The organism is Pseudomonas sp. Pseusp3, assembly GCF_047304225.1.
GTDB lineage: Bacteria > Pseudomonadota > Gammaproteobacteria > Pseudomonadales > Pseudomonadaceae > Aquipseudomonas > Aquipseudomonas fluorescens_CD.
Genome location: NZ_JBGLYV010000048.1, coordinates 1 through 50,134, shown reverse-complemented (window position 1 = coordinate 50,134; position 50,134 = coordinate 1). Strand labels below are relative to the sequence as shown.

Annotated in this window: 40 protein-coding genes, 1 pseudogene and 1 riboswitch; of the genes and pseudogenes, 24 read left to right on the top strand and 17 right to left on the bottom strand. The window is 60.8% G+C overall.

Features of this window, described 5'->3' with window-relative positions:
* Positions 1-236: pseudogene (locus tag ACCD00_RS17555) on the bottom strand (GlxA family transcriptional regulator); the annotation flags it as partial.
* Positions 237-776: 540 nt separating this feature from the next.
* Positions 777-2,153 (bottom strand): L-serine ammonia-lyase, encoded by a 1,377-nt coding sequence (locus ACCD00_RS17550; RefSeq protein ID WP_413426412.1) that lies wholly within the window; start codon positions 2,151-2,153, stop codon positions 777-779.
* Positions 2,154-2,588: 435 nt separating this feature from the next.
* Here ACCD00_RS17550 and ACCD00_RS17545 point away from each other — a divergent pair, with 435 nt between their 5' ends.
* The 3 genes from ACCD00_RS17545 to choV all read left to right on the top strand — a co-directional run bounded on the left by ACCD00_RS17545 (position 2,589) and on the right by choV (position 5,623).
* Positions 2,589-3,536, top strand: coding sequence for a choline ABC transporter substrate-binding protein (locus ACCD00_RS17545; RefSeq protein WP_008019483.1), 948 nt, complete (start codon positions 2,589-2,591; stop codon positions 3,534-3,536).
* 66 nt (positions 3,537-3,602) lie between these two features.
* Positions 3,603-4,448, top strand: coding sequence for a choline ABC transporter permease subunit (choW, locus tag ACCD00_RS17540; protein WP_413426409.1), 846 nt, complete (start codon positions 3,603-3,605; stop codon positions 4,446-4,448).
* Positions 4,445-5,623 (top strand): choline ABC transporter ATP-binding protein, encoded by a 1,179-nt coding sequence (gene choV, locus ACCD00_RS17535; protein ID WP_413426407.1) that lies wholly within the window; start codon positions 4,445-4,447, stop codon positions 5,621-5,623. The genes choW and choV overlap by 4 nt, the downstream gene beginning before the upstream one ends.
* A 209-nt stretch (positions 5,624-5,832) precedes the next feature.
* Here the strand turns inward: choV and ACCD00_RS17530 are convergent, their stop codons facing one another.
* Positions 5,833-7,773 (bottom strand): BCCT family transporter, encoded by a 1,941-nt coding sequence (locus tag ACCD00_RS17530; protein WP_413426414.1) that lies wholly within the window; start codon positions 7,771-7,773, stop codon positions 5,833-5,835.
* Positions 7,774-8,154: 381 nt separating this feature from the next.
* Between ACCD00_RS17530 and betI the strand changes: the two genes are divergently transcribed.
* From betI to yccS, 9 genes are all read left to right on the top strand, one after another.
* A complete protein-coding gene (betI, locus tag ACCD00_RS17525; RefSeq protein ID WP_085716437.1) occupies positions 8,155-8,748 on the top strand; it encodes a transcriptional regulator BetI in 594 nt (197 codons plus the stop codon).
* Positions 8,749-8,810: 62 nt separating this feature from the next.
* Positions 8,811-10,283 (top strand): betaine-aldehyde dehydrogenase, encoded by a 1,473-nt coding sequence (betB, locus tag ACCD00_RS17520; protein ID WP_413426405.1) that lies wholly within the window; start codon positions 8,811-8,813, stop codon positions 10,281-10,283.
* Between the two features lie 154 nt (positions 10,284-10,437).
* Complete coding sequence (gene betA / locus ACCD00_RS17515; RefSeq protein WP_413426403.1) at positions 10,438-12,141, top strand: choline dehydrogenase; 1,704 nt, start codon at positions 10,438-10,440, stop codon at positions 12,139-12,141.
* A 278-nt stretch (positions 12,142-12,419) separates the two neighbouring features.
* A complete protein-coding gene (locus ACCD00_RS17510; RefSeq protein WP_413426401.1) occupies positions 12,420-13,862 on the top strand; it encodes a TldD/PmbA family protein in 1,443 nt (480 codons plus the stop codon).
* Positions 13,862-15,199: a TldD/PmbA family protein gene (locus tag ACCD00_RS17505; RefSeq protein WP_413426399.1), complete on the top strand. Its 1,338-nt coding sequence runs from the start codon at positions 13,862-13,864 to the stop codon at positions 15,197-15,199. The genes ACCD00_RS17510 and ACCD00_RS17505 overlap by 1 nt, the downstream gene beginning before the upstream one ends.
* Before the next feature lie 148 nt (positions 15,200-15,347).
* Complete coding sequence (gene mdtD, locus ACCD00_RS17500) at positions 15,348-16,775, top strand: multidrug transporter subunit MdtD (RefSeq protein WP_413426397.1); 1,428 nt, start codon at positions 15,348-15,350, stop codon at positions 16,773-16,775.
* A 105-nt stretch (positions 16,776-16,880) separates the two neighbouring features.
* Positions 16,881-18,218, top strand: a complete 1,338-nt coding sequence (gene dbpA, locus ACCD00_RS17495; protein WP_230853210.1) for an ATP-dependent RNA helicase DbpA — start codon at positions 16,881-16,883, stop codon at positions 18,216-18,218.
* Positions 18,219-18,369: 151 nt separating this feature from the next.
* Entirely contained in the window at positions 18,370-19,548 is a 1,179-nt protein-coding gene (locus ACCD00_RS17490) for an NAD(P)/FAD-dependent oxidoreductase (RefSeq protein ID WP_413426395.1), read from the top strand.
* 256 nt (positions 19,549-19,804) lie between these two features.
* Positions 19,805-21,988: a YccS family putative transporter gene (gene yccS, locus ACCD00_RS17485; RefSeq protein ID WP_413426393.1), complete on the top strand. Its 2,184-nt coding sequence runs from the start codon at positions 19,805-19,807 to the stop codon at positions 21,986-21,988.
* Positions 21,989-22,126: 138 nt separating this feature from the next.
* Here the strand turns inward: yccS and ACCD00_RS17480 are convergent, their stop codons facing one another.
* Entirely contained in the window at positions 22,127-22,864 is a 738-nt protein-coding gene (locus ACCD00_RS17480) for a substrate-binding periplasmic protein (RefSeq protein WP_413426391.1), read from the bottom strand.
* 257 nt (positions 22,865-23,121) lie between these two features.
* Here ACCD00_RS17480 and ACCD00_RS17475 point away from each other — a divergent pair, with 257 nt between their 5' ends.
* Complete coding sequence (locus tag ACCD00_RS17475) at positions 23,122-23,574, top strand: GNAT family N-acetyltransferase (RefSeq protein WP_413426389.1); 453 nt, start codon at positions 23,122-23,124, stop codon at positions 23,572-23,574.
* A 140-nt stretch (positions 23,575-23,714) separates the two neighbouring features.
* On the opposite strand, the gene ACCD00_RS17470 is transcribed toward ACCD00_RS17475, so the two are convergent.
* The 3 genes from ACCD00_RS17470 to ACCD00_RS17460 are packed head-to-tail and all read right to left on the bottom strand — an operon-like array spanning position 23,715 to position 26,706.
* Positions 23,715-24,011 (bottom strand): winged helix-turn-helix domain-containing protein, encoded by a 297-nt coding sequence (locus ACCD00_RS17470; RefSeq protein WP_008033286.1) that lies wholly within the window; start codon positions 24,009-24,011, stop codon positions 23,715-23,717.
* A 37-nt stretch (positions 24,012-24,048) separates the two neighbouring features.
* Positions 24,049-24,537 carry a M48 family metallopeptidase gene (locus ACCD00_RS17465; RefSeq protein ID WP_413426387.1) on the bottom strand — a complete coding sequence of 163 codons (489 nt, stop codon included), beginning with the start codon at positions 24,535-24,537 and terminating at the stop codon, positions 24,049-24,051.
* A gap of 45 nt (positions 24,538-24,582) precedes the next feature.
* Entirely contained in the window at positions 24,583-26,706 is a 2,124-nt protein-coding gene (locus ACCD00_RS17460) for a putative bifunctional diguanylate cyclase/phosphodiesterase (protein ID WP_413426385.1), read from the bottom strand.
* A 323-nt stretch (positions 26,707-27,029) separates the two neighbouring features.
* On the opposite strand from ACCD00_RS17460, the gene ACCD00_RS17455 reads away from it, so the two are divergent.
* Positions 27,030-27,698, top strand: a complete 669-nt coding sequence (locus ACCD00_RS17455; RefSeq protein WP_413426383.1) for a polysaccharide lyase family 7 protein — start codon at positions 27,030-27,032, stop codon at positions 27,696-27,698.
* 207 nt (positions 27,699-27,905) lie between these two features.
* Here ACCD00_RS17455 and fba read toward each other — a convergent pair whose 3' ends face one another.
* The 6 genes from fba to tkt all read right to left on the bottom strand — a co-directional run bounded on the left by fba (position 27,906) and on the right by tkt (position 34,279).
* Positions 27,906-28,970 (bottom strand): class II fructose-bisphosphate aldolase, encoded by a 1,065-nt coding sequence (gene fba, locus ACCD00_RS17450; RefSeq protein ID WP_007981624.1) that lies wholly within the window; start codon positions 28,968-28,970, stop codon positions 27,906-27,908.
* A 268-nt stretch (positions 28,971-29,238) separates the two neighbouring features.
* Positions 29,239-29,571, bottom strand: coding sequence for an MliC family protein (locus tag ACCD00_RS17445; protein ID WP_413426380.1), 333 nt, complete (start codon positions 29,569-29,571; stop codon positions 29,239-29,241).
* Positions 29,572-29,627: 56 nt separating this feature from the next.
* Positions 29,628-29,849, bottom strand: coding sequence for a hypothetical protein (locus tag ACCD00_RS17440; RefSeq protein WP_008019897.1), 222 nt, complete (start codon positions 29,847-29,849; stop codon positions 29,628-29,630).
* Between the two features lie 35 nt (positions 29,850-29,884).
* A complete protein-coding gene (locus tag ACCD00_RS17435; protein WP_413426378.1) occupies positions 29,885-31,048 on the bottom strand; it encodes a phosphoglycerate kinase in 1,164 nt (387 codons plus the stop codon).
* A 24-nt stretch (positions 31,049-31,072) separates the two neighbouring features.
* Positions 31,073-32,131: an erythrose-4-phosphate dehydrogenase gene (gene epd, locus ACCD00_RS17430; protein ID WP_413426376.1), complete on the bottom strand. Its 1,059-nt coding sequence runs from the start codon at positions 32,129-32,131 to the stop codon at positions 31,073-31,075.
* A 150-nt stretch (positions 32,132-32,281) separates the two neighbouring features.
* Positions 32,282-34,279 carry a transketolase gene (gene tkt, locus ACCD00_RS17425; RefSeq protein ID WP_413426374.1) on the bottom strand — a complete coding sequence of 666 codons (1,998 nt, stop codon included), beginning with the start codon at positions 34,277-34,279 and terminating at the stop codon, positions 32,282-32,284.
* Between the two features lie 261 nt (positions 34,280-34,540).
* On the opposite strand from tkt, the gene ACCD00_RS17420 reads away from it, so the two are divergent.
* From ACCD00_RS17420 to ACCD00_RS17405, 4 genes are all read left to right on the top strand, one after another.
* The gene (locus ACCD00_RS17420; protein ID WP_413426372.1) at positions 34,541-35,536 is read left to right on the top strand and encodes an ArsR/SmtB family transcription factor; all 996 of its coding nucleotides are present in this window, start codon (positions 34,541-34,543) and stop codon (positions 35,534-35,536) included.
* A gap of 18 nt (positions 35,537-35,554) precedes the next feature.
* Entirely contained in the window at positions 35,555-36,745 is a 1,191-nt protein-coding gene (metK, locus tag ACCD00_RS17415) for a methionine adenosyltransferase (protein WP_057398198.1), read from the top strand.
* A gap of 269 nt (positions 36,746-37,014) precedes the next feature.
* Positions 37,015-38,694, top strand: a complete 1,680-nt coding sequence (ligB, locus tag ACCD00_RS17410; RefSeq protein ID WP_413426369.1) for an NAD-dependent DNA ligase LigB — start codon at positions 37,015-37,017, stop codon at positions 38,692-38,694.
* Positions 38,695-38,791: 97 nt separating this feature from the next.
* Positions 38,792-39,187, top strand: coding sequence for a DUF1090 domain-containing protein (locus ACCD00_RS17405; protein ID WP_413426367.1), 396 nt, complete (start codon positions 38,792-38,794; stop codon positions 39,185-39,187).
* A 142-nt stretch (positions 39,188-39,329) separates the two neighbouring features.
* Here the strand turns inward: ACCD00_RS17405 and ACCD00_RS17400 are convergent, their stop codons facing one another.
* Entirely contained in the window at positions 39,330-39,779 is a 450-nt protein-coding gene (locus tag ACCD00_RS17400) for a c-type cytochrome (RefSeq protein WP_413426365.1), read from the bottom strand.
* Positions 39,780-39,907: 128 nt separating this feature from the next.
* On the opposite strand from ACCD00_RS17400, the gene ACCD00_RS17395 reads away from it, so the two are divergent.
* Positions 39,908-41,092: a murein transglycosylase A gene (locus tag ACCD00_RS17395; RefSeq protein ID WP_413426363.1), complete on the top strand. Its 1,185-nt coding sequence runs from the start codon at positions 39,908-39,910 to the stop codon at positions 41,090-41,092.
* 116 nt (positions 41,093-41,208) lie between these two features.
* Here ACCD00_RS17395 and ACCD00_RS17390 read toward each other — a convergent pair whose 3' ends face one another.
* Together ACCD00_RS17390 and ACCD00_RS17385 are read right to left on the bottom strand one after the other, a co-directional pair.
* Complete coding sequence (locus tag ACCD00_RS17390; RefSeq protein ID WP_413426361.1) at positions 41,209-41,592, bottom strand: MAPEG family protein; 384 nt, start codon at positions 41,590-41,592, stop codon at positions 41,209-41,211.
* Between the two features lie 50 nt (positions 41,593-41,642).
* Positions 41,643-42,476 carry an EamA family transporter gene (locus ACCD00_RS17385; protein WP_413426359.1) on the bottom strand — a complete coding sequence of 278 codons (834 nt, stop codon included), beginning with the start codon at positions 42,474-42,476 and terminating at the stop codon, positions 41,643-41,645.
* 318 nt (positions 42,477-42,794) lie between these two features.
* On the opposite strand from ACCD00_RS17385, the gene ACCD00_RS17380 reads away from it, so the two are divergent.
* Positions 42,795-43,964 carry an MFS transporter gene (locus ACCD00_RS17380; protein WP_413426357.1) on the top strand — a complete coding sequence of 390 codons (1,170 nt, stop codon included), beginning with the start codon at positions 42,795-42,797 and terminating at the stop codon, positions 43,962-43,964.
* Between the two features lie 149 nt (positions 43,965-44,113).
* Here the strand turns inward: ACCD00_RS17380 and ACCD00_RS17375 are convergent, their stop codons facing one another.
* On the bottom strand, positions 44,114-44,515 hold the full coding sequence (locus ACCD00_RS17375; RefSeq protein WP_413426355.1) for an acyl-CoA thioesterase: 402 nt from the start codon (positions 44,513-44,515) through the stop codon (positions 44,114-44,116).
* 198 nt (positions 44,516-44,713) lie between these two features.
* Positions 44,714-44,816, top strand: a riboswitch (S-adenosyl-L-homocysteine riboswitch).
* Positions 44,817-44,839: 23 nt separating this feature from the next.
* Between ACCD00_RS17375 and ahcY the strand changes: the two genes are divergently transcribed.
* The 4 genes from ahcY to ACCD00_RS17355 form a co-directional block, all read left to right on the top strand.
* Positions 44,840-46,249, top strand: a complete 1,410-nt coding sequence (gene ahcY, locus ACCD00_RS17370) for an adenosylhomocysteinase (protein ID WP_007975450.1) — start codon at positions 44,840-44,842, stop codon at positions 46,247-46,249.
* Positions 46,250-46,406: 157 nt separating this feature from the next.
* On the top strand, positions 46,407-47,252 hold the full coding sequence (metF, locus tag ACCD00_RS17365; protein WP_413426353.1) for a methylenetetrahydrofolate reductase [NAD(P)H]: 846 nt from the start codon (positions 46,407-46,409) through the stop codon (positions 47,250-47,252).
* 193 nt (positions 47,253-47,445) lie between these two features.
* Positions 47,446-48,261: a substrate-binding periplasmic protein gene (locus ACCD00_RS17360; RefSeq protein WP_413426351.1), complete on the top strand. Its 816-nt coding sequence runs from the start codon at positions 47,446-47,448 to the stop codon at positions 48,259-48,261.
* Positions 48,262-48,484: 223 nt separating this feature from the next.
* Positions 48,485-50,134: DEAD/DEAH box helicase (locus ACCD00_RS17355; RefSeq protein WP_413426349.1), on the top strand; the 1,650-nt coding region annotated here is incomplete at its 3' end.

The following is a 50,134-nucleotide window of genomic DNA, read 5'->3' as shown; positions in this document are numbered from 1 at the left end:
GCTTTGTGCATGGAGGCGTCGGGGGTGATCTGCAGGCCGTCACTGGCCCAGACCTGACCGCCATCGACGGTGAGGGTAGTCCAGCGATACAGCTCGCGACCGGACAATTGGTTGGCCATGCGCAGGGGTTCCACTGCGGAGGCCAGAGAAATCAGCGTGAAATTGTCCAGCAGCAGAAAGCCGATGGATTGAGGCGCACGGTTCTGGGGTTGGGCCCCGGAGTTGAACGACGTCATCGCGGTATCTCCTCACACAAAGCGGGTGATGGCCTCAGGCGGAGGCTCTTGTTATTGCCATCGTTCTCGCGTGGGAGACGGGCTTTGTAATGACAGAGCAATTGCCATGCCTAAATTTGAATGCGCGTTCAATAACTCCTAAAAACGACGTCGGAATGTGTCTATATATGACGCGCAGGGAGTGGGGATTTAAATGGCCATCAGGGCTGGCAAGCGCCCCGGCCCACAAGCTGTGAGCAATTCGGTAGCACTTGTGGGAACAGGGCTACGAGCCGCTGGAAAAGAGTGTCACCGCAGGCACGGGTGACGAATGGTCGAGGCCTTGAATGACTCCGACCGCTGGCAGGACGATTTATCTATGAGCGACGCACTAAAAGGCGGCGCGGTTTCGAGCGGGTGTTCACTTGGCGCGCAGTTTTGACTGGTCTGCCGCTATCGCGGGCAAGCCCGCTCCCACAGGGATTTTGGGTGTGATCAAGATATCAGCCACACCAAAGAACCTGTGGGAGCTGGCTTGCCAGCGATGAAGTCAGCTAGATCTCAGCACTCGACGGCGCTGACCGCCAACCCACCCCGCGATGTCTCCTTATATTTGTCATGCATGTCGGCACCGGTATCGCGCATGGTGCGGATCACCCGGTCCAGCGAGATAAAGTGCTGGCCATCGCCGCGCAAAGCCATTTGCGCCGCATTGATCGCCTTGACCGCGGCAATTGCGTTGCGCTCGATGCATGGCACCTGGACCAGCCCGCCCACCGGGTCGCAGGTCAGGCCGAGGTTGTGTTCCAGCCCGATCTCCGCCGCGTTGCACAGTTGCTCTGGCGTGGCGCCAAGAATTTCCGCCAGCCCGGCCGCCGCCATGGCGCAGGCCGAACCGACTTCGCCCTGGCAACCAACTTCGGCACCGGAAATCGAGGCGTTTTTCTTGCACAGGATTCCCACCGCCGCCGCACCGAGGAAGTAGTCGACGACATTGGCGTCGGTCACCGCTTCGCTGAACTTCATGAAGTAATGCAACACCGCCGGAATGATCCCCGCCGCGCCATTGGTCGGTGCCGTGACCATGCGCCCGCCGGCGGCGTTTTCTTCGTTGACCGCCAGGGCGAACAGGTTGACCCACTCCATGGCGCTCAAGGTCGAGCCGATCACGTTGGGTTTGTTCAATTCCTGCAAGCTGCGATGCAGCTTGGCCGCGCGGCGGCGCACGTTCAGCCCGCCGGGCAGGATGCCTTCGTGTTTCAGGCCTTGTTCGACGCAATCCTGCATGGCGCGCCAGAGCTTCATCAGGCCGCTGCGGATTTCCTCTTCGCTGCGCCAGACTTTCTCGTTGGCCATCATCAATTCAGCCACACGCAGGTTGTGTTTTTTACACAGCTCCAACAGCTCGGCGGCGCTGGAGAAATCGTAGGGCAATTCGGTGCGATCGAGGTCGACGACACCACTGGAGGCCTGGGCTTCATCGACGACAAAACCGCCGCCGACCGAATAGTAGGTGTCGCGATGCAATTCGCCGTCATCGCCTTCGACAATCAGGGTCATGGCGTTGGGGTGATACGGCAGGTTTTCGTCGATCAGGCGCATGTCCCTGGCCCAGATAAACGGTACCGACAGCCGACTGTCGAGCAACAGCGTGTGGGTTTCGCGCAGGGCCTGGATGCGGATGCCGATTTGCGACGGATCGATCGCGTCCGGCCACTCGCCCATCAGGCCCATGATCACCGCGTTGTCGCTGCCGTGGCCGATGCCGGTGGCCGACAACGAGCCGAACAGCCGGACTTCGACACGCCGCACCTGCTCCAGCAAACCACGCTCGCGCAATCCCTGCACAAACAACGCCGCCGCCCGCATGGGCCCCACGGTGTGCGAACTGGAAGGACCGATGCCGATTTTGAACAGGTCGAAAACACTGATAGCCATTACTGCCGAACTCCTGGATGGGCCTACTGCGCACGCAAAAGCGCACGGTAACGGAGCTGCTACGCTCAAGCTGCAATCCGCCGAGATGACCGCATCATCAAGCTTTTATCGTGTTGTTCGACGTCTCTAACCGACGCACTCATGCCCAACAGCGCCGCGTGTCTTTTACGCCGTGTTTTCGCCGTTTTTTTGCGATTCAGAGCGAGAAAATGGGCTGAAAAAATCTGTAAACGACGTCACCGACACTGGATGCGACCATCCCTGTACTGGATACGACGCACCCTGTAGGCGTCAGATTTTCACTGGTACATGATCATATCGACTCGATTGCAAGGCGCCGTGGTAGAGCTGTCTCCAGAACGCCATCCAACCGCAACCTATAAGTGCGGTGGTCCAGTCGGAACACTGCCAAAAAAAACACCAAGGAGTCCATCCATGAAAGGTTCCCCGTCGTTGTTGTTGGCCGCCATGCTTAGTCTGCCGGTTCTGGCGCAAGCCGCAGAACCGGCGCAGTGCAGTACCGTAAACTTCTCCGATGTCGGCTGGACCGACATCACCGCGACAACCGCGACCACCAGCGTCGTGCTCAACGCCCTCGGCTACAAGACCAAGACCACCATGATTTCCGTGCCCGTGACCTACAAGTCCCTGGCCGACGGCAAGAACATGGACATATTCCTCGGCAACTGGATGCCGACCATGGAAAACGACATCAAGGCCTACCGCGATGCCGGCACCGTGGACACCGTGCGCACCAACCTCAAGGGCGCCAAGTACACCCTCGCCGTTCCCCAGGCGCTATACGACAAAGGGCTGCATGACTTCGCCGACATCGCCAAGTTCAAGAAAGAACTCGACGGCAAGATCTACGGCATCGAGCCTGGCAACGACGGTAACCGCCTGATCCAGACGATGATCGACAAGAACGCCTTCGGCCTCAAGGACGCGGGCTTCAAGGTCGTAGAGTCCAGCGAAGCCGGCATGCTGTCGCAGGTCGACCGCGCTCAGAAACGCGACACCGCCGTGGTCTTCCTCGGTTGGGCGCCGCACCCGATGAACAAGCGCTTCAAGATTCAATACCTGACCGGCGGCGACGATTTCTTTGGCCCGGATTTCGGTGCTGCCACCGTGGCGACCAACACCCGCAAGGGTTACGCCGAAGAATGCAGCAACGTGGGCCAACTGCTGAAAAACCTGGAGTTCACCGTCGACATGGAAAGCGAACTCATGGGCAACATCCTGGACGACAAGATGAAGCCTGACGCGGCCGCCAAGGCCTGGCTTAAAAAGAATCCACAGGTGCTCGATACCTGGCTCGCTGGCGTGACCACCACTGACGGTAAACCTGGCCTGGAAGCCGTGAAAGCCAAGCTGAATCAGTAATCGCTTATGCCGGACGGCTTCGGCCGTCCGGGCTGTTTATTTCCTTGCATGCGGACGTTCACTACCATGCTGATTGATCAGAAAATCCCTTTAGGCCAGTACATCGCGAGCTTCGTTGAATGGTTGACGCAACACGGCGCCAGCACCTTCGACGCAATCGCCGTGTCACTGGAAACGATGATCCACGGCGTGACGTTTGCGCTGACCTGGTTCAACCCGCTGGCACTGATCGGCCTGATCGCGCTACTGGCACACTTCATTCAACGAAAATGGGGCCTGACCGCGTTTGTCGTTGCCTCCTTTCTGCTGATCCTCAACCTGGGGTACTGGCAGGAAACCATGGAAACCCTCGCCCAGGTGATGTTCGCCACCCTGGTCTGCGTGGTCATCGGCGTACCGCTGGGCATCGTCGCGGCGCACAAGCCGATGTTCTACACTTTAATGCGTCCGGTACTCGATCTGATGCAGACCGTACCGACCTTCGTTTACCTCATTCCTACCCTGACCCTCTTCGGGCTGGGTGTGGTCCCGGGCCTGATCTCCACGGTGGTGTTCGCGATTGCCGCGCCCATCCGCCTGACCTACCTGGGTATCCGCGATGTCCCGGAAGAATTGATGGACGCCGGCAAGGCCTTTGGCTGCTCGCGTCGCCAACTGCTGACGCGGATCGAACTGCCTCACGCCATGCCGAGCATCGCGGCCGGCATCACCCAGTGCATCATGCTGTCGTTGTCGATGGTGGTGATCGCGGCACTGGTAGGCGCCGACGGATTGGGTAAACCGGTGGTCAACGCACTGAATACCGCTGATATCGCCCTGGGCTTCGAAGCGGGCCTGGCGATCGTACTGCTGGCGATCATGCTCGACCGTATCTGCAAACAACCCGAAGCCAAAGTAGGGGGTGACGCATGAGCATTATTCGCTTCGAAGACGTCGACGTGATCTTCACCAAAGATCCACGCGAGGCACTGAAACTTCTCGATCAAGGCTTGACCCGCAGCGAGATCCTGAAAAAGACCGGGCAGATCGTTGGCGTCGAAAAGGCCAGCCTGGATATCGAAAAAGGTGAAATCTGTGTGCTGATGGGCTTGTCCGGCTCCGGCAAATCCAGCCTGCTGCGCTGCATCAACGGCCTCAACACCGTCAGCCGCGGCAAGCTGTTCGTCGAGCACGAAGGCAAGCAGATCAACATTGCTTCCTGCTCCGCCGCCGAACTGAAAATGATGCGCACCAAGCGCATTGCGATGGTGTTCCAGAAGTTCGCCCTGATGCCCTGGCTGACCGTTCGCGAGAACATCAGCTTCGGCCTGGAGATGCAGGGTCGTCCCGAGAAAGAACGCCGCAAGCTGGTGGACGACAAACTTGAGCTGGTGGGCCTGACCCAGTGGCGCAACAAGAAGCCCAACGAGCTGTCCGGTGGTATGCAGCAACGCGTGGGCCTGGCCCGTGCGCTGGCGATGGACGCCGACATCCTTTTGATGGACGAACCGTTCTCGGCCCTCGACCCGCTGATCCGCCAGGGCCTGCAAGACGAACTACTGGAACTGCAACGCAAGCTGCACAAGACCATCGTGTTCGTGAGCCACGACCTCGACGAAGCCCTGAAACTGGGCAGCCGTATCGCGATCATGAAAGACGGCCGGATCATCCAGTACAGCAAACCGGAAGAAATCGTCCTCAACCCTGCGGACGACTACGTGCGGACCTTCGTGGCCCACACCAACCCGCTGAACGTACTGTGCGGTCGCAGCCTGATGCGCACCCTGGACAACTGCAAACGCATCAACGGCTCGGTATGCCTGGATCCGGGCGGCGATTCGTGGCTGGACCTGGCAGAAGGCAACACCATCAAAGGCGCGCGCAAGAACGGCTCGAGCATGGACCTGCAGAACTGGATGCCGGGGCAAGCCGTCGAAGGCCTGGAACGCAAGCCGACTCTGGTGGACTCCAACATCGGCATGCGCGACGCGCTGCAGATTCGTTATCAGACCGGCAACAAACTGGTGCTGCACGATAACAACCATGTGGTGGGGATTCTTGGCGACAGCGAGCTGTATCACGCACTGCTCGGCAAGAACCTGGGGTAAGGCAACAGATGCAAAAACGCCGCGAGAGTATCGCGGCGTTTTTGTTTGTGGGGTATCGGGTGATGCAGCTTTGCGGCTGATTGCCCCTTCGCGAGCAAGCCCGCTCCCACATTTGATCTGCGGTGTTCACAAATCCAATGTGGGAGCGGGCTTGCTCGCGAAGAATGCGACGCGGTGCTTCAGACAGAAACACCGCATCAGTTCAGAACTCAGCTATAAACCCGGCCAAGGAGCTGCCGATGGCTTTCAAACTGGTCGAGCACGTCACGGGTGATCTGATCCTGGGTGAAGCCCATCAAGTCGTAGTCCTGGCTGCCGTTGTGCAGGTACACCTCTGCGCGGTAGTAACGCTGACGCGCCTCATCGGACTGAGCCGATTCGGTTGGCGTGGCCAGGTAGCCGTCCAGGCTCACTTCGTAGACAAACGGGTTGCCCTCATCCATCTCGATCCGCAGGCCCATGCAACGCTTGGACTTGCCCAGCAGCGTCTGCACTTGCAGCCCTTGCGTACGCAACTGCACAGCCGCATCGTCCAGCGCCGGAGTCACGTGCTTGTCCATGAAACGCTGGACCACCGACTGGCTCGGTTGCAGGTCCAACTGGGTCAAACGCTCAGTGAAACCACGGCGCCCGCGTGCCGCCAGCTCCGCTTGTTCCTGTTCGATCTGTACGTCCTGGCGCATGGCCTTGTGCAAGCCGAACATGAAGAACACCAGCACCACCGAGAACGGCAGACCGGCCAGTACCACCATGGTTTGCATGGCTTCGAAGTTGCCGGCGAACAGCAGGCCGATGGTCACCAGGGTGATCACCACCGACCAGAAGATCCGCAGCCAGTGCGGTGCGTCTTCGTCGACGGTGCCGCCTTTGCAGGACAGGTTGGCCATCATCACCGCGCCGGAATCCGCCGGGGTCAGGAACAGCACGAAACCGACAAAGATCGACACGCCGATCACCACTTTCGACGCCGGGTAATGCTCAAGCAACTGGTAGATCGCCATGGATGGCTGTTCCAGCGCAGTCTTCCCGAGCTCTACCGCCCCATGGTTCATCACCAGGTCCAGGGCCGAGTTACCGAAGATCGACAGCCACGCCAGAGTAAAGCCCAGCGGAATCAACAGCACGCCCGCGACCAGCTCACGCACGGTGCGACCACGGGAAATACGCGCAATGAACATGCCCACGAATGGCGCCCAGGAAATCCACCAGGCCCAATAGAACAGGGTCCACAGGCCCAGCCAGCGGTCGGACTTCTCACTGTCGCCTTCGTACACATAGAGGTCGAAAGTCTTCAGCACCACGCCGTTCAGGTAGTCACCGACGTTCTGCACGAAGCCGTTGAGCAGGTGCAGGGTCGGGCCGAACAACAGGACGAAAATCAGCAGGCCGCTGAACAGCACGATGTTCAGGTTGGACAGACGACGGATGCCGTTTTCCACACCCGACACGGCAGCGATGGTCGCCACGGTGCTCATCACGATGATCACGATCAGCAGGTTGGTGTTGCTGTGCTCCATGCCGAACAGGTTTTCCAGCCCCGACGACACTTGCAGCGAACCAATCCCCAGGTTGGTCACCAGACCCAGCAGGGTCACGAACATGCCGAAGCCGTCCACCGCATGCCCGGCCGCGCCCTTGACCCAACGCTCACCCACCAGCGGGTACAACGCCGAGCGCAACGCCAGCGGCTGGTTATGCCGGTAGGCAAAGTACGCCACGGCCAGGCCGACCAGCGCGTAGATCGCCCAGCCATGCAGGCCCCAATGCAAGAAGGTCAGTTGCACTGCCTGACGGGCGGCAAGGTTGCTGCCGGCCACGCCTTCCGGCGGGTTGAAGTAGTGGTCCAGCGGCTCGGATGCACCGAAGTACAGCAGCGAAATACCGATACCCGAGGAGAACAGCATCCCCGCCCAGGCGCCGTAGCTGAAGTCCGGGGTGTCATCCTTGCTGCCGAGCTTGAGTTTGCCGTAGGACGAAAACGCCAGGCCGACGACAAAAATCAGGTAGGCGGCAATCACCACCATGTAGTACCAGCCGAAGCTGCGGGACAACCAGGCTTGCGCCGTACCCAGCATTCTGCCGGCCTCTTGCGGGGCGATGATCAGAATGGCGGTCAACAACAGAATCAACGCGGTAGAGGTGTAGAACACCCAACCGTTGACCGTCACCTTCTCGGGTGGGGTCTTTATTAGCGAGGCAGAACTCATGGCACAGATGCTCCGGGCAGTGCGAGAGAAGAACGCAAGACAAACGGGTTACCCGACCAATCGGTTAGTGGGCAGCCGACCGGCGGGTGATATAAAGACAGCCCGAAAAAAGCCCGAAGCCCATGAGACGCCGTGGCGTACAGGCTTCGAGCCGTTTCGGATGTCGGTTTGCCGCCATTTACACGCAGGAAAAATCTGTAAGCAGCGACGAATTGTCGCAGATCTTATTCTTTGTTGATTGAACGTTCAATCAAAACAAAATAGACTGGCCCTCAAGCCGGTAGCCGTCTGACGTCTGCCGCAAGGCCTAAGGAGATGTGCAAGATGCCCAAGGTCGGTATGCAACCCATCCGCCGCCAGCAATTGATCGAAGCCACTTTGCTGGCCGTCGATCAGGTCGGAATGGGGGACGCCAGCATTGCGCTGATCGCCCGCTTGGCCGGTGTCTCGAACGGCATCATCAGTCACTACTTTCAGGACAAGAATGGCCTGATAGCTGCCACGGCGCAGTACCTGATGAGTGTCCTGAGCGAGAACGTCACCGCGCGCCGTCAGGCGCTGAAGGACAACAGCCCACGGGCTCACCTTCAGGTGATCATCGAAGGCAACTTCGACGCCAGCCAGGTCAATGGCCCGGCAATGAAAACCTGGCTGGCCTTCTGGGCCACCAGCATGCACCACCCGTCTTTGCACAGGTTGCAGCGGATCAACGATCACCGTCTGTATTCCAACCTGTGTTGCCAGTTCCGCCGCGTACTGCCGCTCGAAGATGCGCGCAGTGCAGCCCGTGGCCTGGCAGCCCTTATTGACGGCTTGTGGTTGCGCGGCGCGCTGTCGGGAGACTCTTTCGACACCGAGCAGGCGCACCGGATCGCTTACGAATACATGGATCTACAACTGGCCAAGCAGGTGAGTTAGAGCACACATAGAACGCTCGACACCTGAATCGCGCCAACAACCAATGCACTTGCGAGGACAATATGGCCCGTTTCGAACTGCAAAAACTCTACATCGATGGCGCTTACAGCGACGCCAGCAGCGACGCCACTTTCGAAGCCATCAACCCGGCTAACGGTGAAGTCCTCGCAAAAGTACAACGTGCGACCAAGGAAGACGTCGAGCGCGCTGTGGTCAGCGCCGAAAAGGGCCAGAAAATCTGGGCTGCGATGACCGCCATGGAGCGTTCGCGCATCCTGCGTCGCGCCGTGGAAATCCTGCGCGAGCGCAACGATGAACTGGCTGCCCTGGAAACCCTGGACACCGGTAAAGCATTCTCCGAAACCAAATACGTCGACATCGTCACCGGTGCCGACGTGCTGGAATACTACGCGGGCCTGGTACCGGCCATCGAAGGCGAGCAGATCCCGCTGCGCACCACTTCGTTCGTCTACACCCGTCGCGAGCCGCTGGGCATCGTGGCCGGTATCGGCGCGTGGAACTACCCGATCCAGATCGCCCTGTGGAAATCCGCACCGGCCCTGGCCGCCGGTAACGCGATGATCTTCAAGCCGAGTGAAGTCACCTCGCTGACCACCCTGAAACTGGCCGAGATCTACACCGAAGCCGGCCTGCCGAATGGCGTGTTCAACGTCCTGACCGGCAGCGGCCGTGAAGTCGGCACCTGGCTGACCGAGCACCCGCGCATCGAGAAAGTCTCCTTCACCGGCGGCACCGACACCGGCAAGAAAGTCATGGCCAGCGCCTCGGCTTCCTCGCTGAAAGACGTGACCATGGAACTGGGCGGCAAGTCCCCGCTGATCATCTGCGACGACGCCGACCTCGATCGCGCCGCCGACACCGCGATGATGGCCAACTTCTACAGCTCCGGCCAGGTCTGCACCAACGGCACTCGCGTGTTCGTGCCAGCTCACCTGAAAGCAGCCTTCGAAGCCAAGATCGTCGAGCGCGTTGCACGCATCCGCATCGGCAACCCGGAAGACGAAAACACCAACTTCGGCCCGCTGGTCAGCTTCGCCCACATGGAAAACGTGCTGGGCTACATCGCCAAGGGCAAGGAAGAAGGCGCCCGCGTACTGTGCGGCGGTGAGCGTCTGACCGACGGTGAATTCGCCAAGGGTGCATTCGTGGCCCCGACCGTGTTCACCGACTGCACCGACGACATGACCATCGTCCGTGAAGAGATCTTTGGCCCGGTGATGGCGATCCTCACCTACGAAACCGAAGAAGAAGTGATCCGCCGCGCCAACGACACCGACTTCGGCCTGGCCGCCGGCATCGTTACCAAGGACCTGAACCGCGCTCACCGTGTGATCCATCAACTGGAAGCCGGTATCTGCTGGATCAACGCCTGGGGCGAGTCCGACGCGAAGATGCCGGTTGGCGGCTACAAGCAGTCGGGTGTTGGTCGTGAGAACGGCATCAGCTCGCTGAACAACTTCACCCGCATCAAATCGGTACAGGTCGAGCTGGGCGATTACGCCTCGGTGTTCTAAGACCCGAGCCTTGTATTGCCTGCGAAGGCCACTTCGCGGGCAAGCCCGCTCCCACAGGACTACGCGTTCCAATGTGGGAGCGGGCTTACTCGCGAATCGAGTGCGCAGCACTCGCCATGGCCTGACCTGACTAACTTCAAAGAGGGTGCATTCAATGTCCCAAGAATTCGACTACATCATCATCGGTGCCGGTTCCGCCGGTAACACCCTGGCGACCCGCCTGACCGAAGACGCAGGCGTCACCGTCCTGCTGCTCGAAGCGGGCGGCCCGGACTACCGTTTGGACTTCCGCACACAAATGCCGGCCGCCCTGGCGTTTCCGCTGCAAGGCCGTCGCTACAACTGGGCCTACGAAACCGATCCGGAACCACACATGGACGGTCGCCGGATGGAGTGCGGTCGCGGCAAGGGCCTCGGCGGTTCCTCGCTGATCAACGGCATGTGCTACATCCGTGGCAACGCCATGGACTACGACGGCTGGGCAAAATTGCCAGGTCTCGAGGACTGGTCGTACCTGGACTGCCTGCCCTATTTCAGAAAAGCGGAAACCCGCGACATCGGCCCGAACGACTACCACGGCGGCGAAGGCCCGGTCAGCGTGACCACGCCGAAAGCCGGCAACAACCCGCTGTTCCACGCCATGGTTGAAGCAGGCGTGCAGGCCGGTTACCCGCGCACCGAAGACTTGAACGGCTACCAGCAGGAAGGCTTCGGCCCGATGGACCGTACCGTGACGCCGAAAGGCCGTCGTTCCAGCACCGCTCGCGGCTACCTGGACACGGCTAAAAAGCGTTCGACCCTGACCATCGTCACCCACGCCCTGACCGACAAGATCCTGTTCGAAGGCAAGCGTGCGGTCGGCGTGCGTTACCTGGTCGGCGCGGCTGAAGAGCGTGTTGAGGTCAAGGCTCGCAAGGAAGTGCTGCTGTGCTCCGGCGCCATCGCCTCGCCGCAGATCCTGCAACGCTCCGGCGTCGGCCCGGCGAAACTGCTGCAAAGCCTCGACATTCCGGTGGTCCACGACCTGCCGGGCGTGGGTGAAAACCTGCAGGACCACCTTGAGTTGTACCTGCAATACGCTTGCACCCAACCGGTCTCGCTGTACCCGTCGCTGCTCTTGCACAACCAGCCGGCCATCGGTGCCGAGTGGCTGTTCAACGGCACCGGCATCGGTGCCAGCAACCAGTTCGAAGCCGGCGGATTCATCCGCACCCGCCCGGAATTCGAATGGCCGAACATCCAGTACCACTTCCTGCCGGTGGCGATTAACTACAACGGCAGCAACGGTGTGAAAGAGCACGGCTTCCAGGCGCACATGGGCTCCATGCGTTCGCCAAGCCGTGGTCGCATCCAGGTCAAGTCCAAGGACCCGCGCCAGCACCCGAGCATCCTGTTCAACTACATGGCCACCGAGCAGGACTGGCAGGAATTCCGCGACGGCATCCGCCTGACCCGTGAAATCATGCAGCAACCTGCACTGGACGCCTTCCGTGGTCGCGAGATCAGCCCGGGCATCGAAGTGCAAACCGATGAGCAACTGGACAAGTTCATCCGCGAACACGCCGAAACCGCGTTCCACCCGTCCTGCTCGTGCAAGATGGGCACCGACGAAATGGCCGTGGTCGATGGCGAAGGTCGCGTGCATGGCATGCAGGGCCTGCGTGTGGTCGATGCCTCGATCATGCCGATCATCACCACCGGCAACCTCAACGCCCCGACGATCATGATGGCCGAGAAAATCGCCGACAAGATCCGTGGCCGCAAGCCGTTGCCGCGCAGCACAGCCACTTACTATGTGGCGGCTGGAGCGCCGGTGAAGGGCAAGCCGGTGCGGGAAGTGAGCGCTACTGCACAGTAAGACAGTTACACCGCGGTGCTGCCTTCGCGAGCAAGCCCGCTCCCACATTTGATCTCCAGTGGACACAGATCCTGTGAACAACCGGAATCAAATGTGGGAGCGGGCTTGCTCGCGAAGGGGGCCGACCAGACAACACCCTCTTCCCGGTAATCCCTCTCTACACCGCTCCACCCTTGATCCTCCCCCCTTGCAGGCCTAATCTAGCGCCACGCAAACGTTTCACCTCTTCCCCCTCGCAACACCGCTGCGCCGCCACTCCATACCCAGGAGGTTCACGAATGTTCGATTTCTACCCCCAGCTCAAGCAGCGCTTCGCCGCCTTGCGCACGGGTGCTGAATTCTTTTCCCTGCGTTATGTGCGCGAATCCGGGCAGTACCTGTCGGTGCGCAAGAACGTCGCCGAACCGCCAAGCCTGAGCCGTGACGAAGGGGCGATGCTGACCGTGCGGGTCAATGGCGTCGAGGCCTATGCGGCGACCAGTGATTTGTCGCAACAAGGCCTGCAAGCCGCCCTCGAACGCGCCGAACTCCAGGCCCGTCGGCTCAAGCCCCACGCCTTGCTGGACCTGCGCGAGCAGGCTGTTTCCAGCGACCGCGCCGATTACTATTCGCCCAACCTCGACCAGGCCTTCCCGTCCCTGAGCGACTGCTACACGTTACTCGGTGCCGAATCCGCCGCCGTGCCCAAGGACGAGCGCCTGGTGAACTGGCAGGTCAGCCTCGGCATCACCCACGTCGAACAGATTTACCTCAACAGCGCCGGTGCCGAACTGCGTCAGGCCCAACGCTTTGTGTACCCCGGTCTGGATGTCACGGCCTACGACGGCAACGACAGCCAGACCCGCAGCCTGGGTCGCGAGAACTTCGGTCAGCAAGGCGCGGCGGACGTCATCAGCCGCTGCGGGCTGATCGGTGCCGGTATCCAGGTGGCCGATCAGGCCCTGCAATTGCTGCTGGCGCCAAACACCCCGCAAGGCCAGCGTGACCTGCTGCTGATGCCCGACCAGATGATGCTGCAAATCCACGAATCCATCGGTCACCCGCTGGAGCTGGACCGCATCCTCGGCGACGAGCGCAATTACGCCGGCACCAGTTTCGTCAAAGCCGAAGATTTCGGCCGCCTGCAATACGGTTCCGGCCTGCTCAACGTGACCTTCGACCCGGACATCCCCGAGGAGCTCGCCAGCTACGGCCATGACGACGACGGCACGCCCGCCAGCAAACAGTTCCTGATCCGCGAAGGCTTGTTGCTGCGCCCGTTGGGCGGCGCACTGTCACAATTCCGTGCCGGCATGGACGGCGTCGCCAACAGCCGTGCCTGCGGCTGGAACCGTCCGCCGATCGACCGCATGGCCAACCTCAACATCGAGCCGGGCGACCAGTCCATTGAACAACTGATCGGCGGCATCGAGCACGGCGTGCTGATGTCGACCAACCGCTCCTGGTCGATCGACGATGCCCGCAACAAATTCCAGTTCGGCTGTGAGTGGGGCCAACTGATTGAAAACGGCGAACTCAAGGGTGTGGTGAAGAATCCCAATTACAGGGGCATCTCCGCACAGTTCTGGAAAAGCCTCAGCGCCGTCGGCGATGCCAGTACCTTCAGGGTCCTCGGCACACCGAACTGCGGCAAGGGTGAACCGAACCAGGTGATCCGCGTCGGCCACGCGTCACCGGCCTGCGTATTCAGCAACGTTGATGTATTCGGAGGAGACGCCTGATGAATCCTTCAAACAGTTCGTCCGCGTCGTTCAAGGCACTGGTCAACAGCCTGCGTGAAGCGCTTCGCGAACCCGAGCAGTTCACCCTCAGCTATGCTGCCGAATCGTCGGCCTTCGTGCGTTTCAATCACGCCAAGGTACGTCAGGCCGGTCAGGTGCAGCAGGCGAGTATCGGCCTGAAGCTGATCAACGAAGGTCGGCATGCCGACCTGCACATCACCCTGGCCGGCGATCCCCAGGTCGATCTGCAACGCTTGACCGAAGGCCTGCAACAGCTGCGGGAAACCTTGCCGCTGCTGCCTCAGGATCCTTATCTGCTGCTCAACCACAATGGCTGGCAGAGCAACAACGTGCAGTCGCATCCACTGCCGGACACCGAGCAGGTGGTCGCGCAGATTACCCAGGCCGCCGAAGGACTGGATCTTGTCGGTTTTTACGCTGCCGGACCGATCAGCCGGGGCTTTGCCAGTTCTTCGGGTGCCTTCGGCTGGCATCAGGCCAACAGTTTCAATTTCGACTTCAGCCTGTTCCACGAGAACGGCCAGGCCGTGAAAGCCAGCTACGCCGGGCACGACTGGAGCAGCGAAGGCTTTGCCAAACGCTTCCGGCAAGCCCGCGAACAGCTTGAGTTTCTGGGCCGACCACTGCGCACTTTGGCGCCCGGCCAGTACCGCGCTTACCTGGCACCGGCGGCGCTGGAAGAAATCATGGGCATGCTGTGCTGGGGTGGCTTCTCGGCACAGTCGATTGCCAGCAAAAGCAGCCCGCTGCAAAAGCTCTATGGTGGCGACAGCGCTTTCAGCCCGCTGGTCTCGCTGGATGAAAAAGTCAGCGGCTCGCTGAGCCCGGCGTTTTCCGATGAAGGTTATCCACGCAGTGATCTGGAGTTGATCGTCGGTGGCAAGGCCGGGGCACAACTGGTCAGCTCGCGCAGCGCGGCGGAATACGGTTTGACCGCCAATGGCGCCAGCGGCGGTGAATCGCCGAGCGCGCTGAACATGAAAGCCGGGCTATTGCCTGACACCGACATCCTCAAGCAACTGGGCACGGGGTTGTACATCAGCAACCTGTGGTACCTGAACTTCTCGGATCAACCGGCCGCACGCCTGACCGGCATGACCCGCTTTGCCACGTTCTGGGTCGAGAACGGCGAGATTCAGGCGCCGGTCAGCACCATGCGCTTTGATGACAGCGCCTTCAGCCTGCTCGGTTCGCAGCTCGAAGCGCTGACCGCAGAGCGGGAGTTGTTGCTGTCGGCGAGCACCTATAGCCAGCGGGCGACGGCGTCGGCGTTGTTGCCGGGGGCACTCGTGAGCCGACTGACATTAACGCTGTAAACACGCATACACCTGTAGGAGCGAGCTTGCTCGCGATGGTCGTGAACGATGACGCGTGCTACATGGAAAAATGCGCCGTCTCCACATTCATCGCGAGCAAGTTCGCTCCCACAGGAACGGTGTAAAGTTCACACGGACAAGAGGTCCCATGCCCAACCGCCCGCCTCTCGACGCCGTCACCGCCCGCTGGGTGCCGTGGGTCGTCGCCATCGCGTTTTTCATGCAGTCCCTCGACGGGACGATTCTCAACACAGCCCTGCCGGCCATGGCCCGCGACCTGGCCGAAGACCCCTTGCGCATGCAGGGTGTGATCATCGCCTACATGCTCACGGTCGCCTTGCTGATTCCCGCTTCGGGCTGGATCGCCGACCGTTTTGGCACCAAGAAGATCTTCTTCAGCGCAATCCTGCTGTTCAGTCTCGGTTCGTTGCTCTGCGCACTGTCGAGCAGCCTGAGCCTGCTGATCGGCGCGCGGGTGATCCAGGGCCTGGGTGGCGCGCTGATGTTGCCGGTCGGGCGGCTGGTGGTGCTGCGTGCCTACCCGCGCTCGGAGCTGGTGCGGATCATGGGCTTCATCACCATTCCCGGGCTGCTCGGCCCGCTGATCGGCCCGACCATGGGCGGCTGGATGGTGCAATACCTGACCTGGCACTGGATCTTCCTGATCAACCTGCCGGTGGGGCTGGTCGGTTGCTACGCCGTGTGGAAATTCATCCCGGACCTGCGCGGTTCCGAGCGCACCCGTTTCGATAGCCTGGGCTTCGTGCTGTTCGGCGCGGCGATGATTCTGATCACCATCGCCATGGAAGGCCTGGGCGAATTGCACCTGCCGCACCTGCGGGTGATGTTGCTGTTGTTCGGCGGCATGGCTTGTCTCGCCGCATACTGGCTGCGCGCCGGGCATGTCGAGAATCCGCTGTTTGCACCGTCGCTGTTCAAGACCCGGACCTTTGCCGTGGGCATTCTCGGCAACCTGTTCGCCCGCCTCGGCAGCGGCGCCCTGCCCTTTCTGGTGCCGTTGTTGCTGCAAGTGGCGCTGGGTTACTCGCCGTCCCAGGCCGGGATGAGCATGCTGCCGCTGGCGGCAGCGGCGATGATCGCCAAGTGGGTGGCGCGGCCGTTGATCGAACGTCTGGGTTATCGCATCGTGCTCACCGGCAACACCCTGGCGCTGGGCATCATGCTGGCGAGCATGGGCCTGGTCAGCGAGCAGACGCCGTACTGGCTGCTGCTGTGCCTGCTGGCGATCCTTGGCGCGATCAACTCCTTGCAGTTCACCGCGATGAACACCGTGACCCTGATCGACCTCGACGATGCCAGCGCCAGCAGCGGCAACAGCCTGCTGTCGGTGGTCGCGCAATTGTCCCTGAGCCTGGGGGTTGCGTGTGCGGGCGCGCTGCTCGGTGGCTTTACGGCGGAGATTGGCAACGACGGGGTAGACACGGTCCTGGGAGCCTTCCAGCTGACATTTGTGACCGTCGGAATCATGGCCATGCTGGCCGCGACTATCTTCTCGCAACTGTCAAAGAATGACGGACGGCGAGTCAAACGTCCGGAAGAACACATAGAGCCTTAGGGCGAATGGCCATCGGACTGGTACACTGCGCGACATTTTGTTTTGCAGGCCAGTCCCGTGACCACCATCGCCACCGAATTTAATACTTTGCCGCTGTCCGCCGCCATGCTGGCTAACCTGGACTCCCTCGGTTATGCCCAGATGACGCCGATCCAGGCGCAAAGCTTGCCGGTGATCCTCAAGGGGATGGACCTGATCGCCCAGGCCAAGACCGGCAGCGGCAAGACCGCCGCGTTCGGCATCGGCCTGCTGAACCCGATCAATCCGCGCTACTTCGGTTGCCAGGCGCTGATCCTGTGCCCGACCCGCGAACTGGCTGACCAGGTCGCCAAGGAAATCCGTCGCCTGGCCCGTGCCGAAGACAACATCAAGGTCCTGACCCTGTGCGGCGGCGTGTCCCTCGGCCCGCAGATCGCTTCGCTGGAACACGGCGCGCACATCATCGTCGGCACCCCGGGGCGCATCCAGCAGCACCTGCGCAAGGGTTCGCTGGTGCTTCACGGCCTCAACACGCTGATCCTCGACGAAGCCGACCGCATGCTCGACATGGGTTTCTACGACTCCATCGAAGAAATCATCATGCAGGCCCCGGAGCGTCGCCAGACCCTGCTGTTCTCTGCCACCTACCCGGTCGGCATCAAGCAGCTGGCCTCGAAGTTCATGCGCAATCCGCAGCAGGTCAAGGCCGAAGCGTTCCACGACGACACGCAGATCGAGCAACGCTTCTACGAAATTTCCCCGGATGACCGCATGAGTGCGGTGACCAAGGTGCTTGGTCACTTCCGCCCGGCGTCCTGCGTGGCCTTCTGCTTCACCAAGCAACAGGTTCAGGAAACCGTCGATCACCTGACCGCCAAAGGCATTTCCGCCGTTGGCCTGCACGGCGATCTGGAACAGCGTGACCGCGACCAGGTGCTGGCGATGTTCGCCAACCGCAGTACTTCGGTACTGGTCGCCACCGACGTCGCCGCCCGCGGCCTCGACATCGACTCGCTGGACATGGTGATCAACGTTGAGCTGGCCCGTGATTCGGAAATCCACATCCACCGCGTGGGCCGTACCGGTCGTGCCGGCGAGAAAGGCCTGGCCATCAGCCTGGTCGCGCCGTCCGAAGCGCAGCGTGCACAAGCCATTGAACAACTGCAGAAGACGCCGTTGACCTGGGATCAGGTGGACAACCTCACCTCCAAGGGCGGCGGCCCGCTGCTGCCGCAGATGAGCACCCTGTGCATCGCTGCCGGCCGTAAGGACAAGGTTCGTCCGGGCGACATTCTTGGCGCACTGACCGGTGACGCCGGCATCCCCGGTGCCCAGGTCGGCAAGATCGCGATTTTCGACTTCCAGGCCTACGTGGCCGTGGAGCGCGGCGTCGCCAAGCAGGCCTTGCAGCGCCTGAACGACGGCAAGATCAAGGGCCGTTCGTTGCGCGTGCGCATCCTGTAACAACACGCCCCCCCTGTAGGAGCGAGCATGCTCGCGATGGACGATGAAACACCGCTGGGCATCAGACAGCCAGCGTTATCGTTGACGACCATCGCGAGCATGCTCGCTCCTACAGGTCTGTTTTGTGGTGAGACATTTAGAGGACACCGTTTTGCGCTCTACCGAAGTCGTGATCATTGGCGCTGGCGCCGCAGGGTTGATGTGTGCACTGACCGCCGCCGGGCGCGGGCGCGAGGTGTTGCTGCTTGACCATGCCAACAAGGCCGGCAAGAAAATCCTGATGTCGGGCGGTGGCCGCTGCAATTTCACCAACATGTACACCGAGCCGGGCAACTTCCTCTCGCAGAATGCGCACTTCTGCAAATCCGCCCTGGCCCGTTACACCCAATGGGATTTCATCGGTATGGTGGCCAAGCATGGCGTGCCGTACCACGAGAAAAAACTCGGCCAGTTGTTCTGCGATAACAAGTCCAGCGACATCCTCGAAATGCTCCTCAACGAGTGCGATCAGGTCGGCGTCAGCCTGCACCTGGACACCTCGATCCAGACCATCGAGAGGCTTGAGAAGGGCTACCTGCTGGACACCACAATGGGCCAGATTACCTGCGAATCGCTAGTGATCGCCACTGGTGGTCTGTCGATCCCGACCCTGGGCGCCACCGGTTTCGGCTATCAGGTGGCCAGGCAGTTTGGCCACGAGCTGCTGCCGACCCGCGCAGGCCTGGTGCCGTTCACCATCACCGACCAGCTCAAGGCTTTGTGCACAGAGTTATCCGGTACGTCGGTGGATTGCCTGGTGAGCTGCAACGACCAGAGCTTCCGCGAGAACATCCTGTTCACCCACCGCGGCCTCAGCGGCCCGGCGATTTTGCAGATTTCGTCGTTCTGGGAGTCCGGCGATACCGTCGAGATCAACCTGCTGCCGGATCACGACGTGCCGGAGTGGCTGCAACAGCAACAGGCCGAACGCCCCAACAGCGAGTTGAAAACCCTGCTCGGGGAAATTTTCACCAAGAAGATGGCCAACCTGCTGGCGGACAACTGGTTTGTCTCCAAACCGATGAAGCAGTACACCCACGCCGAACTGGCCGATGTCGCGGAAAAACTGGCGAGTTGGAAAGTCGTGCCGGCGGGCACCGAAGGCTATCGCACCGCCGAGGTGACCCTGGGCGGCGTCAATACCAATGAAGTGTCGTCCAAGACCATGGAATCGCTGAAAAGCCCGGGGCTGTATTTCATCGGCGAAGTGCTCGACGTGACCGGACATCTGGGCGGGTTCAACTTTCAGTGGGCCTGGGCGTCAGGGTACGCGGCTGCGCAATACGTCTGACCGTACACATAACAACATGTGGGAGCGGCGGTGCGACGATTCGACTTGCTCGCGAAAGCGGACTGACAGTCAACATCTATGTTGAATGTACTGACCTCTTCGCGAGCAAGTCGAATCGTCGCACCGCCGCTCCCACATTTGTTTTATGTTGTTCGGTAAAGGAACAGATTTTGCTGTCTGATGTGATCGGCGCCATTGCGTCGGCGTCATTAGTGGCTCAATTTAGCGTCATTGCCTCGGAAGGCCTTCGCATTTCATGTCATCGACTTCATTCCGCCAGTCTCTGCGCCGCCTTTGGGCGCTGGATAAGTTCAGCTACAGCGTGCGGGTATTCATTGCCCTGACCGGCACCATGGCGCTGTGTTGGTATCAGGACGAAATGGGCCTGCTGATCCCGTTGTTCCTGGGGATTATCGCCAGCGCCCTGGCCGAAACCGACGACAGCTGGCAGGGCCGTCTCAACGCGCTGGCCGTGACGCTGGTGTGTTTCGCCGTTGCCGCCCTGTCTGTCGAACTGCTCTTCCCCTATCCCTCACTGTTTATCATCGCCTTCGCCCTCGCCGCGTTCTGCCTGACCATGCTCGGCGCCCTCGGCGAGCGCTATGGCGCGATTGCCTCGGCGACGTTGATTCTGTCGGTCTACACCATGATCGGCGTGGACCAGCGTGGCGGTGCGGTCACCGATGTCTGGCATGAGCCGGTGCTGCTGGTGGCCGGCGCTGCCTGGTACGGCCTGCTCTCGGTGTTGTGGCAGGCGCTGTTTTCCAATCAGCCGGTACAACAGAGCCTGGCGCGGTTGTTCCGCGAACTGGGCTTTTACCTGAAGTTGAAATCCTCGCTGTTCGAGCCGGTCCGGCAGATGGACGTGGAGGCGCGGCGCCTGGAACTGGCCCAGCAGAACGGCCGGGTGGTGGCGGCACTGAATGCCGCCAAGGAGATCATCCTGCACCGGGTCGGTAACGGTCGACCTGGGTCGAAAGTCAGCCGCTACCTGAAACTGTACTTCCTCGCCCAAGACATCCACGAACGTGCCAGCTCTTCGCACTACCCTTACAACGCCCTGGCCGAGGCCTTCTTCCACAGTGACGTGATGTTCCGCTGCCAGCGCCTGTTGCGCCAGCAAGGCAAAGCCTGCCGGGCCCTGGCCGAATCGATCCAGATGCGCCAGCCGTTCACCTATGACGCCGGTTTCGCCGAAGCCCTGAGCGACCTGGATGCCTCCCTCGAACACCTGCGCATCCAGAGCAACCCGGCCTGGCGCGGCTTGCTGCGCTCACTGCGGGCACTGGCGGCCAACCTCGGCACCCTCGACCGCTTGCTCAGCGATGCCAGTAACCCTGACGCCCTGGCCGACGCCACCGACAGCAGCCTGCTTGACCGTTCACCGCGCAACCTCAAGGACGTCTGGCTTCGTTTGCGCACGCAGCTGACGCCGACCTCGCTGCTGTTCCGCCATGCCCTGCGATTGCCCCTGGCACTGAGCATCGGCTACGCCATGGTGCATTTGATTCACCCGTCCCAAGGCTACTGGATCATCCTCACTACGCTGTTCGTCTGCCAACCGAACTACGGCGCCACCCGCCGCAAACTCGGTCAACGGATCATCGGCACCGCCATCGGCCTGACCCTGGCCTGGGCGCTGTTCGACCTGTTCCCGAACCCGCTGATCCAGTCGTGTTTCGCCATTGCCGCCGGGGTGGTGTTCTTTACCAACCGCACCACCCGCTACACCCTGGCGACGGCAGCAATCACCTTGATGGTGCTGTTCTGCTTCAACCAGGTGGGTGACGGTTACGGGCTGTTCCTGCCACGGTTGTTCGATACCTTGCTCGGCAGCCTGATCGCCGGGTTGGCGGTGTTTCTGTTCCTGCCGGACTGGCAGGGGCGGCGCCTGAACAAAGTGCTGGCCAACACCCTGGCCTGCAACAGCATTTACCTGCGCCAGATCATGCAGCAATACGCGGCGGGCAAAAGCGACGACCTGGCCTACCGCCTGGCCCGCCGCAACGCGCACAACGCCGACGCGGCGCTGTCGACCACACTGGCCAACATGCTGATGGAGCCCGGGCATTTCCGAAAGGAGGCGGATGTGGGCTTTCGCTTCCTGGTGCTGTCGCACACGCTACTCAGTTACCTGTCGGGCCTGGGCGCGCACCGTGAAACCCAACTTCCGGCGGGCGTGCATGAGCACTTGATCGAGGGCGCCGGGGTGAAACTGGCCGCCAGCATCGACGAGATCGCCCAAGGGCTGGCGAGCAAGTCTTCGATCGCGATTCAGAGCGATGAAGAGGAAGCACTGGCCAATGAACTGGAACAGATGCCTGATGAAATCGATGAAGGCCAGCGGCTGGTGCAGACGCAACTGGCACTGATTTGCCGTCAGCTCGGACCGTTGCGGACATTGGCGGCGCATCTGATCAAGGACACCAGCGAAGATTGAGACTTGTGGTGTCTGGGCGGGCCCCTTCGCGGGCAAGCCCGCTCCCACATTGGTTATGTGAACGACGAAATCTTGTGTGGGAGCGGGCTTGCTCGCGAAGAGGCCACCAGCAACAACACAGAATCCGGATCAACTCACTTACATCCCGTGCTGTTTCATCAACTTTTCATAACTCCCGTCCGCCTTCATGGCCGCGATCTCGCGGTCGAAACCGGCGACGATCTGCTCATGCTGCGGATTCTTCAGGCTGACCAGAATGTGCAGGCTGTTCTCGCTCAAAGCCTTGGGCAGGAACTCCACGGCGTTGCGTACCTTGGGTGACTCGCGGGCCAGGTAGTAGCGGGCAACGTACTCATCTTCCAGCGTCAGTTTGACCCGGTCGGCCGCGACCATGCGCACTGCCATGGCGAAGCTGTGCACCGGGACTTTCTGCAATGAGTCGTCCTTGTCGAACTCGGGCGAATAGGCGTAACCGCGCACGATGGCAATCGGATAGGTGTGCAATTGCTGCAGGTTGTTGAACTCGATGGGCACGTCTTTGCGCTTGAGAAAGCGTACGCGATTGAGCAGGTACTCGCCGGAAAACTGGCCGAGTCTTGTACGCTCGTCGTTGTACCAGGCGTTTACCAGCACGTCGTATCGGCCCTCGCCCAATCCCATCAAGGCCCGTGCCCAGGGCACCTGTTCGAACTCACTGGCATAGCCGGCCCTGGCGAGCGCGGTACTGACAATGTCCGTGGCCAGACCACCGTTGACGAGCGTGGAATCGGTAAAGGGGGGCCAGGCATCAGCGACCAGCCGCAGTTTTTCTGCCGCCGCTCCCTGAACCAGCAACAGCAATCCAATCAAGGCAAAAGCTCGATGCAATCGCGGCATGCTAGAAAATCCTTAGCGGGCGGATTGCCCGGCGTGTTTTCAGCCAAAACCCCAAGGCCCCGTACCGGCAAGACCCGGGTGCTAAACATTAGCTCATCGAAGCCACAGCACAGCGCTTCGATCCAGATTACACAAAGAAGACATCCGCGCGAGAAATGAATGATGGCATTTTGGCCTATGTCACAGATTCTTCCGCCATAAAGACTTCTGACGTGAGTGCGCTTAGTATCGGAACGACGTTTTCAGGGAATCAAAACATGACAGTCGACTGGATCTGCAAACACCACAGCGACCTGGGCAAGGAGCAGCTGTACGCCATTTTGCAGCTGCGTGCAGAAGTGTTCGTCGTCGAGCAGCAATGCGCTTATCAAGATGTGGATGGCCAGGACCTGGAAGGTGACACTTGCCACTTGATGGCCTGGGACAGCAATCAACTTGTAGCCTACCTGCGGCTGCTCGACCCGGAACTGCAAGGCGGGGACGTAGTGATCGGTCGGGTGATCATTGCTCCCCACGCACGAGGCGCCGGGCTTGGACATGAGTTGATGGAGCAGGCGTTGAAGCAGATTGAAGAACGCTGGCCGGAAACGCCGATCTACCTCTCGGCCCAGGCGCATTTGCAGGGGTATTACGGGCGGTACGGGTTTGTCGTGACGGGCGAGGAATATGTGGAAGATGGCATTCCGCACATAGGGATGCGCCGTCCGTAAGGGCCTCTTCGTCGGAACGCCGCCCGGAGCAAGCCCGCTCCCACATTTGATATCTATCGCACACAAAACCTGTGTTCGCTGCTGATCTAATGTGGGAGCGGGCTTGCTCGCGAAGGCGTCAGTCAAACCACTGAAAGACTTCAGGGATACTCCAGCACCGCCTTGATCTGCCGCAGGTTACGCTCGATCCACCCGCGATCGATCGCACCCCACTCGCGAATCCGATAGCGCCCCGCATGGTTGCGCGCGCCTTCTTCCTGCTCGAATTCACAAACGATATCCAAATCCGCCAACGCCGCAATGGTGTCCTGTGCCGTGCGCCGGGGCATACCGGTGACATCGGTCAGCGCCGGGACGCTGCTGGCCAGCCCGCTGTCGATCAGGTACGCCACGTACAACCGGCGATAGAAGCTGCTCTTGGTCTTGCTTACGTCCATCCAATGCTCCTTATAAGATCGCAGCCTGCGGTAGCGCCTACAAATCCCGCCACGTCAGGTACACCCGCACATCGAATTCCACCTGGTGATAACCCGGCAGCATGTGCTCGCACAGTTTGTAGAACGCCTTGTTGTGGTCCGACTCCTTGAAGTGCGCCAGCTCATGCACCACGATCATTTTCAGGAACTCGGACGGCGCCTCCTTGAACAGCGAAGCGATGCGGATTTCCTTCTTGGCCTTGAGCTTGCCGCCTTGCACCCGGGAGATTGTGGTGTGCAGGCCGAGGGCACGGTGGGTCAGGTCCAGACGGTTGTCGAACAGCACCTTGTCGATGGCCGGAGCATTACGCAGGAACTCCTGCTTGAGGTCCAGGGCATAGGTGTACAGCGCCTTGTCACTCTGCACCCCATGCTTTTGCGGGTAACGCTGGCTCAGGTAATCGCCCAGCCGACCGTCGGCGATCAGCTGGCGCACCTGAGCCTGCAAGGTAGCAGGATAGGCCTGGAGATATTTCAACACGGTCATCGGGGCGGCAATACACGTCACTAAAAGGTCGCCAGTGTAGCGAATTCAGCAGGGTAACGCGCTCCAGTCAAACGGCTGGACAAACCGTCCGGTGTCTTCGGCCATCATCGGCCTGGCCACCAGGAAGCCTTGCACATATTCACAGCCATTGGCCTTCAACCATTCATACTGCGCGACGGTTTCCACCCCTTCGGCAATCACCAGCATCCCGAACTGTTTGCACAGGTCGATCACACTGCGCACCAGCGCCGCATCCCGTACCGACTCCGGCAACCGGGCGATCAGATGCCGGTCGATCTTGAGGGTATCCAGCTCCAGGTCGCGCAAGTGCGACAGGGAACACGGTCCGGCCCCGAAGTCATCCAATGCCACGCGTACGCCCAGATTGTGCAGCAGACGCAATTGCTTGCGGGTTTCTTCGGGGTTGCGCATCAAGGCCTCTTCCGTGACCTCGACTTCCAGATGATGCGGTTGCAAGCCATGACGCTCCAGCACCTGGCGCAACTCAGTGACCAGGTTGGGCATGCCGAACTGCGTACTGCTCAAACTGACGCCGAGCACCAGGTCCTCGGTAAACAGGGATTCCCAGGCTTTGCGTTGCCCGGCGCTGCGATGATAGATCCAGCTCCCCAGACGACTGATCAGCCGCGCCTCTTCCAGCAGCGGCAAAAACAGCCCCGGGGGGACATCGCCAACGCTCGGATGCTGCCAGCGCAACAAGGCCTCGAAGCCACGAATCCGCCCGTCGGCAATCGCAACCTGAGGCTGATACACCAGATTGAAATCCCGGTTCTCGATGGCTGTGCGCACACTTTCTTCCAGCATCAACCGCGTACGCGCCCGACCGTTCATATCGTGATCGTAGAAGCGATATTGCTGGCGACCGGCACGCTTGGCTTCGTACATGGCGATGTCGGCCGCACGCAGCATCCCGTCGAGATTGGCACCACAATCAGGGAATGTGGCGATGCCGATGCTGGCACCCAGGGCGATATCGAGGCCGTCGATCTGCTGACAGATCGACACTCGCTCGATGAGCTTCTCGGCAATCTTCGCCGCCTGCTCGGGGAACTCCAGATCCAGCAGCGCGGTGAATTCGTCGCCGCCCATCCGCGCCAGAATGTCGAAGGGTCGCAGGCAGGCCTTCAACTGTTCGGAGACCCAACGCAACACCCGATCGCCGGCATCGTGCCCGAGCGAATCATTGACGCGCTTGAAGCCGTCGAGGTCCAGGTACATCAAGACCCATGCACTGTCGGAACGCTCACCGCGCAACAGCAGGTTCTCTACGGTCTGGTAAAAACCCCGGCGGTTGAGCAACCCGGTCAGCGGATCGGTGACCGCCTGAAATTCCAGCTGCTGATGCAGATGACGCACCACCGACATGTCCAGCACGGTCACTACCATCGCATGTTGCTCGGCAGGCAACGGTGCGCAGGACAAGGCTACAGGCACCTGCTGGCCGGGCGCCGTACGCAGCAGGGCATCGTGCAGGCGCAGGGTTTCACCGCGTTTGTATCCGGCCAGCAACTCGGAATCGGCCCAGATCGGGATATGCGGTTTTTGCAGGTAGTCCAGAAACTCCTTGCCTTGCAGTTCCTGCACCGTGGCATTGAGCAGCCGCGACATGGCCGGATTGGCAAAACGAATCAGACCGTCCTCACCCAATACCAGAATGCCTTCGGCGGCGTTATCCAGCACCGACGCATTAAAGGCACGAGCGGATTCCAGATCATGACTCAGGCGCTGCAAGGCCCGGCGATTTCGCTGGTGTTCGAGCAATGCCTGGACCTTGGGCGTGAAGATCTGCGGGTCAAACGGCTTGAACAGGTAATCCACCGCACCGCTGGCATAGCCCTTGATCACCGCGTCCAGGGACTGTTCGTTGGCGGTCAGGAAAATGATCGGCGTGAGACGGGTCCGCTGGCTACCGCGCATCAGGCGCGCGACTTCATAACCATCCATGCCCGGCATCTGCACGTCCAGCAGCACCAGGTCGATATCGTGTTCAAGCAACAAGCCGAGGGCCTCGAAGCCCGAGGCGGCAGTAATGACCCGCCAGTCCTGGCGCTGTAACAACGCGCGCATGCTGATCAGGTTTTCGGGGTAATCGTCGACGACTAAAAGGGTTGAGCCGCCTTCTACTGGCGTGGGTTGCGCGCATTCCATGCTGCTTCTCTTATTGCGGGGCGTCAGACCGGTTTCTCGTGAAAACCGGACAAATACTGTGCTTTCACTCTAGACCCGGTTCTGCAAAAGCAGAAGGTGTCAGTGAGCCATCATTTAATCATAGTGTCTTTTTACCGACTAACGGTCGATGGTTCAGGCGATGGAAACCGGGAAAGATGGCGTTTCGACAGGATGTTGACGTCAGCCACCCGTCAGACAGGCGTTAACAAAATCTCCCGCTACGCTTATAAAGGCCGCCCCCGAAGGTGCGGGCTAGAGCTTCTGGCACGTCCGTGCAGCATGAATCAAGTGGAAGAACCGACATGATCGATCTTGCAACCTGGAACCTCAGCGTCCCCGTCGGCAGCCCGCCGTACACCGTTGAAACCTCCAAGCTGGTGAATGGCTTCAAGGATCAATACTTCCATTCCGACACCGGCACCTTGTTTTTCTGGTCGCCCGTGACCGGTTCCCGTACCGAAAACGCGATTTATCCACGCACCGAACTGCGTGAAACCTACAGCAACGGCACACTGAAAAACTGGTACTACCCGGACGCCGACAACTTGTTGCATGCCACTTTGGCCGTTAACCAGGTGCCCAGTTCCGGGAAAATCGTCATCGGCCAGATTCATGCCTATCAAAGCCAGAAACCGCTGGTGAAGGTCGAATACCAATACAAGACAAGTACAGCCACCGGCAACATCGTCGCCAAGGTCCGGATGCATCCGGATGACGATGAGGGTCGGGTGATCATTGTTGCGACGGGGGTGAAACTCGATCAGCAGTTCAACTATCTCATTCACCTCAGCCCCGGTGGCGCCTTGGGCATCAGCGCGGCGGGCTATAACTGGGATACGCAAATCAGCACAACCTGGCGCGACAAACCGCTGTACTTCAAGGCCGGGGTCTATGTGCAGGACAACACCGGGTACACCACTGAAGGCGGGAAGGTGACCTTCAGCAAGCTGGATATCGATCACAACAATTGATATCGAGGCACTGTTGACCTTGTGGGAGCGGGCTTGCTCCGGGCGGCGTTCCGACGAAGGCGTAGTGTCAGACGACATTAATGTTGAATGACACACCGCTTTCGCGAGCAAGCCCGCTCCCACACTGTCCGCGTCGACCATGGATCTTCGCCCATAAAAAACCCGCCTGTCTCGGCGGGTTTTTTATGGGGCTCAAACGCGAAAGGCTTAGTTGACCTTGGCGTTCAACTCACCTTTCAGGTAACGCTGATACATGCCTTCCAGCGAGATCGCCTTGATCTTCGAAGCGTTACCGGCGGTGCCGAAGGCTTCGTAGCGAGCGATGCACACGTCGCGCATGGCGGTCACGGTGGCGCCGAAGAATTTACGCGGGTCGAATTCGCTCGGGTTGGTGGCCATCAGGCGACGCATTGCGCCAGTGGATGCCAGGCGCAGGTCGGTGTCGATGTTGACCTTGCGCACGCCGTGCTTGATGCCTTCGACGATTTCTTCAACCGGTACGCCGTAGGTTTCCTTGATGTCGCCGCCGTACTGGTTGATGATCGCCAGCCACTCTTGCGGAACCGAAGACGAACCGTGCATCACCAGGTGAGTGTTCGGAATGCGCTTGTGGATTTCCTTGATGCGGTCGATCGCCAGCACGTCGCCGGTAGGCGGCTTGGTGAACTTGTAGGCGCCGTGGCTGGTGCCGATGGCGATGGCCAGGGCATCAACCTGAGTGCGTTTTACGAAGTCAGCGGCTTCTTCCGGGTCGGTCAGCATCTGGCTGTGATCCAGAACGCCTTCGGCGCCGATGCCGTCTTCTTCACCGGCCATGCCGGTTTCCAGCGAACCCAGGCAGCCCAGCTCGCCTTCTACCGAAACGCCACAGGCGTGAGCCATGGCCACGGTCTGCTGGGTCACACGGACGTTGTAGTCGTAGTCGGTCGGGGTCTTGCCGTCTTCACCCAGGGAGCCGTCCATCATCACCGAGCTGAAGCCCAGCTGGATGGAGCGCTGGCAGACGTCAGGGCTGGTGCCGTGGTCCTGGTGCATGCACACCGGAATGTGCGGGAATTCTTCGATGGCTGCCAGGATCAGGTGACGCAGGAACGGTGCACCGGCGTATTTGCGAGCACCGGCCGAAGCCTGGACGATCACCGGGGAGTCAGTCTTGTCAGCGGCTTCCATGATGGCGCGCATCTGCTCAAGGTTGTTGACGTTGAAGGCTGGAACGCCGTAGCCGAACTCGGCTGCGTGGTCCAGCATCTGGCGCATGCTGATAAGTGCCATTGTATGTATCTCTCCCGGTTGAGGGTCGTTAATCGTGCCAGCCTGCCGGAGCGGCGGCGGCTATTCAAGTTATTGCAGATCGGGGGTTAAGCCCGGGCTGCGAATTTGGTGTTGCATCAATCTTAATCACAACACAAAACAACTGTGGGAGCGGCGGTGCGACGTTTCGACTTGCTCGCGAATGCGATTTAACATTCGACATTCATGCAAGCTGATCCACCGCTTTCGCGAGCAAGCCCGCTCCCACATGGGGTCCGTGGTGTTTCAGTTATTGCGCCTTACAACCGCGGCCAATCAAATCATTGGTGGCGACCCAGTAAACCAGGCCTTCCTCACCTTTTATGTGAAACGCCAGCATGTCATTGCTGTACAGCGAACCCGACGCACCCGGTTCCTGCTTCAAACGGTAGACCTGATCCGCACCGCCCAGGCGCACGTCGACTTCTTTGCGGCTGTCGTCGGTGTAACGCCACAGCACTTTGGCCTGGCTGTCGCAGGTCCAGGTGGTCCAGTTATCCACAGGTGCGGACGACTGGAACAGGTTCAGCTGAGCACAACCAGCCAACAGCGCCAGCGCCGTAACGGCGATAAAACCTTTCATCCGTGTCCCTCGGCTGACGGCGCACGCCGCCAGCCCTGAGTAAAGAGTCAGACCCGTCAAGGGCAGCCATGTTCCTTGGCGGGTGCCTGGGTCTCGTATTTGTCCAGGCCCTCGGGCCCGGAGCGCTTGTTGAGCACCGGGTTGGTTTCCGCCTGCCAGTCCGCCTGATAACAGCCGTTGCGTGACGCCGGCGCCTCGGGCTCCGGCGTGGCTTTCGGGCTGCTCCCGCAAGCCGCCAGTGAACCCGCGACGATCAACAGCGCTAACGTCTTGACCATGTCAACACTCCCTTGCCTGGTCAAACGGGCGACCCTCAGGCCTTGGCCCGGCTTTCCAGGACTTCGACGGCTGGCAGGACCTTGCCTTCGACGAACTCGAGGAACGCGCCACCACCGGTGGAAATGTAGGAGATCTGCTCGGCCACGCCATACTTGTCGATGGCAGCCAGGGTGTCGCCACCGCCAGCGATAGAGAACGCCGCGCTGTCCGCGATGGCCTGGGCCAACACTTTGGTGCCGTTACCGAACTGGTCGAATTCGAATACGCCAACCGGGCCGTTCCACAGGATGGTTTTCGACGATTTCAGCAGCTCGGCAAAATTCGCGGCGGTCTGCGGGCCGATGTCGAGGATCATGTCGTCGGCAGCGACGTCAGCGATCAACTTGACGGTTGCAGCGGCGCTGTCAGCGAATTCCTTGGCAACCACCACGTCCACTGGCAGCGGTACGCTGACTTTGGCGGCGATGGCGCGAGCGGTGTCGAGCAGGTCCGGCTCGTACAGCGACTTGCCGACCGGGTGACCGGCAGCGGCCAGGAAGGTGTTGGCAATGCCGCCGCCGACGATCAACTGGTCGCAGATCTGGCTCAGGCTGTTCAGTACGTCGAGTTTGGTCGACACCTTGGAGCCGGCAACAATGGCAGCCATTGGCTGGGCCGGAGCGCCCAGGGCCTTGCCCAGTGCATCCAGTTCAGCAGCCAGCAGCGGGCCGGCAGCGGCGATCTTGGCAAACTTGGCCACGCCGTGGGTCGAACCCTCGGCACGGTGCGCGGTGCCGAAGGCGTCCATCACGAACACGTCGCACAGGGCAGCATATTGCTGAGCCAGTTCGTCGGCGTTCTTTTTCTCGCCTTTGTTGAAGCGCACGTTTTCGAACAGCACGATGTCGCCGGCCTTGACGTCAACGCCGCCCAGGTAGTCGGCCACCAGCGGCACTTCGCGGCCCAGGGCGCGGCTCAGGTAGTCGGCGACTGGCTTGAGGCTGTTCTCGGCCGAGAACTCGCCTTCGGTCGGACGGCCAAGGTGCGAGCAGACCATCACGGCCGCGCCTTTTTCCAGGGCCAGCTTGATGGTCGGCAGCGAGGCCAGGATACGCGCATCGCTGGTGACAACACCGTCCTTGACTGGGACGTTGAGGTCTTCGCGGATCAATACGCGCTTACCTTGCAGATCGAGGTCGGACATCTTCAACACGGTCATGGGTCGCATTTCCTGGGTAGCTGTTTAGAGAGCAGTTTTTTTGGATGAAGCTATTTGCAGATAGTGTTCTGCAACGTCGAGCATTCGGTTGGCAAACCCCCATTCGTTGTCGAACCAGGCCAGGATGTTCACCAGCCGCGGGCCGGAAACTCGGGTCTGACTGGCATCGACGATCGCCGAATGTGGATCATGGTTGAAATCACAGCTTGCGTGAGGCAACTCGGTGTAGGCCAGCAGGCCTTTGAGCGGGCCGCTGGTGGCGGCTTCGCGCAGTATCCGGTTGACCTCGGTGGCGTCGGTCGCGGTGGCGGTCTGCATCGTGATATCGAGGCAGGACACGTTGACCGTCGGCACCCGTACGGCTTTGGCCTGAATTCGTCCGGCAAGTTCCGGCAACAGGCGTTCAATGCCACGCGCCAGACCGGTGGACACCGGAATCACCGACTGGAACGCCGAACGGGTGCGGCGCAGGTCTTCGTGGTGATAGGCATCGATGACCGGCTGATCGTTCATGGCCGAGTGGATGGTGGTGATCGACACGTAATCCAGGCCAATGGCCTGATTCAGCAGGCGCAGCAGCGGCACGCCGCAGTTGGTCGTGCAGGACGCGTTGGACACCAGCAACTCGTCGCCGGTCAGGCAATCCTGGTTCACGCCATAGACGATGGTCGCGTCGACGTCCGTCTCGCTGGCCATCGGCTGGGAAAACAACACACGCGGGGCGCCGGCGTCGAGGAAACGCTGGCCGTCTTCGCGAGTGTGATAAGCACCGGAGCACTCGAGCACCAGATCTATGCCCAGGGATGCCCAATCGATGCCTTCGGGGGTGGCACTGCGCAGGACCTTCACGCAGTCGCCATTAATATGCAGACAATCGCCGTCGACTTTCACTTCACCGGGGAACCGGCCATGGGTGGAGTCGAAGCGTGTCAGGTATTCGATACTGGCCATGTCGGCCAGATCGTTGATCGCGACAATCTCGAACCCGGCCTTTTCGCCTCGCTCGAACAACGCACGCAAGACGCAACGACCAATCCGGCCGTAGCCGTTGAGTGCAACTTTGTAGGGACGCGGTTGAGGCATGGGGTTCTCGATTACCGTGGTGAATCTGTCATTGCAGCGTTGACCGAACCACCGTCTTCGCGAGCAAGCCCGCTCCCACAGGGAAATGCATTCCAATGTGGGAGCGGGCTTGCTCGCGAAGGCGGCAGTCCGTACGTCGCAACTTCTGGATCAGTCTTCCAGCAGCTCTTCAGCCTGACCCAGGATGTTTTCCAGGGTGAAGCCGAACTCTTCGAACAAAGCCGACGCAGGCGCCGACTCGCCGTAGGTGGTCATGCCGATCACGCGGCCTTCCAGGCCCACGTACTTGTACCAGTAGTCCGCATGAGCGGCCTCGATGGCGATACGGGCGCTGACCTGCAACGGCAGGACCGATTGCTTGTAGCCGGCGTCCTGGGCATCGAACACGCTGGTGCACGGCATGGAAACCACACGTACCTTGCGGCCCTGCTCGGTCAGCTTGTCGAAGGCCTGAACGGCCAGACCGACTTCCGAACCGGTAGCGATCAGGATCAGTTCCGGCTCACCCGCACAGTCTTTCAGTACATAACCACCACGGCTGATGTCGGCGATCTGGCCGGCATCACGGGTTTGGTGCTGCAGGTTCTGACGGGAGAAGATCAGGGCCGAAGGACCGTCCTTGCGCTCCAGTGCGTACTTCCAGCTCACCGCCGATTCAACGGCATCGGCCGGACGCCAGGTGTCGAGGTTCGGCGTGCAGCGCAGGCTGGCCAGTTGCTCGATTGGCTGGTGAGTCGGGCCGTCTTCGCCCAGACCGATGGAGTCGTGGGTGTAGACATGGATTACACGCTGCTTCATCAGGGCCGACATGCGTACCGCGTTGCGCGCGTATTCCATGAACATCAGGAAGGTCGCGCCGTAAGGCACCAGGCCGCCGTGCAAGGCAACGCCGTTCATGATGGCGGTCATGCCGAACTCGCGCACGCCGTAGTACATGTAGTTGCCGCTGGCATCTTCGGCGGTGACGCCTTTGCAACCTTTCCACAGGGTCAGGTTGGAACCGGCCAGGTCAGCCGAACCGCCGAGGAACTCAGGCAGCAGCGGGCCAAATGCGTTCAGTGCATTCTGGCTGGCTTTACGGCTGGCGATGGTTTCGCCTTTGGCGGCCACTTCGGCGATGTAGGCATCGGCCTTTTCGCTGAAGTCTGCCGGCAGCTCGCCACTCAGACGACGGATCAGTTCGTTGGCTTCAGTCGGGAAAGCGGCGGAGTAAGCAGCGAAACGCTGGTCCCAATCGGCTTCGACAGCTTTACCGGCTTCCTTGGCGTCCCACTCGGCGTAGATATCGGCCGGGATTTCGAACGGGCCGTGGTTCCACTTCAGCGCAGCGCGGGTCAGGGCGATTTCCGCGTCACCCAGCGGGGCGCCGTGGCAATCTTCCTTGCCTTGCTTGTTCGGCGAACCGAAGCCGATGGTGGTCTTGCAGCAGATCAGGGTTGGCTGCGCGCTCTTGCGGGCCGTCTCGATCGCAGTCTTGATCTCTTCCGGGTCGTGACCGTCGACATTGCGGATCACTTGCCAGTTGTAGGACTCAAAACGCTTCGGCGTGTCGTCGGTGAACCAGCCTTCGACTTCGCCATCGATGGAGATGCCGTTGTCATCGTAGAAGGCAATCAGTTTGCCCAGACCCAGGGTACCGGCCAGGGAAGCGACTTCGTGGGAAATGCCTTCCATCATGCAGCCATCACCCAGGAACACATAGGTGTGGTGATCGACGATGTTGTGGCCAGGACGGTTGAATTGCGCCGCCATGACTTTTTCAGCCAAGGCAAAGCCCACGGCGTTGGCCAGGCCCTGGCCCAGTGGACCAGTGGTGGTTTCTACGCCCGGGGTGTAGCCCAATTCCGGGTGGCCCGGGGTGCGGCTGTGCAGTTGGCGGAACTGTTTCAGGTCATCGATCGACAGGTCGTAGCCGGTCAGGTGCAGCAGCGAGTAGATCAGCATCGAGCCGTGGCCGTTGGACAGCACGAAGCGGTCGCGGTCGGCGAACGATGGATTGCTCGGGTTGTGCTTGAGGTAGTCGCGCCAAAGTACCTCGGCGATATCCGCCATACCCATTGGGGCACCGGGATGGCCGCTGTTGGCTTTTTGCACGGCATCCATGCTGAGGGCACGAATGGCGTTGGCACGCTCACGACGGCTAGGCATCGCTGTTCTCCTGGGGGCTTGAATAAAACGAAACGGAAAAAAGGCGAGCATTTTCCCTCACCGGGCCGCCTCGGGGCAATGACAGATAGTCATCTGGAGGCGTTTTTCCAATGGATAACGACGTATTAACGTGATGAAACCTTTCTGCTCTGACTTAGTTGACTGAACCTAACGTCAGGAAGTGCCATCCATCGAGCAATATCAAAACTTTTTGATATTGCTCTTGCGATGCCTTCGACCCGTGACTAGACTGCCGGCCTTATGAATTTACGCGTGCCCTCCATTCAACATGACGATTGCGATGAGCTGGCGGCCTTGTGCAAGGCTGGCGGCGATCCCCTGCGGTTGAATGTTTTGCGCGCATTGGCCAACGACTCGTTCGGCGTGCTGGAGCTGGCGCAGATCTTCGGCATCGGCCAGTCAGGCATGAGCCACCACCTCAAGGTACTGGCCCAGGCCGGCCTGGTGGCAACGCGCCGCGAAGGCAACGCGATTTTCTACCGTCGCGCCCTGCCCCACACCGAGCTGCTGGGCGGCAAATTGCACGCAGCCCTGCTCGAAGAAGTGGACAACCTGACGCTGCCGACCGACGTACAGTCGCGCATCGCCCAGGTCCATGGGCAACGCGCGGCCGCCAGCCAGGACTTTTTCTCACGGGTAGCGGAGAAGTTTCGCGCCCAGCAAGACTTGATCGCCGGCCTGCCGCAATACCGCGAAAGCGTGGTGGCCCTGCTCGACAAGCTGGGCTTTGACAAAGACGCCACGGCCATTGAAGTCGGCCCCGGTGATGGCGCATTCCTGCCGGAACTGGCGCGCCGCTTCTCGCAAGTCACGGCGCTGGATAACAGCACCGCGATGCTCGAACTGGCGCGCCAGGTCTGCGAACGCGACAAACTGACTAACGTTAGCCTGCAACTGGCCGATGCATTGAACGGCGTCAGCCTCAAGGCCGATTGCGTGGTGCTGAACATGGTGCTGCACCATTTTGCCGCGCCGGCCGATGCGCTCAAGCACATGGCCCACTTGCTGCAACCTGGCGGTAGCCTGTTAGTGACAGAGTTATGTAGCCACAACCAGAGTTGGGCCAAGGAGGCCTGCGGTGATCTCTGGCTGGGGTTTGAACAGGACGATTTGGCCCGTTGGGCCACCGCTGCGGGACTCGCTCCCGGGGAAAGCCTCTATGTAGGCTTACGCAATGGTTTCCAGATCCAGGTCCGCCATTTTCAGCGACCGGCTGGCGACACTCACCATCGGTAAATTCAGGAAAACATCGAGATGAGCGAATACTCCCTCTTCACCTCCGAGTCCGTGTCTGAAGGGCATCCGGACAAAATCGCCGACCAGATTTCCGATGCAGTGCTGGACGCCATCATTGCCCAGGACAAACACGCTCGCGTAGCGGTGGAAACCCTGGTCAAGACCGGCGTGGCCATTGTTGCAGGTGAAGTGACCACCAGTGCCTGGGTCGACCTGGAGCAGATCGTTCGTGATGTGATTTGCGATATCGGCTACACCAGTTCCGACGTCGGCTTCGACGGCGCCACTTGCGGCGTGATGAACATCATCGGCAAGCAGTCCCCTGACATCAACCAGGGCGTCGACCGTGCCAAGCCTGAAGATCAGGGCGCCGGCGACCAGGGCCTGATGTTCGGCTACGCCAGCAACGAAACCGACGTGCTGATGCCAGCACCGATCACCTTTTCGCACCAGCTGGTACAGCGCCAGGCCGAAGCCCGTAAATCCGGCCTGCTGCCTTGGCTGCGTCCGGATGCCAAGTCTCAGGTCACCTGCCGTTACGAAGGCGGCAAGGTTGTCGGTATCGACGCGGTAGTCCTGTCGACCCAGCACAACCCTGAAGTCTCGTACAAAGACCTGCGCGAAGCCGTGATGGAGCTGATCGTCAAGCACGCGCTGCCTGCCGAACTGCTGAGCAAAGACACCCAGTTCCACATCAACCCGACCGGCCAGTTCATCATCGGCGGCCCGGTGGGTGACTGCGGCCTGACCGGTCGCAAGATCATCGTCGACAGCTACGGCGGCATGGCCCGTCACGGCGGTGGCGCGTTCTCCGGTAAAGATCCATCGAAGGTTGACCGTTCGGCCGCCTACGCCGGTCGTTACGTGGCCAAGAACATCGTTGCCGCCGGCCTGGCCGAGCGCTGCGAGATTCAGGTGTCCTACGCCATCGGCGTTGCCCAGCCGACTTCGATCTCGCTGAACACCTTCGGCACCGGCAAGATCAGCGATGACAAGATCATCAAGCTGGTCCGCGAAGTGTTCGACCTGCGTCCATACGCGATCACCACCATGCTCGACCTGCTGCACCCGATGTATCAGGAAACCGCTGCGTACGGCCACTTCGGTCGCACCCCGGCAACCAAGACCGTTGGCGAAGACACCTTCACCACGTTCACCTGGGAAAAAACCGACCGCGCCGACGCCCTGCGCGCTGCTGCCGGCCTGTAAGACTTCCCCGCAACACCCGAAGCCCCGCACGGTTCGCGCCCTGCGGGGCTTTTTATTGGCATTCGCTTTACACCGCGTCGCAGCCTTCGCGGGCAAGCCCGCTCCCACAGTAGACGGCGGCGTTCTGACCAACTCATAACCCTGTGGGAGCGGGCTTGCTCGCGAAGAGGCCGGCAAAGCCACCAGAAATACCCGGCAAAACACCCCTTCTCTGCGCCAACTGATACTGACCTAGCCTTCACGCACCTCACCGAGCAAGGACGCTCAAGATGCTTCCGGACCTGCGCCTGTTTTTCGCCACTCTACTGACCCTTGCCCACCTGACCGCCAGCGCCGCCGACTGCCCGGACTGGCCACCCGAACGCGCCCTGAACGAAGTCGGCACACTGCAACAGCAAATCGATCTCTGGGACGACAGCTACCACCGCCTGGGACGCTCACTGGTCGCCGATGAACTCTATGACCAGTCCCGCGCGCGACTCACCCAATGGCGCCACTGCTTCAACCTGAGCCCGCCCGCAGACCCCTTGCGCACTGCACGCGGCAAGTTGCCCCACCCCATCGTCCACACCGGCCTGGACAAACTGCACGATCGCCCCGCCGTCGAAAAATGGCTGAGTGACCGGGTGGACGTCTGGGCCCAGCCTAAAATCGATGGCGTGGCGGTGACCCTGGTTTACCGCAACGGCCTGTTGGCCCAGGCCATCAGCCGTGGCGACGGCAAAAGCGGTCAGGACTGGACGGTTCCGGCACGGCAGATTCCGGCCATCCCGCAACGCCTGTCGCAGACCCGGGACTTGCTCGTGCAAGGCGAACTGTATTGGCGCCTGACCGATCATGTGCAAGCCCAGGCCGGCAGCCTCAACGCTCGCGGCACGGTGGCGGGCCTGATGGCGCGCAAGGTCTTGAGCCCCGAACAGGCCGCCGAAATCGATCTGTTTGTCTGGGACTGGCCCCAAGGGCCGGCGAGCGTGCCCGCGCGTGCCGCCGCACTGAGTGTGTTGGGCTTCCCGAGTACCACGGCATACAGCCAGCCGATCACCTCCGTCATCGAGGCCGAGCGCTGGCGTGAACACTGGTATCGCTCCCCCCTGCCCTTTGCCAGCGACGGCATCGTCCTGCGCCAGAACCAGCGCCCCGCCGCCGAACGCTGGCAGGCGCGGTCGCCCTACTGGGCCATCGCCTGGAAATACCCCTTCGCCCAGGCACTGGCCGAAGTCCGCCATGTTCACTTCAGGATCGGCCGGACCGGGAGGATCACTCCGGTACTCGAGCTGACCCCGGTGACGCTCGACGACCGGCAGATCAAACGCGTCAGCGTCAGCTCGTTACAGCGCTGGCAGACACTGGACATACGTCCGGGTGATCAGGTCGCCATCAGCCTGGCCGGGCTGACCATTCCCAGGCTCGATAGCGTTGTATTGCGTAGCAGCGAGCGCGCCGAAATGAACGCACCGCTGGCGGCGGACTTTCATTCATTGAGTTGCTGGCAACCGACGCCAGGCTGTGAAAGCCAGTTTCTCGCGCGCCTGACCTGGCTCAGCAGCAAACAGGGGCTGGCGCTGCCTAATGTGGGTCCGGGGACTTGGGAAAAACTTCTTGCAACAGGTCGCCTGAACGGTCTGCTGGATTGGTTGACCCTCGATGTCCAAGAGCTTGCTACCATTGACGGTTTCGGCGAGCGCAGCGCGGCTCGCCTTGCAGACAGTTTCAACCAGGCCCGGCAACGCCCGTTCGCGCACTGGCTGAAAGCCCTCGGAATGCCGCCGACAGGTCAGGCACACCCTGGCGACTCATGGCAGGCCATGGCGCAGCGAGACATCGAACAATGGCGGGCCGAGGCTGGTATCGGACCAGGACGCGCGGCACAGCTGAACGCTTTTTTCCGCGATCCGCAGGTCCTGGCCTTGAGTAAAACGTTACGTGATGCAGGGATTGACGGCTTTTAGCTGCCAGCCCTGTGCCCAGCGGGAACCCAAGGGGGACCGTCGGGCTCCAACAAGCCATCGCCACACCGGCCCGCTTGCATTCTTACATGGAGCTTTTATGAAATTTCTTTCACCGCTCGCCCTGTTGACCCTTTGCAGCGTACTGGCCACCCCGTTGATGGCGGATGAAGAAGCGCCCGGGCTGACCGGTTGCGCCGCCAAGAAGCAAGGTATCGTCAACCAGATCGAATTGGCCAAGGTCCACGGCAACGCCGACCAGCAGGCAGGCCTGGAAAAAGCCCTGAGCGAAGTCGAAGCGAACTGCACCGACGCCTCGCTGAAGAAGGAACGGGAAAACAAGGTGCTCGACGCCAGGCATGAAGTCAGCAAGCGTCAGGCAGACCTCGACAAGGCCATGGGCAAAGGCGACCCCGACAAGATCAACAAGCGCAAAGACAAACTCGCCGATGCCCGCAAGGAATTGCAGGACGCCCTTGATGAGCTGGATAAGTAATCACTGGTAACGAACAGAGGTCTTCGGTATTGCCGAAGCAGCCTTCGCGAGCAAGCCCGCTCCCACAGGGGATGTGTGGTGTGGCACATATCCCCTGTGGGAGCGGGCTTGCTCGCGAAGACGTCAGACCGGGCAACGCCAGTCAATGATCCCGAAATGCCTTATGACACGCACTGCAAGCATCTTCGACTTTCTGCACCGCCGGCCCCAGGTTGCTGGCCTTGTAGGGTTGAACCTGGCTGGCAATCACCAATTCACCGGTGGCGGATTCAAGGTCACGGGCCATTGCCTGGAAGCGCGCCTGCTGCTCCCAGACATCGCGCTTGGCGCTGGTGTGATCTTCCTCGCGGACCTGCGGAAAATGTTGCCACGGCTCACGGGACAGCACATCGAGTTTCACCGCGCCTTCGGCGAACTTCGGACCATCGAACGGAATGCGCCCACGCAGCATGCCACCCAGGTCTTCGCCAGTCTTGAGCATCTGCTTGAAAATGCTCTTGCGCTGGCCGAGCGGCGAGTTGGGGTCGACGCCGCCACAAGCGGACAACGTCAGGCAGGCCAGCAATACAACAGAAAGTCTTTTAAGAGTCATGGTGGCTTCAGGTCACGGGAAACGGCGGCCAGTATCCTCGCGTCATCGGCAAAGACCAATAGCCCTATTATCAACATGGGTTGTTTGAGCGCATGGAGCGCCCAGGCAACCGGCAAAGGAATCACTCCATGAACAGCCGTTTCAAGGCATGGCGTCACAGCCTGGCCTGGACCCTGCCGATGGTGGCCCTGCTCGCAGGCTGCACCGGTGGCGACAATAAACAACCGAAAACCCATGCCCTGGCCACCTACTCCAGTGCCACATGGGAAGCGCTGCCGGCGGTGTCCGACAACGACCTGGTCGCCGGCTTCGGCTCGTGGCGCAGTGCCTGCACCCGACTCAAGGCCGACCCGGTCTGGGGCGGCACCTGCGCAGCGGCTGCCACCGTGCCGCAAACCGCCAGCGACATTCGCGGCTTTCTCAAACAGAACCTCGATGTCTATGGCCTGCGCGCCGCCAATGACAACCCCAACGGCTTGATCACCGGGTACTACGAACCGGTCTATCCCGGCAGCCTGACCCAGACTGGCGCCGCCAATGTCCCGGTCTATGGCGTCCCTGAGGACATGATCGTCGTGGCCCTCGACAGCATTTACCCGGAACTCAAGGGTAAACGCCTGCGTGGTCGACTCGAAGGTCGCGTACTCAAGCCGTACGACGATGCGGCGACCATCGAAAGCAAAGGGGTCAAGGCGCCGGTCGTGGCCTGGCTGACCGATCCGATGAACCTGCAGTTCCTGCAAATCCAGGGTTCGGGTCGCATCCAGCTCGACAATGGTCGCCAGTTGCGCATCGCTTACGCCGATCAGAACGGCCATCCGTATCGACCGATCGGCCGCTGGCTGGTGGAACAGGGCGAGTTGAAAAAAGAAGACGTGACCATGGGTGCCATCAGTACCTGGGCCAAGGCCAATCCGACGCGGATTCCCGAACTGCTCGGCAGCAACCCCAGCTACGTGTTCTTCACCCGTAACCCGGACAGCAACGAAGGTCCGCGCGGCTCGCTGAACGTACCGTTGACGGCCGGTTACAGCGCGGCGGTGGATCGCAAGGTAATTCCACTGGGCAGCCTGTTGTGGCTGTCCACCACCAGGCCGGACGGCACCGCCCTGGTTCGCCCCGTGGCAGCACAGGACACCGGCGGCGCCATTGCCGGCGAGGTGCGGGCGGATCTGTTCTGGGGCACAGGCGATGCAGCCGGGCAACTGGCCGGGGACATGAAACAACAGGGGCAGATCTGGATGCTGTGGCCCAAGGGTGCTGCGCTGCCGCAAGTGCCGCAGGTGGCTGACGCGCAGAAGACCACCCCTTAAATGCTGCTTCGCCTGTTAGATAGCTTTCGCGAGCAAGCCCGCTCCCACAGGTTTTACACTACCCATGTGGGAGCGGGCTTGCTCGCGAAGAGGCCGGTAAAAACCCTGAAGATCTTTTAGACCGACACGACAAAGAAACTCACAATCAACGCCATCCCCACGAACCACACCAGCGACCGCAGCGTCGCCCAGTCCGCCAGGTAGCAAATGATGTAGAGCAGGCGGCTGGTGATAAACAGCACGGCCAGCACATTGATCGTCACCAGTTCGGCATTGCCAGCCAGATGCGCCACGATTACTGCAGCGGCGAACGCCGGGATCACTTCAAAACTGTTCAGTTGCGCAGCATTCGCCCGCTTGCCGACGCCGTCCAGATTGTCGAGAAAACCCCGAGGATCATGATTGTCTTTGAGACTGAACCCGCCACTGAGCTTGGCGATCCACGTGCACACATACGGCAGGAAAATCGCGATCAAAATGCACCACAGAGCCACCGTCATAACGCCGTCCTTTCTTCAGGTTACAGAGAGTCGAATTCCATCGGGGGCGATCAAAACTTCATCACCAGTATGCCGATCAGTACCAGCCCGCAAGCCAGGAGCCGCGGCCGGCCGAAGGGTTCCTTCAAGTAGCGCATGCCGAACAGCACCACCAGGATCACACTGATCTCGCGCAGCGCTGCGGCCTCGGCAATCGAACCCATCTGCATCGCCCACAGCACCAAAGCGTAGCTGAACAACACGCAGAACCCGACCGCCAGGCCCAGCCGCCATTGCTCGCGCCAGAACAACTTGAATGCCGGACGCTTGCGCACCCAGGCCAGCAACGGAAACGGCCAGGCGCTCAGCAACGTGACCCAGACCAGGTAATCCAGCGGATGGGACCAGCGCCGCAACGCCTGACCGTCGATGTAGGTGTAACAACCGATGCACAGGCCGATCAACGCCACCACCGGCAGCATCGACCACGGCAAACGCGCACCGCCACCGCCCTGCCAGAGCAGGCACAGCATGCCGAACGGGATCAGCAAAATTCCGAAAATCTGCTGATGGGTCAGCACCTCTCCGGCAAAGATCAGCGTCAGCGCGAGCACCACCAACGGTGACAGACCGCGCATCAGCGGATAAACCAGCCCGAGGTCGCCGACCCGATAGGCCTGGATCAGCAAGTAGCGATAGAGCAGCTCGAATGCCGCCGATGCCAGGATCCACGGCCAGATCTCCAGCGGCGGCACGGCCAGGAGCGGCAACATCAGCGCGACAAAGAGCAGCGCCACGCTGTCCATGCAGGCCACCACCAACAGCCGCTCCGCACTGAACTTGATCAGGGTATTCCACGCCGCATGCAACAGCGCCGCCACCAACACCAACGCCGTCGCAAGCACGGCCTACTCCTTTTGTTGTCTCCACGATCCCTGTAGGAGCGAGCTCGCTCGCGAAAAACGCCAGGGCAACGCGTTCGAGCAGTAAACACGCGTCTTCGTTCACGTCCATCGCGAGCAAGCTCGCTCCTACAGGGGGCCAGGTAGAGAATTGATTCGCCATATTTCAGTGGCTGTTTATACTGCAAGCGACCACGCCGCACTCAGTTGCGCACAGACTAATTCCAATAAAAATTCTGCCCGGCCCGCTCTCGTCGAGAACGGCCGTCGGCCTGCGTATGCCTGATCACAGCGTCAAGACTACCGACAGAGACCTTGCGCATGCCACTCGCTTTACTTGCCCTCGCTGTTGCCGCCTTCGGCATCGGCACCACCGAATTCGTCATCATGGGCCTGCTGCCCGACGTTGCCCGCGACCTCAGCGTGAGCATTCCCGACGCCGGCCTGCTGATCACCGGCTATGCCCTGGGCGTGGTGTTCGGCGCACCGATCCTCGCCGTCGGCACCGCCAACATGCCGCGCAAGGCCACCCTGCTGGGCATGACGCTAATGTTCATCCTCGGCAACATGCTCTGCGCGCTGGCGCCGAATTACGCCACGCTGATGGCCGCGCGAGTGATCACGGCACTGTGCCACGGCGCATTTTTCGGAATTGGTTCCGTGGTGGCCGCCGGACTGGTGCCCCCCAACAAACGGGCGCAGGCGATTGCCTTGATGTTCACCGGCCTGACCCTGGCCAACGTGCTCGGCGTGCCGCTGGGCACCGCACTCGGGCAATACGCAGGCTGGCGCTCGACCTTCTGGGCGGTGTCGGTGATCGGTGTGCTGGCCGCGATTGCGCAATGGGTCTGGCTGCCGAAAAACATCGCGATGGATAAAGCCAACCTGGCCAGCGAGTTCAAGGTGCTGGGCAAGGCCAACGTACTGCTGGCCCTGGGCATGAGCGTGCTGGCCTCCACCAGCCTGTTCAGTGTGTTTACCTACATCGCGCCGATCCTGCAGGACATCACCGGCGTCAGCCCCCACGGCGTCACCATCATGCTGCTGCTATTCGGCGTTGGCCTGACCGCCGGCAGCATGCTCGGTGGCCGTCTGGCAGACAGTCGCTTGCTGCCTTCGCTGGTGGGCATGGCGCTGGCGGTGCTGGTGGTGCTGGCGGCATTCACGCAAACCAGCCATTCGGTGATCCCGGCGGCCATCACACTGGTGTTGTGGGGAACGTTTGCCTTTGCTCTGTGCCCGATCCTGCAACTGCTGATCATCGATCAGGCCCATGAAGCACCGAACCTGGGCTCGACCTTGAACCAGAGCGCCTTCAACCTCGGCAACGCCGCCGGGGCATGGATTGGCGGACTGGTGGTGGCCAGCGGCGCGGATCTGGCGGACTTGCCATGGACCGGTGCGCTGGTCAGCGGGCTGACCGTGTCGACTGCACTGTTCTTCATCTATCGTCAGCGGCGCGCTGCGGCTGTGCTTGATGTGGCGGGTTGAACATCACCCGTGGCGGGTCATTTAGCTACGACCGTTGCCACGGGTATTCCGCTCTGTAGGAGCGAGCACGCTCGCGATGGACTTGAGAGCACCACTGGGTGTCAGGTGCCCAGTGTTATCGTTAACGACCATCGCGAGCAGGCTCGCTCCTACACGCCGGCGTCATCCTTGAACTGGTCCTTGACGTACCTGATCTCGGTCCGGCCGTGAGGTGCCGGCAAGCCGTCTTCACCGAGGTTCACGAACACCATTTTTTCAACGGTGAGGATGCTTTTGCGGGTGATCTTGTTGCGCACTTCACACGTCAGGGTGATCGAGGTGCGGCCAAATTCGGTAGCCGTGATGCCCAGTTCGATGATGTCGCCCTGGCGAGAGGCGCTGACGAAGTTGATTTCGGAAATGTACTTGGTCACTACACGCTGGTTGCCCAACTGGACGATGGCGTAGATCGCCGCCTCTTCGTCGATCCAGCGCAGCAGGCTACCGCCGAACAAAGTGCCGTTAGGGTTGAGGTCTTCGGGTTTTACCCATTTGCGGGTGTGGAAATTCATATTCACTCCTGACCATCTTGCCGATTGATGCCCGGCATCATGGCAGAGCCCGGGCTAGAGCTCTATCAAGCTTCGACTATGGTCGCGATTACCGTTCGGACATTGACTGACAGAAACGCTTTGGAAGATCAGCATAGCCCGCTATAATCGCCCCCGTTTCAAAACGGTAACCTCTACTTGATACCGTTTTCCCGCCACCTGTCCGAGGGGCGCTGCAGCAGGCTAGACCTGTCAGGCTCGGATGGGGCGTTGCCAGGCCTTGACCGGCCCGACACTAAACGCACAACGGCGCCCATTCGCATACATTACGAATGGAGGCTCATCATGAGCGCTGTTATCACGCCTGCAGATTTTACCGACTACAAAGTTGCCGACATGTCCCTGGCTGCCTGGGGCCGTCGCGAAACCATCATCGCCGAGTCGGAAATGCCGGCCCTGATGGGTCTGCGTCGCAAGTACTCCGAAGAGCAACCGCTCAAGGGCGCGAAGATCCTCGGCTGCATCCACATGACCATTCAGACTGCCGTGCTGATCGAAACCCTGGTTGCCCTGGGTGCCGAAGTGCGCTGGTCGTCCTGCAACATTTTCTCGACTCAGGATCAGGCCGCCGCTTCCATCGCCGCTGCCGGCATCCCGGTTTTCGCCTGGAAAGGTGAAACCGAACAAGAGTACGAGTGGTGCCTGGAGCAAACCATCCTCAAGGATGGCCAGCCATGGGACGCCAACATGATCCTCGATGACGGCGGCGACCTGACCGAGCTGCTGCACAAGAAGTACCCACAGGTGCTGGATCGCGTCCACGGCGTGACCGAAGAAACCACCACCGGCGTTCACCGCCTGCTGGACATGCTGGCCAAAGGCGAGCTGAAAATCCCGGCCATCAACGTCAACGACTCGGTGACCAAGAGCAAGAACGACAACAAGTACGGCTGCCGTCATAGCCTGAACGATGCGATCAAGCGTGGCACCGACCACCTGCTGTCCGGCAAGCAAGCGCTGGTGATCGGCTACGGCGACGTGGGCAAGGGTTCCGCTCAGTCCCTGCGTCAGGAAGGCATGATCGTCAAAGTTTCCGAAGTCGACCCGATCTGCGCCATGCAAGCCTGCATGGACGGTTTCGAAGTGGTTTCGCCGTTCATCGACGGGATCAACAACGGCACCGAAGCAAGCATCGACAAGGCACTGCTGGGCAAGATCGACCTGATCGTGACCACCACCGGCAACGTCAATGTTTGCGATTCGAACATGCTCAAGGCCCTGAAAAAGCGCGCCGTTGTCTGCAACATCGGTCACTTCGACAACGAAATCGACACCGCTTTCATGCGCAAGAACTGGGCATGGGAAGAAGTGAAGCCACAGGTGCACAAGATCCACCGTACCGGCGCTGGTGATTTCGACCCACAGAACGACGACTACCTGATCCTGCTGGCCGAAGGCCGCCTGGTTAACCTGGGCAACGCCACTGGCCACCCAAGCCGCATCATGGACGGTTCGTTCGCCAACCAGGTTCTGGCTCAGATCTTCCTGTTCGGCCAGAAGTACGCCGACCTGTCGCCAGCCCAGAAAGCCGAGCGCCTGACCGTTGAAGTACTGCCGAAGAAACTCGACGAAGAAGTGGCCCTGGAAATGGTCCGTGGCTTCGGCGGCGTAGTGACTCAACTGACCAAGACCCAGGCCGACTACATCGGCGTGACCGTCGAAGGTCCGTTCAAGCCGCACGCCTACCGCTACTGATCGGCCGGCTCCTCCTGTGTAGGAGCGAGCTTGCTCGCGATGGACGTTAACGAAAACGCGTGCTGTCTGGATAAATGCGTTGTTCTTGCGTTTTTCGCGAGCTAGCTCGCTCCTACAGGGGTCAGCGTCCGCTTTACGTGTTTCCAAGGATATGACCATGTCCCAAGAACGTCGCTACAGCTTCGAGTTCTTCCCTACGAAGACCGATGCCGGGCAAGAAAAGCTGCTCGCCACTGCTCGCCAGCTGGCTGCGTACAACCCTGACTTCTTCTCCTGCACCTACGGCGCCGGCGGTTCGACCCGTGATCGCACGCTGAACACCGTGTTGCAGCTCGAAAGCGAAGTCAAAATCCCTGCCGCTCCGCACCTGTCCTGCGTGGGCGACAGCAAAGACGACCTGCGCGGTCTGCTGGCCCAGTACAAGGCCGCCGGCATCAAGCGCATCGTTGCCCTGCGCGGTGACCTGCCTTCCGGCATGGGCATGGCCAGTGGCGAAATGCGCCATGCCAATGACCTGGTTGAATTTATTCGTGAAGAAACCGGTGATCATTTCCACATTGAAGTTGCTGCTTACCCGGAAATGCATCCGCAAGCGCGCAATTTCGAAGAGGATGTCGCCAACTTCGTGCGCAAGGCCAACGCTGGCGCCGACAGTGCGATCACCCAGTACTTCTTCAACGCCGACTGCTACTTCTACTTCGTGGAACGCGTGCGGGCGCTGGGTGTGAACATTCCGATCGTGCCGGGCATCATGCCGATCACAAACTACAGCAAGCTGGCGCGGTTCTCCGATGCCTGCGGTGCGGAAATCCCGCGCTGGATCCGCAAGCAACTGGAAGCCTACGGCGACGACACCCAGAGCATTCAGCGCTTTGGCGAACAGGTCATCACCGAGATGTGCGAACAACTGCTGCAAGGCGGCGCTCCAGGGCTGCACTTCTACACGCTGAACCAGGCTGAAGCGAGCCTGGCGGTGTGGAATAACCTGAAGTTGCCGCGTTGAAGCAACGGCCAGTTCAAAGCTGAAAGCTACAAGCAAGATCAATGGATCGCATTCTTCGGCAGCTCCTCCAGGAGCTTTCGCAGGCTGCGATCTTTTGCTTTCAACGCACCATTAATGTGCGGCAATCCACGGAGTTAGAGCATCTGCAGTCAGTTTCTGGCTCTTTCCGGTTTCTCGTCGTAATCTCAAGCACATGCCTTTGATCACGCAATTGACCGCCGTGCTTGTCTTCACTTGCCTGAGCTTCGCCGCCTGGGGCGAGAAGCTGCGCATTGTCACCGAGCCGTGGGCGCCTTATGTGTATGAAGACAACGGCAAATCACTGGGCCTGGACTACGAAACCACCGCCATTGTCTTCAAGCGCCTGGGCATCGAAGTGGAATGGCAGTTCCTGCCATGGAAACGCTGCCTGTCGATGCTTGAATCAGGCCAGGCCGACGGCGCGCTGGACATCTTTCACAGCGATGAGCGTGATGCCACCCTGCTCTACCCCAGCGAACCACTGTCTGAAGTCCAGTTCGTGATGTTCTACGCCAATGCCCGGCCCCATCCGTTTCGCACCCTTGATGACCTGCGCGGCCTGACCATCGGCACATCGCCAGGCTACCTGTACAGCAAGGACTTCAGCGATTCGACGCTGTTCACCCGCGAGCCGGCCCCCACCCATGAAGCCAACTTCGGCAAACTGGTGCGCGGGCGGATCGACCTGTTGATTACCGACCGCCGGGTCGGCCAGCATTTGCTCGATGAACTGGGCATCCGCGACAAGATCACCGAAAATCCCACGATCATCAGCCAGCAAAGCCAGTTTCTCGCAGTGCGGCGCAATGCGGGCATGGACCTGCTCGTGCAGCGTTTCGGTGCCGAACTCAAACGCTTCAAGCGCGAACCCGCCTACGCTGAACTGAGCGCCCGCTATGGTGCGGAACCGGCCGTCAGCGTGAAGACTGAAAAGGCCACGGCCGCCACGGAAAAAACCGTTGAGCAGCAGGAAAGCAGCGCACAGTGATTGCTCTGTTATACTCCGGCCTTCCCGCCAGGCTCACGCCCGGACGCTCGGAATCGTTCAAGGCATCTCAACCCCGCTACTGCGCAGCTTCACAGCCCGCGCGAGCGCTTGCAGGCGAGCCTTCGAGACCCAGCAGGACCGGACGGGATAGCGTCTTCTTAAACGCCATTCGCGCCAGGCAAGACTCCCATTGGGCCAAGCCCTAACTAAAACAGGATTTCTCATGTCCTTTGCTTCCCTCGGTCTCTCCGAGGCTTTAGTCCGCGCCATCGAGGCGGCGGGCTATACCGAGCCTACTCCGGTGCAACAGCGGGCCATTCCCGCCGTGTTGCAAGGTCGCGACCTGATGGTTGCGGCACAGACAGGTACTGGTAAAACCGGCGGTTTCGCCCTTCCGATCCTGGAGCGGTTGTTCCCCAACGGTCACCCGGACAAATCCCAGCGTCACGGCCCGCGCCAGCCGCGCGTACTGGTCCTGACCCCGACTCGCGAACTCGCCGCGCAAGTGCATGAAAGCTTCAAGGTCTATGCCCGTGACCTGAAGTTCGTCAGCGCCTGCATCTTCGGCGGCGTCGGCATGAACCCGCAGGTTCAGGCCATGTCCCGCGGCGTTGACGTGCTGGTGGCCTGCCCTGGCCGCCTGCTCGACCTGGCCGGCCAAGGCAGCGTCGATCTGTCCCACGTGGAAATCCTCGTGCTGGACGAAGCCGACCGCATGCTCGACATGGGCTTCGTCCATGACGTGAAGAAAGTGCTGGCGCGTCTGCCGGCCAAACGCCAGAACCTGTTGTTCTCGGCGACCTTCTCCAAGGACATCACCGACCTCGCCGGCAAGCTGCTGCACAACCCGGAACGCATCGAAGTCACTCCGCCGAACACCACGGTCGAGCGCATCGAACAGCGTGTGTTCCGCCTGGCCGCCAGCCACAAGCGTGCCTTGCTGGCCCACTTGATCACCGCTGGCGCCTGGGAACAGGTGCTGGTGTTCACCCGCACCAAGCACGGCGCCAACCGCCTGGCCGAGTACCTGGACAAACACGGCCTGAGCGCCGTCGCGATCCACGGCAACAAGAGCCAGAACGCCCGCACCAAAGCCCTGGCAGACTTCAAGGCCGGCACCGTGCGCATCCTGGTGGCCACCGACATCGCCGCCCGCGGCCTGGACATCGACCAGTTGCCACACGTGGTCAACTTCGAACTGCCGAATGTCGATGAAGACTACGTGCACCGTATCGGTCGTACCGGCCGTGCCGGTCGTTCGGGCGAAGCGATTTCGCTGGTAGCCCCGGACGAAGAAAAACTGCTGAAAAGCATCGAACGCATGACCAAACAGAAAATCGCCGATGGCGACCTGATGGGCTTCGATGCCAGCGCCGTGGAAGCCGAGAAACCTGAAGTGCGCGAGCGTCCGGACATGCGTAACCCACGCAATCCGCGTGGCCCGCGCGGCGACGGTCCGAACGGCAGCGGTGGCGGTCGCAAGGACAAAGGCAAGGACAAGGGCAAGGAAAAACCGGCAGGTGAACGTGGTGAGCGTCCGGCCCGTCAGCAAAAGCCTCGCGAAGGTACTCCGGCCCGCGAACAGCGTCCGAGCCAACCGCCACGCGCCGCCGCTGATCGTGCCCCGGACGAGTTCCTGGACGACGATATCGATAACTTCGGTAACCGCGTCGACTACGTGCCGCAGCAGAAACCCGCGCAAGGCCGTGGCCGCCGCCCGGGTGCTCCGGCACAAGGCACCGCAGCAGGTTCGGGTGCTCCACGTTCCGGCAAGCCACAGGGTCGCCAGAGCGGTCCGCGCAACAGCGATGGCGCCAGCACCGGCACCCCACCGGCCAAGCGCAACGGTCCACGCAGTGGCGCACCGCGCGAC

Coding starts and splice junctions, on each gene's coding strand:
- ACCD00_RS17550 (WP_413426412.1), bottom strand. CDS start 2,153: ATGGCTATCAGTGTTTTCGACCTGTTCAAAATCGGCATCGGTCCTTCC.
- ACCD00_RS17545 (WP_008019483.1), top strand. CDS start 2,589: ATGAAAGGTTCCCCGTCGTTGTTGTTGGCCGCCATGCTTAGTCTGCCG.
- choW (WP_413426409.1), top strand. CDS start 3,603: ATGCTGATTGATCAGAAAATCCCTTTAGGCCAGTACATCGCGAGCTTC.
- choV (WP_413426407.1), top strand. CDS start 4,445: ATGAGCATTATTCGCTTCGAAGACGTCGACGTGATCTTCACCAAAGAT.
- betI (WP_085716437.1), top strand. CDS start 8,155: ATGCCCAAGGTCGGTATGCAACCCATCCGCCGCCAGCAATTGATCGAA.
- betB (WP_413426405.1), top strand. CDS start 8,811: ATGGCCCGTTTCGAACTGCAAAAACTCTACATCGATGGCGCTTACAGC.
- betA (WP_413426403.1), top strand. CDS start 10,438: ATGTCCCAAGAATTCGACTACATCATCATCGGTGCCGGTTCCGCCGGT.
- ACCD00_RS17510 (WP_413426401.1), top strand. CDS start 12,420: ATGTTCGATTTCTACCCCCAGCTCAAGCAGCGCTTCGCCGCCTTGCGC.
- ACCD00_RS17505 (WP_413426399.1), top strand. CDS start 13,862: ATGAATCCTTCAAACAGTTCGTCCGCGTCGTTCAAGGCACTGGTCAAC.
- mdtD (WP_413426397.1), top strand. CDS start 15,348: ATGCCCAACCGCCCGCCTCTCGACGCCGTCACCGCCCGCTGGGTGCCG.
- dbpA (WP_230853210.1), top strand. CDS start 16,881: ATGCTGGCTAACCTGGACTCCCTCGGTTATGCCCAGATGACGCCGATC.
- yccS (WP_413426393.1), top strand. CDS start 19,805: ATGTCATCGACTTCATTCCGCCAGTCTCTGCGCCGCCTTTGGGCGCTG.
- ACCD00_RS17480 (WP_413426391.1), bottom strand. CDS start 22,864: ATGCCGCGATTGCATCGAGCTTTTGCCTTGATTGGATTGCTGTTGCTG.
- ACCD00_RS17475 (WP_413426389.1), top strand. CDS start 23,122: ATGACAGTCGACTGGATCTGCAAACACCACAGCGACCTGGGCAAGGAG.
- ACCD00_RS17470 (WP_008033286.1), bottom strand. CDS start 24,011: ATGGACGTAAGCAAGACCAAGAGCAGCTTCTATCGCCGGTTGTACGTG.
- ACCD00_RS17465 (WP_413426387.1), bottom strand. CDS start 24,537: ATGACCGTGTTGAAATATCTCCAGGCCTATCCTGCTACCTTGCAGGCT.
- ACCD00_RS17460 (WP_413426385.1), bottom strand. CDS start 26,706: ATGGAATGCGCGCAACCCACGCCAGTAGAAGGCGGCTCAACCCTTTTA.
- ACCD00_RS17455 (WP_413426383.1), top strand. CDS start 27,030: ATGATCGATCTTGCAACCTGGAACCTCAGCGTCCCCGTCGGCAGCCCG.
- fba (WP_007981624.1), bottom strand. CDS start 28,970: ATGGCACTTATCAGCATGCGCCAGATGCTGGACCACGCAGCCGAGTTC.
- ACCD00_RS17445 (WP_413426380.1), bottom strand. CDS start 29,571: ATGAAAGGTTTTATCGCCGTTACGGCGCTGGCGCTGTTGGCTGGTTGT.
- ACCD00_RS17440 (WP_008019897.1), bottom strand. CDS start 29,849: ATGGTCAAGACGTTAGCGCTGTTGATCGTCGCGGGTTCACTGGCGGCT.
- ACCD00_RS17435 (WP_413426378.1), bottom strand. CDS start 31,048: ATGACCGTGTTGAAGATGTCCGACCTCGATCTGCAAGGTAAGCGCGTA.
- epd (WP_413426376.1), bottom strand. CDS start 32,131: ATGCCTCAACCGCGTCCCTACAAAGTTGCACTCAACGGCTACGGCCGG.
- tkt (WP_413426374.1), bottom strand. CDS start 34,279: ATGCCTAGCCGTCGTGAGCGTGCCAACGCCATTCGTGCCCTCAGCATG.
- ACCD00_RS17420 (WP_413426372.1), top strand. CDS start 34,541: ATGAATTTACGCGTGCCCTCCATTCAACATGACGATTGCGATGAGCTG.
- metK (WP_057398198.1), top strand. CDS start 35,555: ATGAGCGAATACTCCCTCTTCACCTCCGAGTCCGTGTCTGAAGGGCAT.
- ligB (WP_413426369.1), top strand. CDS start 37,015: ATGCTTCCGGACCTGCGCCTGTTTTTCGCCACTCTACTGACCCTTGCC.
- ACCD00_RS17405 (WP_413426367.1), top strand. CDS start 38,792: ATGAAATTTCTTTCACCGCTCGCCCTGTTGACCCTTTGCAGCGTACTG.
- ACCD00_RS17400 (WP_413426365.1), bottom strand. CDS start 39,779: ATGACTCTTAAAAGACTTTCTGTTGTATTGCTGGCCTGCCTGACGTTG.
- ACCD00_RS17395 (WP_413426363.1), top strand. CDS start 39,908: ATGAACAGCCGTTTCAAGGCATGGCGTCACAGCCTGGCCTGGACCCTG.
- ACCD00_RS17390 (WP_413426361.1), bottom strand. CDS start 41,592: ATGACGGTGGCTCTGTGGTGCATTTTGATCGCGATTTTCCTGCCGTAT.
- ACCD00_RS17380 (WP_413426357.1), top strand. CDS start 42,795: ATGCCACTCGCTTTACTTGCCCTCGCTGTTGCCGCCTTCGGCATCGGC.
- ACCD00_RS17375 (WP_413426355.1), bottom strand. CDS start 44,515: ATGAATTTCCACACCCGCAAATGGGTAAAACCCGAAGACCTCAACCCT.
- ahcY (WP_007975450.1), top strand. CDS start 44,840: ATGAGCGCTGTTATCACGCCTGCAGATTTTACCGACTACAAAGTTGCC.
- metF (WP_413426353.1), top strand. CDS start 46,407: ATGTCCCAAGAACGTCGCTACAGCTTCGAGTTCTTCCCTACGAAGACC.
- ACCD00_RS17360 (WP_413426351.1), top strand. CDS start 47,446: ATGCCTTTGATCACGCAATTGACCGCCGTGCTTGTCTTCACTTGCCTG.